This is a genomic window from Streptomyces sp. NPDC001709 (genome assembly GCF_053596375.1).
Window position 1 is genome coordinate 1 of record NZ_JBSFGB010000022.1, and the last position, 56081, is coordinate 56081.

52 protein-coding genes (1 of these 52 running past the window's edge) are annotated in these 56081 nt (G+C 71.3%); 20 read left to right on the forward strand and 32 right to left on the reverse strand.

What is annotated here, in order from left to right; translation table 11 throughout:
• The first annotated feature begins 596 nt into the window (after positions 1-596).
• Positions 597-1634 carry a tryptophan--tRNA ligase gene (trpS, locus tag ACWC0C_RS28740; RefSeq protein ID WP_450866849.1) on the forward strand — a complete coding sequence of 346 codons (1038 nt, stop codon included), beginning with the start codon at positions 597-599 and terminating at the stop codon, positions 1632-1634.
• A 116-nt stretch (positions 1635-1750) separates the two neighbouring features.
• On the opposite strand, the gene proC is transcribed toward trpS, so the two are convergent.
• The 6 genes from proC to ACWC0C_RS28770 form a co-directional block, all read right to left on the reverse strand.
• On the reverse strand, positions 1751-2563 hold the full coding sequence (proC, locus tag ACWC0C_RS28745; protein WP_450866851.1) for a pyrroline-5-carboxylate reductase: 813 nt from the start codon (positions 2561-2563) through the stop codon (positions 1751-1753).
• A 106-nt stretch (positions 2564-2669) separates the two neighbouring features.
• Complete coding sequence (locus ACWC0C_RS28750; protein ID WP_450866853.1) at positions 2670-3470, reverse strand: ABC transporter permease; 801 nt, start codon at positions 3468-3470, stop codon at positions 2670-2672.
• Positions 3467-4267: an ABC transporter ATP-binding protein gene (locus ACWC0C_RS28755; RefSeq protein ID WP_450866855.1), complete on the reverse strand. Its 801-nt coding sequence runs from the start codon at positions 4265-4267 to the stop codon at positions 3467-3469. The genes ACWC0C_RS28750 and ACWC0C_RS28755 overlap by 4 nt, the downstream gene beginning before the upstream one ends.
• Before the next feature lie 116 nt (positions 4268-4383).
• Positions 4384-5172: a class I SAM-dependent methyltransferase gene (locus tag ACWC0C_RS28760; protein ID WP_450866857.1), complete on the reverse strand. Its 789-nt coding sequence runs from the start codon at positions 5170-5172 to the stop codon at positions 4384-4386.
• A gap of 107 nt (positions 5173-5279) precedes the next feature.
• Positions 5280-5804: an EamA/RhaT family transporter gene (locus ACWC0C_RS28765; protein ID WP_449198648.1), complete on the reverse strand. Its 525-nt coding sequence runs from the start codon at positions 5802-5804 to the stop codon at positions 5280-5282.
• 42 nt (positions 5805-5846) lie between these two features.
• The gene (locus ACWC0C_RS28770) at positions 5847-6164 is read right to left on the reverse strand and encodes an SH3 domain-containing protein (RefSeq protein WP_449198647.1); all 318 of its coding nucleotides are present in this window, start codon (positions 6162-6164) and stop codon (positions 5847-5849) included.
• 180 nt (positions 6165-6344) lie between these two features.
• On the opposite strand from ACWC0C_RS28770, the gene ACWC0C_RS28775 reads away from it, so the two are divergent.
• Entirely contained in the window at positions 6345-8441 is a 2097-nt protein-coding gene (locus tag ACWC0C_RS28775) for a serine/threonine-protein kinase (protein WP_450866858.1), read from the forward strand.
• A gap of 61 nt (positions 8442-8502) precedes the next feature.
• Here ACWC0C_RS28775 and ilvD read toward each other — a convergent pair whose 3' ends face one another.
• From ilvD to ACWC0C_RS28795, 4 genes are all read right to left on the reverse strand, one after another.
• On the reverse strand, positions 8503-10356 hold the full coding sequence (gene ilvD, locus ACWC0C_RS28780) for a dihydroxy-acid dehydratase (protein ID WP_449198645.1): 1854 nt from the start codon (positions 10354-10356) through the stop codon (positions 8503-8505).
• Positions 10357-10465: 109 nt separating this feature from the next.
• Positions 10466-11197 (reverse strand): TetR/AcrR family transcriptional regulator, encoded by a 732-nt coding sequence (locus ACWC0C_RS28785; RefSeq protein ID WP_450866860.1) that lies wholly within the window; start codon positions 11195-11197, stop codon positions 10466-10468.
• A gap of 344 nt (positions 11198-11541) precedes the next feature.
• A complete protein-coding gene (locus ACWC0C_RS28790; RefSeq protein ID WP_450866862.1) occupies positions 11542-12360 on the reverse strand; it encodes a sugar phosphate isomerase/epimerase family protein in 819 nt (272 codons plus the stop codon).
• Between the two features lie 153 nt (positions 12361-12513).
• Positions 12514-13446, reverse strand: coding sequence for a Ppx/GppA phosphatase family protein (locus ACWC0C_RS28795; protein WP_449198642.1), 933 nt, complete (start codon positions 13444-13446; stop codon positions 12514-12516).
• Between the two features lie 71 nt (positions 13447-13517).
• Here ACWC0C_RS28795 and ACWC0C_RS28800 point away from each other — a divergent pair, with 71 nt between their 5' ends.
• Positions 13518-14387 carry a hypothetical protein gene (locus ACWC0C_RS28800; protein WP_449198641.1) on the forward strand — a complete coding sequence of 290 codons (870 nt, stop codon included), beginning with the start codon at positions 13518-13520 and terminating at the stop codon, positions 14385-14387.
• Positions 14388-14527: 140 nt separating this feature from the next.
• On the opposite strand, the gene ACWC0C_RS28805 is transcribed toward ACWC0C_RS28800, so the two are convergent.
• Positions 14528-16261: a BACON domain-containing protein gene (locus ACWC0C_RS28805; RefSeq protein WP_450866864.1), complete on the reverse strand. Its 1734-nt coding sequence runs from the start codon at positions 16259-16261 to the stop codon at positions 14528-14530.
• A 222-nt stretch (positions 16262-16483) separates the two neighbouring features.
• On the opposite strand from ACWC0C_RS28805, the gene radA reads away from it, so the two are divergent.
• From radA to ACWC0C_RS28820, 3 genes are all read left to right on the forward strand, one after another.
• Complete coding sequence (gene radA, locus ACWC0C_RS28810) at positions 16484-17893, forward strand: DNA repair protein RadA (protein WP_450866866.1); 1410 nt, start codon at positions 16484-16486, stop codon at positions 17891-17893.
• 80 nt (positions 17894-17973) lie between these two features.
• Positions 17974-19098 (forward strand): DNA integrity scanning diadenylate cyclase DisA, encoded by a 1125-nt coding sequence (gene disA / locus ACWC0C_RS28815; protein WP_449198638.1) that lies wholly within the window; start codon positions 17974-17976, stop codon positions 19096-19098.
• A gap of 134 nt (positions 19099-19232) precedes the next feature.
• Positions 19233-19688 carry an RICIN domain-containing protein gene (locus ACWC0C_RS28820; RefSeq protein WP_449198637.1) on the forward strand — a complete coding sequence of 152 codons (456 nt, stop codon included), beginning with the start codon at positions 19233-19235 and terminating at the stop codon, positions 19686-19688.
• A gap of 100 nt (positions 19689-19788) precedes the next feature.
• Here the strand turns inward: ACWC0C_RS28820 and ACWC0C_RS28825 are convergent, their stop codons facing one another.
• The gene (locus tag ACWC0C_RS28825) at positions 19789-20595 is read right to left on the reverse strand and encodes a hypothetical protein (protein ID WP_450867009.1); all 807 of its coding nucleotides are present in this window, start codon (positions 20593-20595) and stop codon (positions 19789-19791) included.
• Positions 20596-20774: 179 nt separating this feature from the next.
• On the opposite strand from ACWC0C_RS28825, the gene ACWC0C_RS28830 reads away from it, so the two are divergent.
• The 5 genes from ACWC0C_RS28830 (at position 20775) to cseC (ending at position 25203) form a co-directional block, all read left to right on the forward strand.
• Positions 20775-21650, forward strand: coding sequence for an A/G-specific adenine glycosylase (locus ACWC0C_RS28830; protein ID WP_450866868.1), 876 nt, complete (start codon positions 20775-20777; stop codon positions 21648-21650).
• A 272-nt stretch (positions 21651-21922) separates the two neighbouring features.
• On the forward strand, positions 21923-22462 hold the full coding sequence (locus ACWC0C_RS28835) for a SigE family RNA polymerase sigma factor (RefSeq protein ID WP_030751823.1): 540 nt from the start codon (positions 21923-21925) through the stop codon (positions 22460-22462).
• A gap of 41 nt (positions 22463-22503) precedes the next feature.
• Positions 22504-23100 (forward strand): hypothetical protein, encoded by a 597-nt coding sequence (locus ACWC0C_RS28840; RefSeq protein ID WP_450866870.1) that lies wholly within the window; start codon positions 22504-22506, stop codon positions 23098-23100.
• Between the two features lie 32 nt (positions 23101-23132).
• Positions 23133-23837: a two-component system response regulator CseB gene (gene cseB / locus ACWC0C_RS28845; RefSeq protein ID WP_449198634.1), complete on the forward strand. Its 705-nt coding sequence runs from the start codon at positions 23133-23135 to the stop codon at positions 23835-23837.
• A gap of 10 nt (positions 23838-23847) precedes the next feature.
• A complete protein-coding gene (cseC, locus tag ACWC0C_RS28850; RefSeq protein ID WP_449198633.1) occupies positions 23848-25203 on the forward strand; it encodes a two-component system sensor histidine kinase CseC in 1356 nt (451 codons plus the stop codon).
• Positions 25204-25248: 45 nt separating this feature from the next.
• Here cseC and ACWC0C_RS28855 read toward each other — a convergent pair whose 3' ends face one another.
• The 3 genes from ACWC0C_RS28855 to ACWC0C_RS28865 all read right to left on the reverse strand — a co-directional run bounded on the left by ACWC0C_RS28855 (position 25249) and on the right by ACWC0C_RS28865 (position 27832).
• Entirely contained in the window at positions 25249-25695 is a 447-nt protein-coding gene (locus ACWC0C_RS28855) for a VOC family protein (protein ID WP_449198632.1), read from the reverse strand.
• The gene (locus tag ACWC0C_RS28860; protein ID WP_449198631.1) at positions 25692-26162 is read right to left on the reverse strand and encodes a helix-turn-helix transcriptional regulator; all 471 of its coding nucleotides are present in this window, start codon (positions 26160-26162) and stop codon (positions 25692-25694) included. Before ACWC0C_RS28860 ends, ACWC0C_RS28855 begins: the two co-directional genes overlap by 4 nt.
• Before the next feature lie 101 nt (positions 26163-26263).
• Positions 26264-27832, reverse strand: coding sequence for an MDR family MFS transporter (locus ACWC0C_RS28865; RefSeq protein WP_450866872.1), 1569 nt, complete (start codon positions 27830-27832; stop codon positions 26264-26266).
• A gap of 124 nt (positions 27833-27956) precedes the next feature.
• On the opposite strand from ACWC0C_RS28865, the gene ACWC0C_RS28870 reads away from it, so the two are divergent.
• Positions 27957-28556, forward strand: a complete 600-nt coding sequence (locus tag ACWC0C_RS28870; RefSeq protein WP_450866874.1) for a TetR/AcrR family transcriptional regulator — start codon at positions 27957-27959, stop codon at positions 28554-28556.
• 176 nt (positions 28557-28732) lie between these two features.
• A complete protein-coding gene (locus ACWC0C_RS28875; RefSeq protein WP_450866876.1) occupies positions 28733-29362 on the forward strand; it encodes an HAD family acid phosphatase in 630 nt (209 codons plus the stop codon).
• An 81-nt stretch (positions 29363-29443) separates the two neighbouring features.
• Here ACWC0C_RS28875 and ACWC0C_RS28880 read toward each other — a convergent pair whose 3' ends face one another.
• On the reverse strand, positions 29444-31969 hold the full coding sequence (locus tag ACWC0C_RS28880) for an ATP-dependent Clp protease ATP-binding subunit (protein ID WP_450866878.1): 2526 nt from the start codon (positions 31967-31969) through the stop codon (positions 29444-29446).
• A 457-nt stretch (positions 31970-32426) separates the two neighbouring features.
• Here ACWC0C_RS28880 and ACWC0C_RS28885 point away from each other — a divergent pair, with 457 nt between their 5' ends.
• Positions 32427-33098 (forward strand): SCO3374 family protein, encoded by a 672-nt coding sequence (locus ACWC0C_RS28885; protein WP_450866879.1) that lies wholly within the window; start codon positions 32427-32429, stop codon positions 33096-33098.
• Here ACWC0C_RS28885 and ACWC0C_RS28890 read toward each other — a convergent pair.
• The 10 genes from ACWC0C_RS28890 to ACWC0C_RS28935 form a co-directional block, all read right to left on the reverse strand.
• Positions 33077-33412 carry a histone-like nucleoid-structuring protein Lsr2 gene (locus ACWC0C_RS28890; RefSeq protein ID WP_449198625.1) on the reverse strand — a complete coding sequence of 112 codons (336 nt, stop codon included), beginning with the start codon at positions 33410-33412 and terminating at the stop codon, positions 33077-33079. The two genes, ACWC0C_RS28885 and ACWC0C_RS28890, sit on opposite strands and share 22 nt — an antisense overlap.
• Before the next feature lie 205 nt (positions 33413-33617).
• Positions 33618-34151: an amino-acid N-acetyltransferase gene (locus ACWC0C_RS28895; protein WP_449198624.1), complete on the reverse strand. Its 534-nt coding sequence runs from the start codon at positions 34149-34151 to the stop codon at positions 33618-33620.
• Positions 34152-34160: 9 nt separating this feature from the next.
• Complete coding sequence (locus tag ACWC0C_RS28900) at positions 34161-34571, reverse strand: BlaI/MecI/CopY family transcriptional regulator (RefSeq protein WP_449198623.1); 411 nt, start codon at positions 34569-34571, stop codon at positions 34161-34163.
• A gap of 170 nt (positions 34572-34741) precedes the next feature.
• On the reverse strand, positions 34742-34921 hold the full coding sequence (locus ACWC0C_RS28905; RefSeq protein WP_450866881.1) for a hypothetical protein: 180 nt from the start codon (positions 34919-34921) through the stop codon (positions 34742-34744).
• Positions 34922-35025: 104 nt separating this feature from the next.
• Positions 35026-35679, reverse strand: coding sequence for a hypothetical protein (locus ACWC0C_RS28910; protein WP_449198660.1), 654 nt, complete (start codon positions 35677-35679; stop codon positions 35026-35028).
• 158 nt (positions 35680-35837) lie between these two features.
• Positions 35838-36635, reverse strand: coding sequence for a type III pantothenate kinase (locus tag ACWC0C_RS28915; protein ID WP_449198621.1), 798 nt, complete (start codon positions 36633-36635; stop codon positions 35838-35840).
• A 5-nt stretch (positions 36636-36640) separates the two neighbouring features.
• Positions 36641-37618, reverse strand: coding sequence for a carboxylating nicotinate-nucleotide diphosphorylase (gene nadC / locus ACWC0C_RS28920; RefSeq protein WP_450866882.1), 978 nt, complete (start codon positions 37616-37618; stop codon positions 36641-36643).
• 29 nt (positions 37619-37647) lie between these two features.
• The gene (locus ACWC0C_RS28925) at positions 37648-39369 is read right to left on the reverse strand and encodes an L-aspartate oxidase (RefSeq protein ID WP_450866884.1); all 1722 of its coding nucleotides are present in this window, start codon (positions 39367-39369) and stop codon (positions 37648-37650) included.
• Entirely contained in the window at positions 39366-40367 is a 1002-nt protein-coding gene (gene panC, locus ACWC0C_RS28930; RefSeq protein ID WP_449198618.1) for a pantoate--beta-alanine ligase, read from the reverse strand. The genes ACWC0C_RS28925 and panC overlap by 4 nt, the downstream gene beginning before the upstream one ends.
• The gene (locus ACWC0C_RS28935; RefSeq protein ID WP_450866887.1) at positions 40364-41311 is read right to left on the reverse strand and encodes a Rossmann-like and DUF2520 domain-containing protein; all 948 of its coding nucleotides are present in this window, start codon (positions 41309-41311) and stop codon (positions 40364-40366) included. The genes panC and ACWC0C_RS28935 overlap by 4 nt, the downstream gene beginning before the upstream one ends.
• Before the next feature lie 252 nt (positions 41312-41563).
• Here ACWC0C_RS28935 and ACWC0C_RS28940 point away from each other — a divergent pair, with 252 nt between their 5' ends.
• A complete protein-coding gene (locus ACWC0C_RS28940; protein ID WP_450866889.1) occupies positions 41564-42745 on the forward strand; it encodes a threonine aldolase family protein in 1182 nt (393 codons plus the stop codon).
• Between the two features lie 113 nt (positions 42746-42858).
• On the opposite strand, the gene ACWC0C_RS28945 is transcribed toward ACWC0C_RS28940, so the two are convergent.
• Positions 42859-43065, reverse strand: a complete 207-nt coding sequence (locus ACWC0C_RS28945; RefSeq protein WP_449198615.1) for a hypothetical protein — start codon at positions 43063-43065, stop codon at positions 42859-42861.
• A 202-nt stretch (positions 43066-43267) separates the two neighbouring features.
• Here ACWC0C_RS28945 and ACWC0C_RS28950 point away from each other — a divergent pair, with 202 nt between their 5' ends.
• The gene (locus tag ACWC0C_RS28950) at positions 43268-44371 is read left to right on the forward strand and encodes a DUF5937 family protein (protein ID WP_450866890.1); all 1104 of its coding nucleotides are present in this window, start codon (positions 43268-43270) and stop codon (positions 44369-44371) included.
• A 514-nt stretch (positions 44372-44885) separates the two neighbouring features.
• Here ACWC0C_RS28950 and ACWC0C_RS28955 read toward each other — a convergent pair.
• Together ACWC0C_RS28955 and ACWC0C_RS28960 are read right to left on the reverse strand one after the other, a co-directional pair.
• Complete coding sequence (locus tag ACWC0C_RS28955) at positions 44886-45557, reverse strand: response regulator (RefSeq protein ID WP_449198613.1); 672 nt, start codon at positions 45555-45557, stop codon at positions 44886-44888.
• Positions 45558-45636: 79 nt separating this feature from the next.
• Positions 45637-46842 carry a sensor histidine kinase gene (locus ACWC0C_RS28960; protein WP_449198612.1) on the reverse strand — a complete coding sequence of 402 codons (1206 nt, stop codon included), beginning with the start codon at positions 46840-46842 and terminating at the stop codon, positions 45637-45639.
• A gap of 118 nt (positions 46843-46960) precedes the next feature.
• On the opposite strand from ACWC0C_RS28960, the gene ACWC0C_RS28965 reads away from it, so the two are divergent.
• Positions 46961-48235 carry an SAM-dependent methyltransferase gene (locus ACWC0C_RS28965; RefSeq protein WP_450866891.1) on the forward strand — a complete coding sequence of 425 codons (1275 nt, stop codon included), beginning with the start codon at positions 46961-46963 and terminating at the stop codon, positions 48233-48235.
• Between the two features lie 52 nt (positions 48236-48287).
• Here ACWC0C_RS28965 and ACWC0C_RS28970 read toward each other — a convergent pair whose 3' ends face one another.
• A complete protein-coding gene (locus ACWC0C_RS28970; protein ID WP_450866893.1) occupies positions 48288-49439 on the reverse strand; it encodes an NADH-quinone oxidoreductase subunit D in 1152 nt (383 codons plus the stop codon).
• 31 nt (positions 49440-49470) lie between these two features.
• Here ACWC0C_RS28970 and ACWC0C_RS28975 point away from each other — a divergent pair, with 31 nt between their 5' ends.
• Together ACWC0C_RS28975 and ACWC0C_RS28980 are read left to right on the forward strand one after the other, a co-directional pair.
• Entirely contained in the window at positions 49471-49974 is a 504-nt protein-coding gene (locus ACWC0C_RS28975; RefSeq protein ID WP_449198608.1) for a PH domain-containing protein, read from the forward strand.
• 77 nt (positions 49975-50051) lie between these two features.
• On the forward strand, positions 50052-51377 hold the full coding sequence (locus ACWC0C_RS28980) for a PH domain-containing protein (RefSeq protein ID WP_450866895.1): 1326 nt from the start codon (positions 50052-50054) through the stop codon (positions 51375-51377).
• A gap of 65 nt (positions 51378-51442) precedes the next feature.
• Here the strand turns inward: ACWC0C_RS28980 and ACWC0C_RS28985 are convergent, their stop codons facing one another.
• Positions 51443-52867: a hypothetical protein gene (locus ACWC0C_RS28985; protein ID WP_450866897.1), complete on the reverse strand. Its 1425-nt coding sequence runs from the start codon at positions 52865-52867 to the stop codon at positions 51443-51445.
• Positions 52868-52963: 96 nt separating this feature from the next.
• A complete protein-coding gene (locus tag ACWC0C_RS28990) occupies positions 52964-54088 on the reverse strand; it encodes an alpha/beta hydrolase (protein WP_449198605.1) in 1125 nt (374 codons plus the stop codon).
• A gap of 227 nt (positions 54089-54315) precedes the next feature.
• Here ACWC0C_RS28990 and ACWC0C_RS28995 point away from each other — a divergent pair, with 227 nt between their 5' ends.
• Positions 54316-56081: the 5' portion of a phosphatidylglycerol lysyltransferase domain-containing protein gene (locus ACWC0C_RS28995; RefSeq protein ID WP_450866899.1), read on the forward strand. 49 nt of this gene lie beyond the right edge of the window; the window shows 1766 of its 1815 coding nt (coding positions 1-1766); it begins with the start codon at positions 54316-54318; its stop codon lies beyond the right edge, outside the window.

Below are 56081 nucleotides of genomic sequence, written 5' to 3' on the forward strand. Positions count from 1 at the left end.
CTTCGGTCTTGCGTTTCCGACTCTATCAGATCTTTTCTCGATCCGATTTCCTCGGTGCTTTCCAGGTTCCCGCTCTCGCGTTTCCCTTTCCGGCGGTTCCGACTCTATCAGATCCTTTCGGCGTCTGACTCCCAGTCAGGGGGCTTGTCTTCTCGGCCGCTGGGCCGTTCCGACGAGTGAGACTTTAGCGGATTCCGTGCTCCCGAGCTAATCGGGGGCTGCGTTCTTTCGAACGCGGATTCCTCATTTCGCAAATGCGCACGCCAAAACAGTCGGCGCCGAAGCGTCGATTGCTGGTGGGGACTTGCGGAATGGCTGTCCGGGGACCGACCGGGGTCGGCGCTCACGTCGGACAACTCGGAGAACACTACGGACCGGCGTGGGGTGTGTCAACTCTGGTGCCGAGACCACTCCGGAGGCGTACGCTGGGCGACATGACTACGCGTACGTGTACCCAGCTTTGGTGGGCCGCCTGACGGCGGCCGCGCTCACGTATGCATCCAACGGCCGCCGCCTCGGCGGCCGTTCTCGTATCTCCTCCGGACTCCGGGGGCCGGCCGCAGGAGCGGCGGTCCCGATCAGGAGGTGGAGTGGAGATGACGCGGGTCTTCAGCGGGATTCAGCCGACCGGGCACCTGACGCTGGGCAACTACCTGGGCGCCATGCGGCGCTGGGCCGAGACGGACCAGCATCGGTCCGACTCGGTGTTCTGCGTCGTGGATCTGCATGCCCTGACCGTGGAGCACGATCCGGCGCGGGTGCGCAGGCTCAGTAGGCAGACGGCGACGCTGATGCTGGCCGCCGGGCTCGATCCCGAGGTGTGCACCGTGTTCCTGCAGAGCCATGTCGACGAGCACACGAGGCTGTCGTATCTGCTGGAGTGCGTGGCGACCGACGGTGAGATGCGCCGGATGATCCAGTACAGGGAGAAGGCCGCGCGGGAGCGGGAGCGCGGTGGGAGCGTGCGGCTGTCGCTGCTGACGTATCCGGTGCTGATGGCGGCGGACATCCTCGGGTACGGCGCGCACGAGGTGCCGGTCGGGGACGACCAGGTGCAGCACGTCGAGCTGGCGCGGGATCTGGCGGTGCGGTTCAACCAGCGGTACGGGCACACGTTCGTGGTGCCGAAGGCGACCCGTCCGGGGGTCGCGGCGCGGGTGATGAATCTGCAGAACCCGGCGTCGAAGATGGGCAAGTCGGACGACTCGGGTCTGGGGGTCGTCTATCTGCTCGACGAGCCGGATGTCGTACGGAAGAAGGTCATGCGTGCCGTCACCGACAGCGGGCGGGACGTGGAGTACGACCGGGAGGGGCGGCCGGGGGTCGCGAATCTGCTGGAGATTCTCGCTGCGTGCACGGGTGGGAACCCTGAGTCACTGTCGGCCGTTTACGACTCGTACGGCGCTTTGAAGAAGGACACCGCGGAGGCCGTGGTGGAGGTCCTCGGGCCCGTGCAGGCCAGGCACAGGGAGCTGTGCGCGGATCCTGCCTATGTGGAGGGGGTGCTGCGGGATGGTGCGGAGAAAGCGAGGGCGATGGCTCGGCCGACCGTCGACGGGGCCTACCGGGCGATCGGGCTGTTGCCGCCGTTGTTCGAGACGGCCGAGACGACGTTGAGCGCGGCCGGCCTTTAGGGCCTGGTCTGTGGGGCCTGGTCTGTAGGACCTGTCTGTGTGGGCTCGTGCGCGTGGGCCCGTGCGCACGGGGGCGGGCGGCCGGCTGTGAGCCGTCGCCCGCCCCCGGCACCGGGTCAGTCCTTCTTGCCGGAGGCGAGTTCGCGGCTGCGGTCGCGGGCGGCTTCCAGGGCGGCGATGAGGGCGGCTCGTACGCCGTGGTTCTCCAGTTCGCGGATGGCGCTGATCGTCGTGCCGGCCGGGGAGGTGACGTTCTCCCGGAGCTTGACGGGGTGTTCGCCGCTGTCGCGGAGCATCACGGCGGCGCCGATGGCGGACTGGACGATGAGGTCGTGGGCCTTGTCGCGGGGCAGGCCGAGCAGGATGCCGGCGTCGGTCATGGCCTCGACCAGATAGAAGAAGTACGCGGGGCCGGAGCCGGACAGGGCGGTGCAGGCGTCCTGCTGGGTCTCGGGGACGCGGAGTGTCTTGCCGACGGCACCGAAGATCTCCTCGGCATGCGCGAGGTGGTCCTCGTTGGCGTGGCTGCCGGCGGAGATGACCGACATCGCCTCGTCGACGAGGGCCGGGGTGTTGGTCATGACACGGACGACCGGGGTGCCTGCGGCCAGGCGCTCCTCGAAGAAGGAGGTGGGGATACCGGCGGCGCCGCTGATGACCAGGCGGTCGGCGGGGACGTGCGGGGCCAGCTCGTCCAGGAGGGTGCCCATGTCCTGCGGCTTGACCGTGAGGATGAGGGTGTCGGCGGTCTTGGCGGCCTCGGTGTTGCTGACCGGGGTGACTCCGTAGCGGGTGCGGAGTTCTTCGGCGCGTTCGGGGCGGCGAGCGGTGACCAGTAGGTCGGCCGGCGCCCAGCCGGCCCGGATCATTCCGCTGAGCAGGGCTTCGCCGATCTTGCCGGTGCCGAGGACTGCGACTTTCTGGCTCATGGGGCTCAGTTTCGCACCGGGGTGAGCTGTGCGGGTCGGTTGTCCGGTGGGCGGAACGGGGCCGGGCGGGGCCGGGTTTGGCTTGCCCGCGCCGGTGGGGTGCCTCCTACTCCGTACGTCGCCGCAGCGTGGCCGCCCCCAGCGCCAGGACCAGGACCGCGCAGCCCGCCACGATCAGGACGTCCCTGACGAAGGTGGCCGTCATGTCGGTGTGGTGGAGGACCTGGTTCATGCCGTCGACGGCGTACGACATCGGCAGGACGTCGGAGACGGCCCTGAGGACGGGGTGCATGTCGGAACGGGGAGTGAACAGGCCGCAGAGGAGGAGCTGGGGAAAGATCACCGCGGGCATGAACTGGACCGCCTGGAATTCCGAGGCCGCGAAGGCCGAGACGAAGAGACCGAGGGCCGTGCCGAGCAGGGCGTCGAGGAGGGCGACGAGGAGGAGCAGCCAGGGTGAGCCGGTGACGTCGAGGTCGAGCAGCCACACGGCGAGTCCGGTGGCGAGGGCGGACTGGACGATGGCGAGGGCACCGAAGGCGAGGGCGTAGCCGGCGATGAGGTCGGCCTTGCCGAGAGGCATGGCGAGGAGGCGTTCGAGGGTGCCGGAGGTGCGTTCGCGCAGGGTGGCGATGGAGGTGACCAGGAACATCGTGATCAGCGGGAAGATGCCGAGCAGGGACGCGCCGATGTTGTCGAAGGTGCGGGGGCTGGCGTCGAAGACGTAGCGCAGCAGGATCAGCATCAGGCAGGGGATGAGGATCATCAGCGCGATGGTGCGCGGGTCGTGGCGGAGCTGGCGCAGGACCCGGGCCGCGGTGGCGGTGGTGCGGGAGGTGTTGAACGCACCGGCCGGGGCGGCGGGGGCGGTCGTACTCACCGGGCTCATCGGGCTCGTGGGGGTCATCGGGTCGTCTCCTGGGTGCGGTGTGCGGTGGCGGCTTCGTCGACGAGGCGGAGGAACGCGTCCTCGACGGTGTCGGTGCCGGTGCGGGTGCGCAGGGCGTCGGGGGTGTCGTCGGCGAGGATCTCGCCCTCGCGCATGAGGAGGAGGCGGTGGCAGCGCTCGGCCTCGTCCATGACGTGGGAGGAGACGAGGAGGGTGGCGCCGCGGGTGGCGGCGATGTCGTGGAAGAGGTTCCACAGGTCGCGGCGCAGGACGGGGTCGAGGCCGACGGTGGGTTCGTCCAGGACGAGGAGTTCGGGGGTGCCGAGCAGGGCCACGGCGAGTGAGACCCGGCTGCGCTGGCCGCCGGAGAGGTTGCCGGCCAGGGCGGTGGCGTGGCTGGTGAGGTCGACGTCGGCGATGGCGCGGGTGACGTGTTCGTGGCGGCGTTCGGCGGCGGCGCGGCCGGGGTCGAGGATCGCGGCGTAGTACTCCAGGTTCTGGCGGACGGTCAGGTCGTTGTAGACGGAGGGGGCCTGGGTGACGTAGCCGATGCGGCTGCGCAGGGTGGGGTGGCCGGCGGGCTTGCCGAGGACGTTCAGGGTGCCGGTGACCTTGGCCTGGGTGCCGACGATGGAGCGCATCAGGGTGGATTTGCCGCAGCCGGAGGGGCCGAGCAGGCCGGTGATCTGGCCGCGGGGGACGGTGAAGCGGAGGTGGTGCAGGACCGTGCGGGGGCCGCGGGCGACGGTGAGGTCGTCGGCGTGGACGGCGGCCGAGACCGTGGGGTGGGGTGGGTCGGACACATAATTCATCATGCGGTGAATAATCTGCCTGCGGCACGTCGCCGTCAAGGGGAAGGCCGGCGTGCGCAGACGAAAACGGCGACCCGGTGGGGAGCCGGGTCGCCGCTGCTGGGGGGGGTGGTGTCGGATCAGGGCTTGGTGGCGACGAGCAGGAGGACGTCGTAGGTCTCCTCGACCATGCCGTCCGGGAAGACCTTCAGCAGGTGGTTGCGCTCCTCTTCCAGGAAGGCGGTCCTGCGGTCCTCGGGCGTGAGGAGGAACGCCGACTGGCTGCCGAGGTTGGCGAGATGGGTGTCGATCGTGACCCGGCGGCTCCAGCGGACCTCGCGGCGGCTGAACCGGAGACGGCCGCTCGGGTCGGCCAGTTCCGTGCGGCTGCCGTCGCGCCTCTGGGCGGCGATGTCCACGCCGAAGAAGCGGCCGACGCGGAGGGCGGCCTCGGCGATCCACTCGACGTCCAGGGCGTCGCCGTTCCACCACAGCGCCAGCGCGCCGCCCGGCCGCAGCACCCGCAGCGCCTCCGGCACCGAGCGGGCGGTGTCGGTCCAGTGCCAGGCCTGGGCGTAGGTGACGAAGTCGGCCGTCTCGTCGGCGACGGGGAGGGCGTTGCCGTTGCCGCGGACGATCGGGAGGTGCGGCAGCCCGCGGCGGAACTCGGCGGCCATGCCCTCGCCGGGTTCGACGGCGAGTACGTCGGCACCGCGAGCGTGCAGGAGGGCGGTCGCGATGCCCGTACCGGCCCCGACGTCCACGACCCTGGCGCCGGACAGGGACCGGCCGGCCAGTTCCTCGACGGTGTCGAAGAGGGCGGGTGGGTAGGAGGGGCGGTTCGCGGCGTACTGGGCGGCGGCGGAGTTGAAGGAGTGCGCGCGTGCCGAGTGCGAGGGCGCGGCCGAGGAGGGTTGTGTCGTGGTCATACGGCCATCGTGGGGAAGCCGGGGAGAAGACGACAGCGGGTTTCCGGGCCGGGGCGCGCTTTCACCTTCGGGCCCGCGGGGCACGTCCCGTCAGCCGGAGTGGGCCGTTACCGGCGGCGCTTCTTCTTCGACGGGTTGCCGGTGCGCCGGGAGGAGCGGCGCTCGTACTCCTCGCGCGCCTTTTCGTACTCCTCGCGGTGCAGCTTCTCGCCGGGGGCCTCGGTGAGCGAGCGGAAGAAGTAGGCGAGGAGGGAACCGACGAAGCCGATGGCGAGCAGGCCGCGCAGGGAGGCCTGGCGCTGCGGGTCGTGGCGCTTGCCGAAGCCCTCCCAGGTGTTGCGGAAGGCGAGCGCGCTGCAGATCGCGAACATCGCGATGATCAGCACGGTCACGAAGGAGCCCGTGTCGGCGATCTGGATGCCCTCGTAGGCGAAGCGGAGGACCAGGCAGGAGGCGACGGCGGCGGCGAGGGAGCCCACGGCGACGCCGGCGCGGCGGGCCGGGTAGCCGTTGTCGTGGTTCACCCAGGTGGTGCCGAAGAAGCGGAGGGGCTCGGGGCGGGGGCCGCCGCCCTGGGCCGTACCGCCCGAGGAGCCCGCCGCGGTGTCCGGGGTGCCGGTTTCGTCGCTCACGGAACGATTATGGCGCCGGGTAGGGGCGGGCTCCCGGCGGGGTCAGCCGCAGCGCGAGGCGACGTAGCCGTCGCTGCCGGTCTGGACATAGGCGTCGGAGACGTACTCGCCGTTGTCGATGTTGTCCCAGATGTTCGTCGTGCCGTACGGGCCGGAGACCTTGGTGCCCGGGGCCTGGCAGAAGATCGGGACACGTACGCCCTCGGGCAGGACGCGCACGATGCCGTAGCTGGTGCCCGGACCGCTGCGGACGTTCAGGCGGACGCCCGGAGCGACCGCGTACGTGCGCAGGGCCGTCTCCGCCGTCAGCGCCCCGTCTCCGGCACCGGCTTCCACCTCTTCTGCACGGTCAACAGCCATGTGAAACCTCCCCCTTGAGCCCCATGGTCGCCATGGGTGTCGGTGATCCCCGTGATCGGGTCACAGCACACGTGTGCGCGACTCGCGCGCGCAGGCTAGCAAGCCGCCTCTGTCTCGCACGAGTCATCGACTAGGCTCCGTGCGTCGCGCGCGCGGACGAACAGCACGGGGGGTGGTCCCATGGCGCCACGCAGGGACGCGGGGACCGGCGCGGAAGCGGAACTTCCCGAGTACGCCGGTCACTACCGTCTGGAGTCCTCTTTGGGCTCCGGTGGCATGGGCGTCGTCCACCTGGCGCGCAGCACCTCGGGGATGAAGCTCGCGGTGAAGGTCGTACACGCCGAGTTCGCCAGGGATCCCGAGTTCCGGGGCCGTTTCCGGCAGGAGGTGGCCGCGGCCCGCAGGGTGAGCGGCGCCTTCACCGCGTCCGTCGTGGATGCCGATCCGGAGGCCGAGCGGCCCTGGATGGCCACGCTGTTCATTGCCGGGCCCACTCTCTCCGAGCACGTCAAGCGGAACGGGCCGATGCCGGAGTCGCAGTTGCGGCGGCTCATGGCCGGGCTCGCCGAGGCGCTGCGCGACATCCATCGGGTCGGCGTCGTGCACCGGGATCTGAAGCCGAGCAATGTGCTGCTGGCCGAGGACGGGCCGAAGGTGATCGACTTCGGCATCTCCCGGCCGAAGGACAGCGAACTGCGCACCGAGACCGGCAAGTTGATCGGCACGCCGCCCTTCATGGCGCCCGAGCAGTTCCGGCGGCCGCGTGAGGTCGGGCCCGCCGCGGACATCTTCGCGCTCGGCTCGGTGCTGGTGCACGCGGCCACCGGGCGCGGGCCGTTCGACTCCGACAGCCCGTATGTCGTCGCCTATCAGGTGGTGCACGACGAGCCGGACCTCACCGGGGTGCCGGAGTCCCTCGTGCCGCTGGTGCTGCGCTGTCTGGCCAAGGAGCCCGAGGACCGGCCGACGCCTGACGAGCTGATGCGGGAACTGCGGTCGGTGGCGGCCTCGTACGACACGCAGGCGTTCATACCGGCGCAGCGTACGGGCGGCGACGCGCCGGTTCCGCGGTCTCCCGCCGAGGAGCGGCCCGAGTCGGGGGGCAAGCGGCGGTTCGGCCGTAAGGCGGCCGTGGGCGCCGGGGCGCTCGCTCTCGTCGTGGCCGCCGCGCTGGCCTGCGTCCAGCTGATCGGGGGCGGCGGCCCCGCGCCGACCGGTACGAGCCCGCACACCAAGGCGGCCGCGTTCAGCTCCTGGCAGGCCAGACCGGCGCCCAAGGCCTCGGGGATGCCGCGGTGTTCGTACGGGGCGGGGACGGTGTTCTGCGCACAGAGCGGTGCCGCTTTCGCCCTCTCCCCGGTCGGTGGAAAGCTCCTGTGGCAGCGTTCCGGCGCCGCCCGGCCCGCGTGCGGACCGCCGGTTCCGGCCGACTCCGTCGTGCAGTTCTGCACGGACGGCGGCTCCCTGCTGACGGCACGCGACCCGCGCTCCGGCGACGAGGTGTGGAAGCGGCGTCTGCCGCACGGAACGACGGTCCGGTACGCCGGCGGTACGGCGCTGCTCACGGGCGCCGACGGGAAGGTCACGGGGGTGGACGGCAGGTCGGGCCGCACGAAGTGGCACCGGCGCCTCCCCGGCTACAGCACGCCGTCCCTCGCCTCGTTCGCCGGGGATCCGCTGGCGTACGCGACGACCTCGTCCCAGGACGGGGCGCACACGCGCGTGGCCGCCGTGGACCCGGACACGGGTGCGGTGCGCTGGGACGCCTCGCTGGACGGGACGCTGAACCCCGTCGGCAGCCAGGGCGGGTCCCTGTTCTTCCTGTCCGTCGACAAGACCTGGGCCACGAACGCCGTCGTCCGCTACACACCCGCCTCGAAGACCTCGCGCCGGGTGGCCCTCCCGGTCCCGCGCCTGTCCCCGCAGGCCACCGCACACGGCGACACCGTGTACCTGCTGGCCGCGGGCGGCTCACTGGAGGCGGTCGACCTGGGTGCCGGCAAGCTGCTGTGGCACCTGGAGACGTCCGTCAGCCGTGGTTCGGCCCCGGTCGCCGACACCGAGCACGTGTACTTCAGCGCGGCCGACGGGCGTCTGCTGGCCGTCGACGCGCGCGGTGGACGCCTCGTCGGGCAGACTCCGGCGCGGCTCGGCGCCGACGCGGGCGTGGTCACCGCCGACCTGCCGGCACCCCTGGTCGTCGACGGCCATGTCTACGCCGGTGCCCCCGACGGCACCGTGTTCGGGGTGGCCGCGCGGAATCCGGCCGACTGGTGACGCCCACCGATGTGCGCAAGGGGCCGCCCCCGTCGGGAGCGGCCCCTTCTCACGCGCGGGTTCAGCCCAGCCTGGTCACGTCCCGGACCGCGCCCTTGTCGGCGCTGGTGGCCATCGCGGCGTAGGCCCGCAGTGCCGCCGACACCTTGCGGTCGCGGTTGCCGGGGGCGTAGACGCCGTTCAGGGACTGTTCGCGGCGGGACAGTTCGGCCTCGTCGACGAGCAGCTCGATCGTGCGGTTGGGGATGTCGATGCGGATGCGGTCGCCGTCCTGGACCAGGGCGATGGTGCCGCCGGAGGCCGCCTCGGGGGAGGCGTGGCCGATCGACAGACCCGATGTGCCGCCGGAGAAGCGGCCGTCGGTGATCAGGGCGCAGCTCTTGCCCAGGCCGCGGCCCTTCAGGTACGAGGTCGGGTAGAGCATCTCCTGCATGCCGGGGCCGCCCTTGGGGCCCTCGTAGCGGATGACGACGACGTCGCCTTCCTTGACCTCGTGGGTCAGGATCCGCTGGACGGCCTCCTCCTGGGACTCGCAGACGACCGCCGGGCCCTCGAAGGTCCAGATCGACTCGTCCACGCCCGCCGTCTTCACCACGCAGCCGTCGACCGCGAGGTTGCCCTTGAGGACCGCGAGGCCGCCGTCCTTGGAGTAGGCGTGCTCGGCGCTGCGGATGCAGCCGTTCTCCGCGTCCTCGTCCAGGGCCTCCCAGCGCTCGGACTGGGAGAAGGCCTCGGCGGACCGCACACAGCCGGGGGCCGCGTGCCACAGCTCCAGCGCTTCCGGCGAAGGCGAGCCGCCGCGGACGTCCCAGGTCTTCAGCCAGTCGGCCAGGGAGGGGCTGTGGACGGCGTGCACGTCCTCGTTGAGCAGGCCCGCGCGGTGCAGCTCGCCCAGCAGGGCCGGGATGCCGCCGGCGCGGTGCACGTCCTCCATGTAGTACGTGCGGTTCTTCGCGACGTTGGGCGCCACCTTCGCCAGGCACGGAACCCGGCGGGAGACGGCGTCGATCTGCTCCAGGCCGAAGGGGACGCCCGCCTCCTGGGCGGCGGCCAGCAGGTGCAGGATCGTGTTCGTGGAGCCGCCCATCGCGATGTCCAGGGCCATGGCGTTCTCGAAGGCCGCGAACGTCGCGATGTTGAGCGGGAGGACCGACTCGTCGTCCTGCTCGTAGTAGCGGCGGGTGATGTCCATCACGGTGTGCGCCGCGTCGACGTAGAGCTGCTTGCGCGCGGTGTGGGTGGCGAGGACCGAGCCGTTGCCCGGCAGGGACAGGCCGATCGCCTCGGTCAGGCAGTTCATCGAGTTGGCCGTGAACATGCCGGAACAGCTGCCGCAGGTCGGGCAGGCGTTCTCCTCGATACGGAGGATGTCCTCGTCGGAGATCTTGTCGTTGACCGCGTCGGAGATCGCGTCGACCAGGTCGAGGGTGCGGACCGTGCCGTCCACGAGCGTGGCGCGGCCGGACTCCATCGGGCCGCCGGAGACGAAGACCGTCGGGATGTTCAGGCGCAGGGCGGCCATCAGCATGCCCGGCGTGATCTTGTCGCAGTTGGAGATGCAGACCAGGGCGTCGGCGCAGTGGGCCTCCACCATGTACTCCACGGAGTCCGCGATCAGGTCGCGGGAGGGGAGCGAGTAGAGCATCCCGCCATGCCCCATCGCGATGCCGTCGTCGACGGCGATCGTGTTGAACTCGCGCGGGATGCCGCCCGCCTCCTTGATCGCCTCGCTGACGATCCGGCCAACCGGCTGCAGGTGGGTGTGGCCCGGCACGAACTCGGTGAAGGAGTTCGCGACCGCGATGATCGGCTTCCGGCCGATGTCCGCACCGGGTACACCGGAGGCGCGCATAAGGGCGCGGGCGCCCGCCATGTTGCGGCCGTGGGTGACTGTGCGGGACCTCAGCTCGGGCATCGTCGCTCGCTCCTTCGAAGACCTTCTGCCAGAGAGTTCTGACTGTCTCCGAGCGTACGCCGGTGCTCCAAACGCTGGACACGGTTGTCCGGAATGCGGGACGCGTGTTTCACCTGTCCGTGAGGTGGTGCTGTACGACGGGGGCGACGCGCGCGATGATCTGCTCCAGGTCCGCCGACGCCAGCGGCTCCAGCTTGATCACGTAACGCATCATCGCCGTACCCACCAGCTGGGCGGCCGCCAGCTCGGCGCGCAGTTCCGGGTCCGGCAGGTCCACCTGGGCGGCGATGCGGCGCATCAGCTGGGAGGCGATCAGACGGCGGAACACGGCGGCCGCGGTGTCGTTGTTGACGGCCGAGCGGACGATCGCCAGCAGCGGGGTACGGGTCGTGGGGTTCTCCCAGACGCCGAAGATGAACCGGGTCAGCCGCTCCCCCACACCGTCCAGGGGGCCGGCGGCCACCGCGTCGGGGGCGTTCAGCGCGGGCGCGAAGGCGACGGAGACGGCCGCCTCGAAGACCTGCTCCTTGGTGCCGAAGTAGTGGTGGACCAGCGCGGAGTCGACACCGGCCGCCTTGGCGATACCGCGCACGGACGTCTTCTCGTACCCCCGCTCGGAGAACTCCTCACGGGCCGCGGAGAGGATGCGGTCACGGGTGTCACCGGCCTCGGCACGCGGCGGGCGGCCCCTGCGGCGGGCGGCCGACGCGGGGGGCTCGCCGGCGGGGGGCTCGCCGGCGGCGGGGGCAGGGCTACCCGACGGGGCCGGATTCGCGGCCGCCGCTGGGGCTGGGGGGTGGCTTGCGGACGGGGTACGGCGGCTCGCCGGGGGCGGGTTCACGTCGGCCGGGGGCTGACCCGCCGCCGGGGTACGGCGCCCCGCTGCGGACGAGGCACGGCGATCCCCCGCGGCTGAGGGCTCGCTCGCGGACGAGGCACGGCGACCCGCCGGGGGCTGGTTCACGGCCGCCGGGGCCAGGGGCCGACCCGCTGCCGGGGTACGGCTACCCGCCGCGGACGGGGACTCGCTCGCGGACGGGGCACGGCGATCCCCCGCAGCCGAAGACTCGCCCGCACCCGGGACACGGCGACCCCCCGCAGCCGAAGACTCACCCGTTGCCGGGGGCTCTCCCGCCGCCGCGGGCCGGCTCATCGACGGGGTCTCGCTCATGGCCGGAAACTCGTTCATGGCCGGGGCACCCGTACCGTCGACGCCAGGTGCTTGCGGGTGAAGGCCAGGGCCTCGGCGAGGTCGGCCTCGCGCTCGGCGCCGGACATCGCCCGCCGGGTGTTGACCTCGATGACGACGTGGCCGTCGAACCCGGACAGGGTCAGGTGTTCCAGCAGCTCGGCACAGGGCTGGGTGCCGCGGCCGGGCACCAGGTGCTCGTCCTTGGCCGAGCCGCGGCCGTCGGCTAGGTGCACATGGCCGAGGCGGTCGCCCATGCGGTTGATCATGTCCAGCGCGTCCGCGCGAGCCGTCGCCGTGTGGCTGAGGTCGATCGTGAAGTGCCGGTAGTCGTGCTGGGTGACGTCCCAGTCGGGGGCGTAGGCGAGCATCTCGCGGTCGCGGTAGCGCCACGGGTACATGTTCTCGACAGCGAACCGTACGTCCGTCTCGCCCGCCATCCGCCAGATGCCGTCGACGAAGTCGCGCGCGTACTGCCGCTGCCAGCGGAAGGGCGGGTGTACAACGACGGTGGAGGCACCCAGCTTCTCGGCGGCCGCCTGGGCCCGCTGCAGCTTGACCCAGGGGTCCGTCGACCAGACCCGCTGGGTGATCAGCAGGCAGGGCGCGTGGACGGCCAGGATCGGGATGCCGTGGTAGTCCGACAGGCGGCGCAGCGCCTCGATGTCCTGGCTGACCGGGTCGGTCCACACCATGACCTCGACGCCGTCGTACCCGAGGCGCGCGGCGATCTCGAAGGCCGTCGCGGTGGACTCCGGGTACACGGAGGCCGTCGACAGCGCGATCCGCACGTCCACGTCCCTTGGTTCAGCCACGTCCGTCACCTTACGGCGTGGGATGGTGCCGGTGTTGGGTGCCTATTCGCCGTTGTGAGGTTTGCCATTCGGGCGGGTGCGGTGTGCGGCGTGGTCGCTCGCGCCCACGCGGCGGAGCCGCATATCGATACGGCCCGCGTCCCTTTCGGGGCGCTAGGCGGAACCCATGTGATCAAGGCGCCGGAGGATCACGCCCTCGCGCAGGGCCCACGGACAGATCTCCAGGCTTTCTACGCCGAACAGGTCCATCGCGCCCTCGGCCACCAGCGCACCCGCGAGCAGCTGGCCGGATCTGCCCTCCGAGACTCCCGGGAGCTCGCCGCGCTGTTCCACGGTCATGCCGGCCAGGCGCGGGACCCAGGCCTCCAGGGACTCGCGCTTGAGTTCGCGCTGGACGTAGAGGCCCTCGGCGCTGCGGGCGGCGCCGGCGATGCGGGCGAGCTGCTTGAAGGTCTTGGAGGTGGCGACCACGTGGTCGGGGGCGCCGAAGCGGCTGAACTCGCCGACCGTGCGGGCGATCTCCGCGCGGACGTGGCGGCGCAGGGCGCGTACCGACTCGGGGGTGGGCGGGTCGCCGGGCAGCCAGCCCGCGGTGAGCCGGCCGGCGCCGAGCGGCAGGGAGACGGCGGCGTCCGGCTCCTCGTCTATGCCGTAGGCGATCTCCAGGGAGCCGCCGCCGATGTCCAGGACCAGCAGCTTCCCGGCGGACCAGCCGAACCAGCGGCGCACGGCGAGGAAGGTCAGGCGGGCCTCCTCCGGACCGGTGACGACCTGGAGCCGTACGCCGGTCTCCTCCTCCACGCGCGCGAGGACGTCATCGGCGTTGGTGGCTTCCCGGACGGCGGAGGTCGCGAACGGCAGCAGGTCCTCGACACCCTTGTCCTCGGCGGCCTGGAGCGCGTCCTGCACGACGTCGACCAACTTGTGGATGCCGTCGTCGCCTATGGCACCGCTGTCGTCGAGCAGTTGGGCGAGCCGAAGTTCGGCCTTATGCGAATGCGCGGGCAGCGGGCGCGCGCCGGGGTGGGCGTCCACCACCAGCAGATGCACCGTGTTCGAACCCACGTCCAGGACACCGAGTCTCATATACGGAACGCTACTGCCAGATCCCTCGTCCACGGTCCCCGGAGCGGTCCTCGGCCATTTACCCTGGACAGGTGCCGAAGACGAAAAAGGCGAAGGACCACAAATCCTCCAAGGGATTGAAGGATTCTGCGCAGGCGAAGGCGTCGTCCATGTCGAAGAAGTCCACGAAGTCCGAGAAGGCCCCGAAGGTGAGCGACGAGAAGGGACTCGATTTCGCGCGCGCCTGGGTGGAGTTTCCTGATCCTGCGGACGACGAGCAGGTCTTCCGCTGCGATCTGACATGGCTGACCTCTCGCTGGAACTGCATCTTCGGCAGCGGCTGCCAGGGCATCCAGGCCGGCCGCGCGGACGACGGGTGCTGCTCGCTGGGGGCGCACTTCTCGGACGAGGACGACGAGAAGCGGGTCGCCGAGCATGTGGCACGGCTCACGCCGGAGATCTGGCAGCACCACGAGGAGGGCACGCGGAACGGCTGGGTCTCCAAGGACGAGGAGGGCTCCCGCCAGACCCGCCCGTACAACGGCTCCTGCATCTTCCAGAACCGCCCCGGTTTCGCGGGCGGCGCGGGCTGCTCGCTGCACATCCTCGCGCTGCGGGAGGGCCGGGAGCCGCTGGAGACCAAGCCGGACGTGTGCTGGCAGCTGCCGATCCGGCGGACGTACGACTGGATCGACCGCCCCGACGACACCCGGGTCCTCCAGGTCTCGATCGGCGAGTACGACCGCCGGGGCTGGGGTCCGGGCGGCCATGACCTGCACTGGTGGTGCACCTCGGCGACCTCCGCACACGGCGCCGGCGAGCCGGTGTACGTCTCCTACCGGGCCGAGCTGACCGAACTGATGGGCAAGGCCGGCTACGACCGTCTGGCCGAGCTCTGCGAGGCGCGACTGGCGTCGCAGCTGCCGCTGGTCGCCCCTCACCCCGCCGACCCGGCGCGCTGACTCCGGCGCACCCCCGACTGCGTCGGCAGATCCGTTCCACCCTGCCACCCTCGCGTCCCTGCGTCCCGACCGGCCGGCCCACCCGCGCCCTCCACCCGCCGTCCCCCTCGCCGGCCCTTCCCCTCTGCCCAGCCCTTCCCCTACCCCCCAGACGGACTGGGTGTACCGCCGTCGGACTGTGCCGGCGTAGGCGTGGGGGTCGGGGACTCCGGTGGAGTCGGGTCCGTCGGGGTGGGGGTCGAAGTGGGGGGCGGTGTGGATGGTGGGGTGGAAGGTGGGTTCGTGGGGGGTGTGGTCGGTGGGGTGGGGGTGGGGGTGGAGTCGGACGGTGGTGATGTGGGCGTGGGGTGGTGGGTGGGGGCCGTGCCGTAGCCGTCGATGGAGACCACCGCGCCGGCCGGGGACACCGCCACCTGCGCGTGCCAGAGGCCGGACGGTTCGCGGAGGTGGTCGACGTACACCCTGATCGTCAACGTGTCGCCGGGGGCGAGGGTTCCCGAGGACTGGCTGAGGTAGAGCCAGGGCGCCGAGACGGACGCGGACCAGCGGACCGGGGCGGAACCCGAGGCGGTGAGGGTGATCAGCGTGGTGTCGCCGTCGTTCGCGGCGCTGACGTCGAGCTGCCCGGTGCCGTTCCTGCCCACTCCGGTGACGCTGACGACCTCCACGGAGACGTCCGCCTTGCCGTCCTGGCCCATGTGCGCGCCGGGCTTCGCGCTGGCGTTCCCGGCGTTCTCGTAGCCGCCGGCCGGGTCGCTGCCGAGGGCGTCGGGGCCCTGTGCCTCGTGCGCGGTGGCGGAGGGGCCGTCCCCGTCCGTCGCCGGGGCGCCCCGGTAGGCGGCCCACAGCGCCAGGACGGGTGCGGCCACCACGGTGGCGACGACCGTCGTCGTCACCGCACGCGCGCGTAGCCGGTCGCGGCGGGCCGCGCGGTCCTTGGGGTCCATCGGGAAGCCACGCCGGTCGAAGCGGGGGGCAGCCGCGCCACGCGCGCGTGAAGGGTGGGCCAGGGCCATGTGAAGGGCCGCGCGGGGGGCCTCCAGGACCGGCAGCTCGGCCGGGGTGACCGTGGCGCCGGGCCAGTGGCCGGGGACGGCGCGCTCGGCGGTGCGGCGGCAGCGCGGGCAGTCGTCGACGTGCCGGACCAGCTCGCGGCGCAGGGCCGTACTGAGGACCAGCCGGCTGTCCCCCGTGAGGTGGGACACGCTCGGGCAGCCGCCGGTCTCGACGACGGCGAGGGCCGCCCGGGTGCGCTCGACCTCGCAGGCGGCCGTGGCGAGCAGTTCGCGCGCGGCGGCGGGTTCCATGCCGAGGACGGCGGCGACCTCGTGCGCGGCCAGGTGGTGGCGGACGGCCAGCTCCAGGGCCTCGCGCTGCTCCGGGGTCGTACCGGCCGCCTCCGGCCAGGCCAGCAGGGCCAGTTCGCGGCGCCGCTGCTCCTGCGCCTCCGGGGCGACCGGCGGATCGGGCACCTGGGGCCCGGCCGGTTTCCCGGCACCGGAACGGCCCGCGGCGTGGGTGGCCTGACGTTTCTGCTTGGCCTCGGCCAGCTTGCGCAGACACGCCCAGCGGGCCAGCGCGTACAGCCAGGCCCTGCGGTCGCCGGCGGCGTCGGGGGCGCGCTGTCCGCGCCGCTCGGCCAGGGCGAGGACGTCGCCGAGGGCGGCGGTGGCGGTGTCGTGGTCGCACAGCACCGACAGACAGTAGGTGAACAGTCCGTCCAGGTACGGTTCGTAGCGCGCCGGTGGCCGCTGGGTGAGGGTGCGGGTGGCGGTGCGGTCGCGTTTCTCCCGCGCGTCGTGCGCTTCACGCGCCTCGCGGTGCGCCCTGTGCGCGCCGCTGGTGCGGGTGGTGGTCTGCGGACTGCTGCTCATCACCCGTGCGACCGTAGGCGGCGGTGGAGGGCCCCTTCCCGCGCCTTGAGCACTTTTAATCCGTACGGGTGAAACGATCCCTCATAAGGGGACAGGAACCCTTTGTTCCGTGGCTCGATCCCGGTGGGTGGTGGCCGATACCGGTTCACCCACTCGCCGCCCCGGAGGGCCGTCCGGCGGCCCGGGGGCCGATTGTCAGTGCCGCGGGCTACGGTTTTCCGCATGGCTGCCCGTACCAAGACCACCAAGGACCGCCCGTCCTACCGCTGCACCGAGTGCGGCTGGCAGACGGCCAAGTGGCTCGGCCGCTGCCCCGAGTGTCAGGCATGGGGCACGGTGGAGGAGTACGGCGCGCCCGCGGTCCGTACGACGACTCCGGGCCGCGTGACGACATCCGCGCTGCCCATCGGGCAGGTCGACGGGCGGCAGGCCACCGCCCGCACGACCGGCGTGCCCGAGCTGGACCGGGTGCTCGGCGGCGGTCTGGTGCCCGGCGCGGTCGTGCTGCTCGCGGGCGAGCCCGGCGTCGGCAAGTCCACGCTGCTGCTGGACGTGGCCGCCAAGTCCGCGAGCTCCGAGCACCGCACCCTGTATGTCACCGGTGAGGAGTCGGCGAGCCAGGTGCGGCTGCGCGCCGACCGCATCGGTGCCCTCCACGAGGAGCTGTATCTCGCCGCCGAGACCGATCTGTCCGCCGTCCTCGGCCACTTGGACGAGGTGAAGCCGTCCCTGCTGATCCTCGACTCGGTGCAGACGGTCGCCTCCCCGGAGATCGAGGGCGCGCCCGGCGGCATGGCCCAGGTCAGGGAGGTGGCGGGCGCCCTCATCCGGGCGTCCAAGGAGCGCGGGATGTCCACGCTCCTGGTGGGCCACGTCACGAAGGACGGGGCGATCGCGGGCCCCCGGCTCCTCGAGCACCTCGTGGACGTCGTCCTGCACTTCGAGGGCGACCGGCACGCGCGCCTGCGCCTGGTGCGCGGCGTGAAGAACCGCTACGGCGCCACGGACGAGGTCGGCTGCTTCGAACTGCACGACGAGGGGATCACCGGCCTCGCCGACCCGAGCGGCCTCTTCCTGACCCGTCGGGACGAGCCGGTCCCGGGCACCTGCCTGACCGTCACCCTGGAGGGCCGCCGCCCGCTGGTGGCCGAGGTGCAGGCGCTGACCGTGGACTCCCAGATCCCCTCCCCGCGCCGTACGACCTCGGGCCTGGAGACCTCCCGGGTGTCGATGATGCTCGCGGTGCTGGAGCAGCGCGGCCGGATCAGCGCGCTCGGCAAGCGGGACATCTACTCCGCGACGGTCGGCGGCGTGAAGCTGTCCGAACCGGCCGCCGACCTGGCGATCGCCCTCGCGCTGGCTTCCGCCGCCAGCGACACCCCGCTGCCGAAGAATCTGGTGGCCATCGGCGAGGTGGGCCTCGCGGGCGAGGTGAGACGGGTCACGGGCGTGCAGCGCAGGCTCACCGAGGCGCACCGGCTGGGCTTCACGCACGCGCTCGTGCCGACCGATCCGGGCAAGGTGCCGCCCGGGATGAAGGTCCTGGAAGTCGCCGACATGGGGGACGCCCTGCGGGTGCTGCCGCGCTCCCGTCGCCGAGAGGCCCCACGGGAGGCGGAGGAGCGCCGGTAGACTTTGCCCAGGTCTCGCCCGTCCGTACGAACCGAGTGCGGGTACGGGAGCGCGTCAGAACCTGCGACCGGAGGAGTGCAGTGGCAGCCAACGACCGGGCAGCAGCTCCCGGAAAAATCGGTGGGAGTGCCGGTTCCGATGGCCTGATGCGCGCCTCGCTGAGCGCCGTGGCTCCGGGCACGGCCCTGCGCGACGGCCTCGAGCGTGTCCTGCGCGGCAACACCGGCGGGCTCATCGTCCTCGGCTCCGACAAGACGGTCGAGGCGATGTGCACGGGCGGGTTCGTCCTGGACGTGGAGTTCACCGCGACCCGGCTGCGGGAGCTGTGCAAGCTGGACGGCGGCATCGTGCTGTCGTCGGACCTGTCGAAGATCCTGCGGGCGGGCGTGCAGTTCGTGCCGGACGCGACGATCCCGACGGAGGAGACGGGCACCCGGCACCGTACGGCGGACCGGGTGAGCAAGCAGGTCGGCTTCCCGGTCGTCTCGGTCTCCCAGTCGATGCGCCTGATCGCCCTCTACGTCGACGGTCAGCGGCGCGTCCTGGAGGACTCGGCGGCGATCCTGTCCCGCGCGAACCAGGCGCTGGCCACGCTGGAGCGGTACAAGCTCCGCCTGGACGAGGTGGCCGGCACCCTCTCGGCGCTGGAGATCGAGGACCTGGTGACGGTGCGGGACGTGTCCGCCGTCGCGCAGCGTCTGGAGATGGTCCGGCGCATCGCCACCGAAATCGCGGAATATGTGGTCGAACTGGGCACGGATGGCCGCCTTCTCGCGCTCCAGCTGGAGGAGTTGATCGCCGGGGTCGAGCCGGACCGCGAGCTGGTCGTCCGGGACTACGTGCCCGAGCCGACGGCGAAACGCTCCCGTACGGTCGAGGAGGCGCTGTCCGAGCTGGACGCGCTGACCCATGCGGAGCTGTTGGAGCTCGGCACGGTGGCGCGTGCGCTGGGCTACACCGGGTCGCCCGAGACCCTCGACTCCGCGGTCTCCCCGCGGGGCTTCCGGCTGCTGGCGAAGGTTCCACGCCTCCCGGGCGCGATCATCGACCGCCTCGTGGAGCATTTCGGGGGGCTGCAGAAGCTTCTCGCCGCCAGCGTGGACGACCTGCAGACCGTGGACGGGGTGGGCGAGGCCCGGGCCCGGAGCGTGCGGGAGGGTCTGTCGCGCCTGGCCGAGTCCTCCATTCTGGAGCGGTACGTCTGAGTTCGGGGCCATGCGCACCAACTGGTTGGCAACTCCCCCCAGTTGATCCAATTGACCTTGCATGCGGTGATCAGCCCGAGATAGCGTGACGCCGACCATTGTTCGATTTGGATTTCGAACTGCAGGGGGAAAGCATGAAGAAACGCCTCGTCGGCACGTTCGCCGCGACGGCAGTCCTCGCCCCGGCGCTGGTCCTTGCGGGCACGGGGCAGGCGTTCGCCGCCGGCAACCCCGTGACCTGGAGGAACAACTACAGCGGCAAGTATCTGACGTACATCAACTACCGGGTCCGTACGATCAACGCAGACCCCAGCCAGAGCCCGCCCCTGAAGTGGGACGAGTACAAGCAGTCCGACGGCAGCTACGTCATGAAGCACCACCTGAGCGGGAAGTGCCTCGACAGCAACGGCAACGGTGACGTGTACCTCCTCAGCTGCAACGGTGGCAACTACCAAAAGTGGTACGAGAGCCACGACTCCTCCGGCTGGCGGCTGAAGGACAAGGCCACCGGGCGCGTCCTCGAGGAGTTGACCACCGGGGAGATCCGAACCGCGTCCGACGAGGGCTACCCGGTCCAGCGCTGGAGCTGAACCACGGTTCGCACCGCACTCCAGAAGGGACGCCCCCGGCCTCGTCGAGGCCGGGGGCGCCTCTTTGCCGACCGCCTTGGAGAGCCCGCAGAGGCCCGGCTCAGTCGGCCGACAGGACGAAGGACGCCTGAACCTTCCCGAACCCCGGTGTCTTCGCCTCCAGCAGATACGTCCCGGGCTTGGCCGACCCGGCAGTCGGCGTCGCGCACCGCGGAGCACTCGGCTTGCGGTCCCACTTCACGGTGTAGGTGATGCTCTGCCCCGCCGGCACCCGGAACACCAGGCTGCCCGCGCCCTGCGGACAGTCGGCCGACGACCAGAACGCGTCGCTTCCGTCCGCCGGCGTGATGGTCAACACCGCGTTCCGCGGCCCGAGATCGACCTTGCAGTCAGCGGGCGAGCCGCTCTTCGCGGTGAGTTCGAAGGTCGGCGTCTGGTCCGGCGAATAGGAGTTGCGCAGGCTCCGCAGGCTCAACGTCACCGCGCCGGTGGTGCAGTTGGGCAGCGAGGAGGACGCCGGGAGCGTGTCGCCCGTACCGACGTTGCCGCCGCCGGAGCCCGAACCGGAGCCGCCGCCCGAGCCGTCACCGGACCCGGAGGAGCCGGTGTCCGATCCGCTGCCGCCACCCGATCCGGCATCGCCCCCACTGGAGTCGCCGCCCGAATCGCCGCGCCCACCCGGGTGTTGACTGATCGCGGGCCCGGACGAGGACGGCCCCGGCGTGATCGTTTGCGCGGGATTCTTGCCGTTGGACCCGCCGGCGTTCCGTTTGCCGCCTCCGTCGCCGGCGGTGGCGATCCACGCGATCAGCAGCGCCAACAGGGCGACCAGCGACAGCAGTACGGCCCTCCTTCGCCAGTAGATGGAGGAGGGAAGCGGCCCGACCGGATTGCGCAGAGATCCCACGGCGCAAACTGTACGAGACATCCCCGTGCTTGCTTGCCCCACCCGCCGCGCCAGCGTCAACTTTTCCGGATCATCATTCCGGCAACTGCCGTAACACCCCGGGTCCTTCACCTTCATCACGCTCGGTGACCGTGCCGTCACCCGTCATGGATGCCGACCCGTGGGAGGATCGGAAGGCCATGACTGAGAAGCTGCACACCCCCGTGATCGCCTGGTTCGACGCCCACGCCCGCGACCTCCCCTGGCGCCGCCCGGAGGCGGGCCCGTGGGGTGTGATGGTCAGCGAGTTCATGCTCCAGCAGACCCCGGTCAACCGCGTGCTGCCGGTCTACGAGGAGTGGCTGGCCCGCTGGCCGCGCCCCGCGGACCTGGCGAAGGAGGTGCCGGGCGAGGCGGTGCGCGCCTGGGGCCGGCTCGGCTACCCGCGCCGGGCGCTGCGGCTGCACGGCGCCGCGGTCGCCATAGCGGAACGGCACGGCGGGGACGTACCGACGGATCACGCACAGCTGCTGGCACTCCCCGGCATCGGCGAGTACACGGCCGCCGCGGTGGCCTCCTTCGCCTACGGGCAGCGGCACCCGGTGCTGGACACGAACGTGCGCCGGGTCTTCGCGCGGGCGGTGACGGGGGTGCAGTACCCGCCGAACGCGACCACGGCCGCCGAGCGCAGGCTCGCCCGCGAGCTGTTGCCCGAGGACGAGCGGACGGCCGCGCGCTGGGCGGCGGCCTCCATGGAGCTGGGCGCGCTGGTGTGCACGGCGAAGAACGAGGGGTGCGGGCGCTGCCCGATCGCCACACAGTGCGCCTGGCGGCTGGCCGGCAAGCCGGAGCACGCGGGGCCGCCCCGCCGCGGGCAGGCGTACGCCGGTACGGACCGGCAGGTGCGCGGCAAGCTGCTGGCGGTGTTGCGGGAGGCGCACGCGCCGGTGCCGCAGGCGGCACTGGACCGGGTGTGGCAAGAGCCGGTGCAGCGCGCCCGCGCGCTCGACGGGCTCGTCGCGGACGGTCTGGTGGAGCCGCTGCCGGGCGGCCTGTATCGGCTGCCGCACAGCTGACGGACAGCCAAGTCACAACGCAGGCCCCTCTGTTACGGCCCCCATCACCCGACAAAGGCCCCCGCAAAGGGACATACCGGACAAGCCTCTTACCCCTTTCCTCCTTCCGTTACACAACCGACGGATAGCCGATTGCTAGCCGCAGGCTGGTTCGGACAGCGCCGTGACAACCAGTCCCTAACTTCTTTTCCATGCCCGGCGGACCACCGGGCACGGGACAGCAGGACTCCAGGCAGTGAGCCGGAGTGAACGGGGAACGGAGGCGGTTGATCATGGCCCAGGGCGAGGTGCTCGAGTTCGAGGAGTACGTCCGTACTCGGCAGGACGCGCTGCTGCGCAGCGCGCGCCGGCTTGTTCCGGACCCGGTCGACGCCCAGGACCTGCTGCAGACGGCGCTGGTGCGCACGTACGGCCGCTGGGAGGGCATCGCCGACAAGCGGCTCGCCGACGCCTATCTGCGCCGCGTCATGATCAACACCCGTACGGAGTGGTGGCGGGCGCGCAAGCTGGAGGAGGTCCCGACCGAGCAGCTGCCGGACGCGTCCGTGGACGACTCCACCGAGCAGCACGCCGACCGGGCCCTGCTGATGGATGTCATGAAGGTTCTCGCGCCGAAGCAGCGAAGCGTCGTGGTGCTGCGACACTGGGAGCAGATGTCCACGGAGGAGACCGCCGCGGCCCTCGGCATGTCGGCCGGTACGGTCAAGAGCACGCTGCACCGGGCGCTCGCCCGGCTCCGCGAGGAGCTGGAGGCCCGCGATCTGGACGCACGCGCGCTGGAGCGTGAGGAGCGGGAGCGTTGCGCGGCCTGACCGGGGCCGGGTCCGCGGGGACCCGAGGGAATACGCAGGCGGTGATCGCGGCGGTGGCCGCGCTCGCCGCCCTCGCCCTTTTCGTCACCGCGTGCGGCACGGGGGGTACCGGCACCCGGGACGAGGGCCCGGCACACGCGTCGGCGGCCGCGGGAGCCGTCGCCTCCCCCAGCCCCAGCCCGACCAGCCGCTACCGGCGCGTGGACGCGGTCTCCCTGCTCAAGAAGGACCCGGCGGTCTCCGCGGCGGTGAAGCGGGAGCTGAAGCCGTGCAGCGGCGACGACTACCCCGTCGAGGCCACCTACGGCGACCTGACCGGCGGATCCGTCAACGACGTCCTGGTGAACGTGTGGGTCTGCGGTGACTGGGTGGGCATCGGCACGTACGTGTACCGGGATGTCGGGGGGACGTACAAGAATGTGTTCAAGGCGGAGGACTCGCCGGTCGTCTCGGAGATCGACGGCACCGACCTGACCGTGACCAAGCAGGTGTACGACACGGACGACCAGGTGTCGAACCCGTCCCGGGAAACCGTGATCACGTACAGGTGGAAGGCGGGCCGGTTCACCGAGCAGTACCGGCATGACACCTACTACAGCAAGACCGGCGGCGACGCGGCGACCGCGACGGACAACTGACCCCCACACACACGAGGACTGAGAGCACCGGGATGGCAGACCAGACCCACGTCCTGTTCGTCGAGGACGACGACGTCATCCGCGAGGCCACCCAGCTGGCCCTCGAGCGGGACGGCTTCGTGGTCACCGCCATGCCCGACGGGCTGTCGGGTCTGGAGGCGTTCCGGGCGAACCGCCCCGACATCGCCCTGCTGGACGTCATGGTCCCCGGCCTGGACGGGGTCAGCCTGTGCCGTCGTATCCGGGACGAGTCGACCGTTCCGGTGATCATGCTGTCGGCCCGCGCCGACTCCATCGACGTCGTCCTCGGCCTGGAGGCGGGCGCCGACGACTATGTGACCAAGCCGTTCGACGGCGCCGTGCTGGTCGCGCGGATCCGGGCGGTGCTGCGCCGCTTCGGGCACGCCGGGGGCAGCAACCAGGCCGAGTCCGACGCCGACGCGATGACCGGCGGGGCGCTCACCTTCGGCGACCTGGAGATCGACACCGAGGGCATGGAGGTGCGCCGGGCCGGGCAGCCGGTCGCGCTCACCCCGACCGAGATGCGGCTGCTGCTGGAGTTCTCCTCCGCGCCGGGCACCGTGCTCTCCCGCGACAAGCTACTGGAGCGCGTCTGGGACTACGGCTGGGGCGGGGACACCCGGGTCGTCGACGTGCACGTGCAGCGGCTGCGTCAGAAGATCGGCCAGGACCGCATCGAGACCGTCCGCGGCTTCGGCTACAAGTTGAAGGCCTGAGCGGGGCGGCATGCGGGGGATTCTCTGGTACCCGGTCCGGCGCTTGGAGCGCGCGGGCCTGCACACCGGGCTCAGATGGAAGCTCAGCGCCGCGATCGCGCTGGTGGCCGGGCTGGTCGCGATCGTGCTGAGCCTGGTCGTGCACAACGCGGCCCGGGTCTCGATGCTCGACAACGCGCGCGACCTGGCCAACGAGCGCGTCCAGATCGCGCAGCGCAACTACGAACAGAACCGGCGGGTGAACTTCCCGAACATCAAGCTCGACGATCCCGAGCTGCCGGACGCGCTGCGTGACAAGGTCGCGGAGGGCCGCAAGGCCAGCGACGTCATCGACCGGGGCGGAGTGCCGGACATCTGGTCGGCCGTGCCGACCAAGGACGGGCGTGTGCTGTCCCTGCACAGCCATATGCCGGACCGTTCCACCGACGTCATGAAGGACCTCGACCAGGCAGTGGTCATCGGCTCCGTCGCGGTCGTGTTCTGCGGCAGCGCGCTCGGCGTGCTGATCGGCGGGCAGCTGTCCCGGCGGCTGCGCAAGGCGGTGGTCGCCGCGAACCAGGTCGCCAAGGGCGAGACCGACGTCCGGGTGCGGGAGGCCATCGGCGGGGTCGTACGGGACGAGACCGACGATCTCGCGCGCGCGGTGGACGCCATGGCGGACGCGCTGCAGCAGCGTCTTGAGGCCGAGCGGCGGGTGACCGCCGACATCGCGCACGAGCTGCGCACCCCCGTGACGGGCCTGCTCACGGCCGCCGAACTGCTGCCCCCCGGCCGTCCTACGGAACTGGTCCTGGACCGGGCGAAGGCGATGCGCACGCTCGTGGAGGACGTCCTGGAGGTGGCCCGTCTCGACGGCGCCTCGGAGCGGGCGGAGCTGCAGGACATCATGCTCGGCGAGTTCGTCGCCCGACGCGTGGCCGCCAAGGACCCGGAGATCGAGGTACGGGTGGTGCACGAGTCGGAGGTCACCACCGACCCGCGCCGTCTGGAGCGGGTGCTGTTCAACCTGCTCGCCAACGCCGCCCGGCACGGCAGACCGCCGATCCAGGTGACCGTCGAGGGCCGGGTCATCCGGGTCCGCGACCACGGCCCCGGCTTCCCCGAGGAACTGCTCGCCGAGGGCCCGAGCCGCTTCCGCACCGGCAGCAAGGACCGCGCCGGTACGGGCCACGGGCTGGGCCTGACCATCGCGGCGGGCCAGGCGCGGGTCCTCGGCGCCCGCCTGACCTTCCGCAACGTACGCCCCGCCGGAACCCCCACCGGCATCCCGGCGGAGGGCGCGGTGGCAGTCCTGTGGCTACCGGAACACGCGCCGACCGCCACGGGCAGCTATCCGATGCTGCCGTTGTCGGGGGGAGCGGCCTGAGCCTGTCGCCGCTGTCGGCTGAAAAGCCCCCGAGCCGTCAGGTACTCAGCAAGCCCAGTCCCGCTCCAGGTCCAGGCCTCCCTCCCGCCGCTGGGTGAACGAGAACCAGTTGCCGGAGTCGTCCCGGAACAGGGCCTCGGTGCCGTAGGGCCGCTCCTGGGGTTCCTGAAGGAACTCCACCCCGCGGTCCTTGAGCTTCTTGTAGTCGCCGTGGATGTCGTCGGTGGCCAGCACACCCGCGCCGAGCGCCCCCTTCGCGACGAGCTTCCGCATCATCTCCGCGGACTCGGGGTCCATCGCGGGCGGCCCCGGCACCATGAGCGTCAGCTCCACGTCGGGCTGGCCGGGGGCGCCGACGGTGAGCCAGCGCATGCCGCCGTCCCCCATGGTCATGTCCGTACGGACCTCGAGGCCCAGCTTCTGGGTGTAGAACTCCTTGGCCCGGTCCTGGTCGAGGACCCAGACGGTCGTGATGGCAAGCCCCTTGATCATGGTTCTGCTCTCCTGTCGGTGGATTCGCTCCCGTCACCGTAGGCAGGGCCGGCGCCGGGGCGCTTCTCCGATCTTGCGGTGCTGAATCCGCCGGCCCAGAGCATGGCGTAGCACCCGGGGATGAGAGAGGCCCCCCGCCCCACGTGCCGCGCGCGGTACTCGCTCGGGGTGAGGCCGGTGCGGGTCTTGAAGCGGGCGCAGAACGTGCCGAGGCTGCTGAAGCCGACCAGTGTGCAGATCTCGGTCACGGTGAGGTTGGCACAGCGCAGCATCTCCTCGGCCCGCTCGATCCGGCGGTGGGTCAGATACTGGCCGGGCGTCTCGCCGTAGACGTCCTTGAAGGCCCGCAGGAAGTGATACCGCGAGTACCCGGCGCACGCCGCCACGGCGTCCAGATCGAGACCGGGGTCCGCCCAGTCCCGGTCCATGGCGTCCTTGGCCAGACGCAGCCGCCGTACCTTGTCCATGCAGCCGATGGTGACACGGGGCACTGACAACGGCCCTGACCAGCAAAGAAGAAGACCCCGGGGGCGGACAGCAAACCCGGGGTCTTCAGTTCAGGCGAGACTCAGACGGCCTCGACGACCTGCACCGGAGCCACGTCCTCGCCGCGCTCCGCCGAAGGCTGCCCGCCCTTGAGCGGCACCTCCTTCACGAACAGCGCCGCGATCAGCACGATCACCGCGATCCCCGCGCCCAGCAGGAACGCCGAGTGCGTACCGGCGGACACCGCGTGCTGGTACGCGGCCTTGATCGGCGCAGGCAGCATGTTGAGGTGCTTCGCGTCCAACGCGGCGGACTTCTCGGTCATGTGCTTGCCCCGCGCGCCGGCCCGCTCGGCCATGACGTGCTGGACGCGGTTGTTGAACAGCGCGCCCATGATGGCCACACCGAAGGAGGAGCCGAGCGTACGGAACAGGGTCGTGGACGAGGACGCGACGCCCATGTCCTTCATCTCCACGCTGTTCTGCGCCACCAGCATGGTGATCTGCATCAGGCAGCCCATGCCCAGGCCCAGCACGGCCATGTAGACACCGGAGGTGAATCGGGTCGTACCCGTGTCCATCAGCGACAGCAGATACAGTCCGACGATCATCAGCGCACCGCCGATGATCGGGAAGACCTTGTAGCGGCCGCTGTTGGTGGTGACCCGGCCCGCGACCATCGAGGTCACGAGCATCGCGCCGAGCATCGGCAGGAGCAGCAGACCGGAGTTGGTGGCGGAGGCGCCCTGCACCGACTGCTGGTACAGCGGCAGGTAGAGCGTGGCGCCGAACATCACGAAGCCGGTGATGAAGCCGATGACGGACATCAGGGTGAAGTTGCGGCTGCGGAACATGTGCAGCGGTACGACCGGCTCGGCGGCCCTGGTCTGCCAGAACACGAACCCGATCAGTGCGGCGACGCCGATACCGATCAACTCCATGATCCGCGCGGAGGTCCAGGCGTACTCGGTGCCGCCCCAGGTGGTGACCAGCACGATCGAGGTGATGCCCACGGTCAGCAGCAGGACACCCCAGTAGTCGATGCGCGCCTTGGCCCGCTTCTTCGGCAGGTGCAGCACGGCGCTGACCAGCGCCAGGGCCACGGCACCGAGCGGCAGGTTGATGTAGAAGGACCAGCGCCAGCCCCAGTTGTCGGTGATGGTGCCGCCGACCAGCGGGCCGCCGATCATCGCGAGCGCCATGACGCCGGCCATCATGCCGGTGTACTTGCCGCGCTCCCGCGGCGGGATCAGGTCGCCGATGATCGCCATGACGCCGACCATCAGACCGCCGGCGCCGAGCCCCTGCACGGCCCGGAAGCCGATGAGTTCGCCCATGTTCTGGGCCATGCCACTGAGCGCCGAGCCGACCAGGAAGATCACGATCGAGGTCAGGAAGGACCCCTTGCGCCCGTACATGTCACCGAGCTTGCCCCAGATCGGGGTGGAGGCCGCAGTGGCCAGGGTGTAGCCGGTGACCACCCAGGACAGGTGCTCCAGGCCGCCCAGTTCGCCCACGATCGTCGGCATCGCCGTACCCACGATCATGTTGTCGAGCATCGCGAGCATCATCGCGATCATGAGCGCGAGCAGGACCACCCGCACGCTCTTCGGCTGTTTGCTTTCCGTGACGTTTTCGACCGTGTCCGCCATCTCTTCCCACTCCCCCTGCGGCAGCTACTTACTTGCCGCCCGGCTAGTTCACTACACTGGGAAAGTAGCCCCGTTACTAGCCGGGCGTCAAGTAAGTTTCCGCTCGAGCGCGAGGAGTACGAGGATGGGCGTCACCATGGACGGCACCAAACAGCAGCGCCGCGGCAACACCCGCCAGCGCATCCAGGACGTGGCGCTCGAACTCTTCGCGGAGCAGGGCTACGAGAAGACTTCCCTGCGCGAGATCGCCGAGCGTCTCGACGTCACGAAGGCGGCCCTGTACTACCACTTCAAGACGAAGGAAGAGATCATCGTCAGCGTCTTCGAGGACCTGGCGAAACCGATCGAGGACCTGATCGAGTGGGGCCGCAGCCAGCCACGCACCCTGCCGACGAAGCAGGAGATCGTCCGGCGCTACAGCGCGGCCCTGGCCGGCGCCGAACCGCTCTTCCGCTTCATGCAGGAGAACCAGGCGACGGTGCGGGAACTGCGCATCGGCGAGACCTTCAAGGACCGGATGCGCGGCCTCAGGGACATCCTCATCGACCCGCAGGCCGACCTCGTGGACCAGGTGCGCTCGGTCAGCGCGATGTTCACGCTGCACGCCGGGATGTTCGTGATGCAGGACCTGGAAGGCGACCCCGCGAAGAAGCGCGAGGCCGTTCTCGAGGTCGCCCTGGACCTGGTCACACAGGCGCACGAGCACGCCTGCGGCAAGCAGTGACTCGGCCGCCGACGCGACCCCCGAAGCCAGGATCAAGCAAATGTGACGCACATCTCTAGGCACCTACCGTCCAGTAACCCTACGGTTCCCCTCACGCCACCCACACCTCAGATCATGCTCCTGACATTTCAGGACGCGTACGGACGCACGTACGGACGTGAGAGGAACCCCCACCGATGACCAGACGCCCCTGGGCGCACCGCATCTCCGCGACCGCCGTCTCCGCAGCCGCCCTGGCCGCCCTGGCCGCCCCGGCCCAGGCCGCGACCACGAGCGGCACGGACGCCTCCGCGACCACCGCGTCCGCCGCGAAGGTCGACTACGCCACCTGGCAGAAGGACTGCCAGACGGTGATGGACCAGGCCCTGCCGTACCTGAAGGAACGCATCGCCGACGCCGAACCGGGCGAGAAGCAGGCGATCGTCTTCGACATCGACAACACCACGCTGGAGACCGACTTCGGCTTCAGCTACCCGCAGCCGGCCAACAAGCCCGTTCTGAACGTCGCCAAGTACGCCCAGGAGCACAGCGTCTCGCTGTTCTTCGTCACGGCCCGCCCGGGCATCATCTACCTGCCCACCGAGTACAACCTCGCATACGACGGCTACGACGTCTCCGGCCTCTACGTCCGCGGCCTGTTCGACCTCTTCAAGGACGTCGCCGCCTACAAGACCGCCCAGCGCGTCGACATCGAGAACAAGGGCTACACGATCATCGCCAACATCGGCAACAGCGCCACGGACCTCTCCGGCGGCCACGCCGAGAAGACCTTCAAACTGCCGGACTACAACGGGCAGTTGTCGTAGGCAACGGCTTCTTGCGGGCATGCGAAAGGGGCCGGTGCCCGAAAGCACCGGCCCCTTTCGCTGGGCCCGTCGACAGGACGCTTACGCGTCCTTGCTCAGGTTCGGTCCGGCGCCACCGGCGGCCTGCTCGATCGGCGGGACGTCGGGCAGGGCCGCCTTCTCCTCGCCGCGGAAGGTGAAGGTGGCGGTGTCGCCGTCGCCCTCGGTGTCCACGACCACGATGTGACCGGGGCGCAGCTCGCCGAAGAGGATCTTCTCCGACAGCGAGTCCTCGATCTCACGCTGGATCGTGCGGCGCAGCGGCCGGGCGCCCAGCACGGGGTCGTAACCCTTCTTGGACAGCAGCTCCTTGGCGGACTGGGAGAGCTCGATGCCCATGTCCCGGTCCTTCAGGCGCTCGTCCACCTTGCTGATCATCAGGTCGACGATCCGCAGGATGTCCGACTGCGTCAGCTGCGGGAAGACGACCACGTCGTCGACGCGGTTGAGGAACTCGGGGCGGAAGTGCTGCTTGAGCTCGTCCGACACCTTGTTCTTCATGCGCTCGTAGTTGGTCTTCGTGTCACCCGCGGCGGCGAAGCCGAGGTTGAAGCCCTTGGAGATGTCCCGGGTGCCGAGGTTGGTCGTCATGATGATGACCGTGTTCTTGAAGTCCACGACCCGGCCCTGGGAGTCGGTCAGGCGACCGTCCTCCAGGATCTGCAGCAGCGAGTTGAAGATGTCCGGGTGGGCCTTCTCGACCTCGTCGAAGAGGACGACCGAGAACGGCTTGCGGCGCACCTTCTCGGTGAGCTGACCGCCCTCTTCGTAGCCCACGTAACCGGGGGGCGAACCGAAGAGACGCGAGACCGTGTGCTTCTCGCTGAACTCCGACATGTCGAGGGAGATCAGCGCGTCCTCGTCACCGAAGAGGAACTCGGCGAGCGCCTTGGACAGCTCGGTCTTACCCACACCGGACGGGCCGGCGAAGATGAATGAACCACCCGGACGCTTCGGGTCCTTCAGGCCCGCACGCGTACGGCGGATCGCCTTCGACAGCGCCTTGACGGCGTCGTTCTGGCCGATGACCCGCTTGTGCAGTTCCTCCTCCATGCGGAGCAGGCGGGAGGACTCCTCCTCGGTCAGCTTGAAGACCGGGATGCCGGTGGCCGTCGCGAGGACCTCGGCGATCAGCTCGCCGTCGACCTCGGCGACGACGTCCATGTCGCCGGCCTTCCACTCCTTCTCCCGCTTGGCCTTGGCGGCCAGGAGCTGCTTCTCCTTGTCGCGGAGGGAGGCGGCCTTCTCGAAGTCCTGCGAGTCGATCGCGGACTCCTTGTCCCGGCGGACGGCGGCGATCTTCTCGTCGAACTCGCGCAGGTCCGGCGGAGCGGTCATCCGGCGGATGCGCATCCGGGAGCCCGCCTCGTCGATCAGGTCGATCGCCTTGTCGGGCAGGAAGCGGTCCGAGATGTAGCGGTCGGCCAGGGTGGCGGCCTGGACCAGGGCCTCGTCCGTGATGGAGACGCGGTGGTGCGCCTCGTACCGGTCACGCAGACCCTTGAGGATCTCGATCGTGTGCGGCAGGGACGGCTCGGCGACCTGGATGGGCTGGAAGCGGCGCTCCAGGGCCGCGTCCTTCTCCAGGTGCTTGCGGTACTCGTCCAGCGTGGTCGCACCGATGGTCTGCAGCTCGCCGCGGGCCAGCATCGGCTTCAGGATGGAAGCCGCGTCGATGGCGCCCTCGGCGGCACCCGCACCGACCAGCGTGTGCAGCTCGTCGATGAACAGGATGATGTCGCCGCGGGTGCGGATCTCCTTGAGCACCTTCTTCAGGCGCTCCTCGAAGTCACCGCGGTAGCGGGAGCCGGCGACCAGGGCGCCGAGGTCCAGCGTGTAGAGGTGCTTGTCCTTGAGCGTCTCGGGCACCTCGCCCTTGACGATGGCCTGGGCGAGACCCTCGACGACGGCGGTCTTGCCGACGCCGGGCTCACCGATCAGGACCGGGTTGTTCTTCGTACGGCGGGACAGCACCTGCATGACCCGCTCGATCTCCTTCTCGCGCCCGATGACCGGGTCGAGCTTGGACTCACGAGCGGCCTGGGTGAGGTTCCGGCCGAACTGGTCCAGGACGAGGGAGGTCGAGGGCGTGCCCTCGGCCGGGCCGCCGGCGGCGGCGGTCTCCTTGCCCTGGTAGCCGGAGAGCAGCTGGATGACCTGCTGCCGCACCCGGTTGAGATCTGCGCCCAGCTTGACCAGGACCTGGGCGGCGACGCCCTCGCCCTCACGGATCAGGCCGAGCAGGATGTGCTCCGTGCCGATGTAGTTGTGGCCCAGCTGAAGAGCCTCGCGGAGCGACAGCTCCAGGACCTTCTTGGCACGGGGAGTGAAGGGGATGTGCCCGGACGGGGCCTGCTGGCCCTGGCCGATGATCTCCTCCACCTGCTGGCGGACCGCCTCAAGCGAAATGCCGAGGCTCTCCAGGGCCTTAGCGGCGACACCTTCGCCCTCGTGGATGAGACCCAGGAGGATGTGCTCGGTGCCGATGTAGTTGTGGTTGAGCATCCGGGCTTCTTCCTGAGCCAGGACGACAACCCGCCGCGCGCGGTCGGTGAACCTCTCGAACATCGTTAATCGCTCCTCAGAGCGGTCAGGCAGTGGGGGGAACTTCCCCTCCCTGTCCTTCCGCAGCTTAGTCCCGCAAGCGGGGACCGCTCATTCCAACTGCCGACACCGTCGATGGCCTCCTGACCCCGAACGCCGACATCTGCTCCAACCCGATGGTGCGAGACGATGTTCCCGCAGGCCAGGCACTTATCCCCTTCGCCAGTACGCCGATGGCGAACGTGAGACGCCCGGTGCTGCGTGTCGCCCCCTCCCACTAGGCATGTCTTACCCGCAGGCACTGACACTCCATGCCGCGCGCGCCGGTTCCCTCCGCTATGGGCGAACAACCTTGCGCCTCCCCGCACCCCCGCGCGCCCCCCTTTCCGGCACTCTACGCAATCAGCGCGGCACTCGGCGTAACCCGATGCTTGCTTCGGCTGTTGCGCTTGGCATGGCTGGCTCGGTCCCTGCGACTTCAATGGTCCCCCTTCCCCGTCGCCCGTCGGATCCGGACGTACCGGACACCTGTCATCTTCCGGCCGGCCCGGATACGCGGGCCCGGCACTGGTACGAGAACGATCTGGGCTGGGCGACAGTGCCCGGACGGCCGCTGCGGCTGCTCACCGGGGTGCGGTTCGACGTCCTGGACGTGCCGGCCGAGGCGGGCGCGGGGGCGCTCCGGCATCTCGCGCCGGGCTCTCCGGTGGCCCTTCGGGGCGACCGGATGGAGCTGCTGGTGGCCGTGGGCAGCGCGGAGGAGCTGCCGGGGCTGCTGGACTGGCTGGAGTGGAGCGCCGTAGCCCTCGACCTGCGGGTCCTGGGCACGGGCCGCGCGATGGAGGCGCCGGTCCCGCCGGCGACCGTCACCGGACCGGCGGTCCTCGCCGCAGGCGTCACGATGCGGGCCGGGTCCGTGCGGTCCGTGCAATCCGTGCAGGGGGCCGCCGTATGGCTGCGGCCCCCCGGGGCTGGACGCGAGGTCGAGGCCTCGCTGCCGGCGTTGCCGGCTGTGGGGCGCGAGAGGAGCGCCCCCGATCTCGTGCGACTCGTGGACACGGTGGCAGCGCAGTGTCACCGGGTCCGGCTGCGGCGCCTGGGCGCCGGGCTGCCGACCGCCTGCCGGCGGAATCAGCCGTTGGCCTTCTCATAGGCCTCGCGAATGGAGGCGGGAACACGGCCGCGGTCGTTGACCTCGAAACCGTTCTCCTTCGCCCAGGCGCGGATCGCCGCGGTGTCCTGGTTGCCACCGGAAGCGGCGCGCGCCTTTCCGCGTCCGCCCGACGCACGGCCTCCGGTACGACGACCGCCCTTCACATAGGGCTCGAGAAGCCCCCGCAGCTTGTCCGCATTGGTGGTCGTGAGATCGATCTCGTACGTCTTGCCGTCCAACGCGAACGTCACGGTCTCGTCCGCCTCGCCGCCGTCGAGGTCGTCGACAAGAAGGACCTGAACCTTCTGTGCCACCGGATTTCCTTTCATCGATAACGTCGTGGGCCAGGGGAGTGTGCGGCGTCCGCCGTTTCGCCGCCCCTGTTATATGCAGTACTGCAGTACGTCGGAAAGCAAACCGCTTTTGCCGGAAAAACACAAACCCCTGGGAGAGGACGAGCGGACTCCCTCCGTCCGGAAACATGCGCGTTTCGGACATAGGGCACCGGGGCAATGACGATCACAGATGCAGAAGCATCCGGCTGTTGCCCAGGGTGTTCGGTTTCACTCGTTCGAGACCGAGGAACTCCGCGACGCCCTCGTCATAGGAACGCAACAGCTCCGCGTACACATCGGTGTCGACCGGTGTCTCCCCGATCTCCACGAAGCCGTGCTTCCCGAAGAAGTCCACTTCGAAGGTGAGGCAGAAAACCCGGCGAACGCCGAGCCAGCGCGCGGTCTGCAGCAACTTCTCCAGCAACTGATGGCCGACGCCGGCGCCCTTGAGGCCCGGCTTCACCGCGAGAGTGCGGACTTCCGCGAGGTCCTCCCACATGACGTGCAGCGCGCCGCAGCCGACCACCTCGGCGTTGTCGTCGCGTTCCGCGACCCAGAACTCCTGGATGTCCTCGTAAAGCGTGACCGTGGCTTTGTCGAGCAGGATGCGGTCTCGGACGTAGGCGTCGAGGAGGCGGCGTACGGCGGCGACATCGCTGGTCCGGGCGCGCCGGACGGTGATGGCTTTTGCGGAGACTTCGGGACGCTCTGCTGACATGAGCGGACGCTATCGCCCGTCCGCGCCCTCTGCCGAGCCGGGGTTCTCCTCTTGCGGGGCTTCCCGTTGCCGCGGTTCGGGGGCTTCCGGGGTTTCCGGGCCCTGGACGATGCGTACGGCGTCCCGGAGGGCCTGGCGCTGTTCCTCGCTCATCATCCCGAAGAAGGCGACGAGAGCGGCGGCCGGGTTGTCGCTCTGCGACCAGGCGTCGTTCATGAGGGCGGCGGCGTACGCGGCTCGCGTCGAGACGGCCTCATATCGATAGGCCCGCCCTTCCGCCTCGCGGCGGACCCAGCCCTTCTGATGGAGATTGTCCAAAACGGTCATCACGGTGGTGTACGCGATCGAGCGTTCCTGCTGGAGGTCTTCCAGGACTTCTCGAACGGTCACCGGGCGGTTCCACTTCCACACCCGCGTCATGACCGCGTCTTCGAGTTCTCCCAATGGGCGAGGCACAGCTCAGAACAATAGTGGGAGATCCCGGCAATGGCGTGCCGAACGTGCGCCAACTCTGCGAATGCGAACAAAAAGGGCGGGCGAAGGCGTCTCGGCACTCCGCCGCCCCGGCGAGTTCAGCTCAAAAGCACGCCTCAGGAATCGCGGCCGGCGGAGGCCTGGCGCGCACCCTCGGCGCGCGCGAGGGCGGCGTCGACGGCCGCGTCCTCCTTGGCCTTGGCGGCACCGCCCTGGGTCTTCACGATCACCCTGACCACACCGATGAAGAACACGGCCATCACGACCGGGGGCACGAGCGCGGAGACGTAGTCCATGGCTCCAGAGTAGCCACGACGCAACGGGCAAAAGCCGCGGGGTGCACGAAGCGGCCGGCACCTGTCCCGACCTGCACGGCACCCCTCCGGTCACACGAGGTCAGTCAGCCGACGGCCAGCCGGCGGGGCTCGGCCGGGTCCTCCGGAGGCGTCGGCTTGCGGCGCGGGAAGACCTCGCCCGGCGTCGGGATGGGCCGCTTCGGCGCGTCCGGCTCCGTGGCGGGCCGCTTCGTCGGCGTAGGCGTCGGCGCGGGCTTCGTCGCCGGTTTCTGCGCGGGTTTCGGCGACTCCCCGCCCTGTGCCGCCCGGGGCTCCCCTGCGCCGCCGGGAAGGGCCAGCAGGCGCGTCCGTGAGGGCGGTACGGCGGGGGCGGGGACGGTCCTGGCGCCCTGCGCGAACCGGGCCCGTACGTCCTGCTCCGCCAGCGCCTGGCAGCGGTCCAGCAGCGCGGCCGCCAGCGGGTTGCCGCGCAGCGCCCGCAGTGCGGCAAGATCGTCCGGCGTCGGCCGGTGCCCGGCTCCCAGCGCCTCCTCCAGGAGGGACAGATAACCGGCGGCGGTTCCCGGGAGCGCGGCCCGGTACCGGCCGAGGTCCGCCACCAGGAACGCGCGCAGTCTCGCCCCCTCGCACATCGCCTCGTCGAGCGACTCGGCGAGCCGGAAGCAGTCCTGGACGTCCTCGGCGGACGCGTGGCCGGGGTGAAGGGCGAGGGCGAGGGCGCGGCGGAGCACACGCAGCTCCTCCACGCCGAACGCCATGCCGCCGCGGGATCCGTATGGCGTGGGCATGCGGCGACGCTACCGCTAATCGGACAAAAGTGACGAATCGGGATGTTGTTTCGCCGCGTGTCGCTTCCCGTTTCCCTCGACCGGGGCCAAGAACCGGCGCCCCGCCCGGGCGCCGGTCGACGGTCACCTCACAGACGCGACACGTTCCGCTCGTACACCAGGCGCAGCCCGATCAGCGTCAGCCACGGCTGGTGCTCGTCGATCACCGAGGACTCCCCCAGCACCATCGGCGCGAGCCCGCCCGTGGCGATCACCCGCACGTCGTCCGGGTCGTCGGCCAGCTCCCGGGCCATCCGGCTGGCGACCCCGTCGACCTGCCCGGCGAAGCCGTACACGATGCCCGCCTGCATGGCCTCGACCGTGTTCTTGCCGATCACGCTGCGCGGCCGGGCCACCTCGATCTTCCGCAGCTGCGCGCCCTTGACGCCGAGCGCCTCCACGGAGATCTCGATACCGGGCGCGATGACACCGCCGACGTACTCCCCGCGCGCGGAGATCGCGTCGAACGTGGTCGCCGTACCGAAGTCGACGACGATCGCCGGGCCGCCGTACAGCTCGACGGCGGCGACCGCGTTGATGATCCGGTCCGCGCCGACCTCCTTGGGGTTGTCGGTGAGGATCGGCACCCCCGTTTTGACGCCCGGCTCGACCAGGACGGCGGGGACGTCGCCGTAGTAGCGCCGGGTGACCTCGCGCAGCTCGTGCAGCACCGACGGGACGGTCGCGCAGATCGCGATGCCGTCGATGCCGTCGCCCAGCTCCTCGCCGAGCAGCGGGTGCATGCCCATCAGTCCCTGGAGCAGCACCGCCAGCTCGTCCGCCGTACGGCGCGCGTCCGTGGAGATGCGCCAGTGCTCGACGATGTCCTCGCCGTCGAACAGGCCGAGGACGGTGTGCGTGTTGCCGACGTCGATCGTGAGGAGCATCGCCGTTACTCCGCCTCGCGCAGGTCCAGGCCGATGTCCAGGATCGGCGAGGAGTGGGTGAGCGCGCCGACGGCCAGGAAGTCCACGCCCGTGTCGGCGTAGATGCGCGCGGTGTCGAGCGTGAGCCGGCCGGAGGCCTCCAGCAGGGCCCGCCCGTGGACGATCCCGACGGCCTCCGCGCACTCGTCGGGCGTGAAGTTGTCCAGCAGGATCAGGTCGGCGCCCGCCTCGACGACCTCGCGCAGCTGGTGCAGGGTGTCGACCTCGACCTCGATCGGCACCTCCGGGAAGGCCTCCCGTACGGCCTTGAAGGCCTGCGCGACGCCACCAGCGGCGACCACGTGGTTGTCCTTCACCAAGGCGGCGTCGGACAGCGACATGCGGTGGTTGACGCCGCCGCCGCAGCGGACGGCGAACTTCTCCAGCGAGCGCAGGCCCGGGGTGGTCTTGCGGGTGTCGCGCACGCGCGTCTTGGTGCCCTCCAGCACGTCCGACCACGCGCGCGTGGCGGTCGCGATGCCGGACAGGCGGCACAGGAGGTTCAGCGCGCTGCGCTCGGCGGTCAGCAGGTCACGCGTGCGCGTGGTGACCGACAGCAGCTTCTGCCCGGCCTCGACCCGATCGCCGTCCTCGACGTGCCGCTCGACCTCGAACTCGTCCGTGCAGACCACGGACAGCACGGCCTCGGCGACCCTGAGGCCCGCCACGACGCCCGCCTCGCGCGCGGTGAAGTCGCCGGTGGCCACCGCCTCCTCGGGGATGGTGGAGACCGTCGTCACGTCCACGCCGCCGTCCAGGTCCTCCTGGATGGCCACGTTGGCGATGTCCTCGACCTCGATCGGGTCGAGCCCGGCGGCGGCCAGCAGCTCGGCGAGCGCGGGGTCGAGCCCGCTCTCCAGGTACTCCTCGTCGCCCTCGGCGCCGCAGCCGCAGCCGTCGCCGCAACCGCCGGTGGGGGCGAGGGGAAGATCGTCGGTGCTCACGTTCGTCACTGCTCCTGGGCGCTGGGGTGTTACCGGGTAGGGGGGAAGTCTGCGGTGTCCGTGGTGCGTACGGCCAGCGACCGGTCCGGATTGAGCCGTACGACGATGTGGCGCCGCCAGTGGCTGTCGTCGCGCTCGGCGCTGTCCTCGCGCCAGTGGCAGCCGCGGGTCTCCTCGCGCAGCCGCGCGGCGGCGACCAGGACGCGGGCGACGCACAGGAGGTTGGTGGCCTCCCAGGTGTCGACGCCGGGCTCGGCCGTCTTGCCCTGCTCCTCGAGGGCGTCACGGGCGTCCGTGTGCAGCTGCTGGAGCTGTTCGGCGGCGCGGGCGAGGGACTCCTCGGCGCGCAGCACGCCGGCGCCCTCGGTCATGATCCGCTGGATGGCGAAGCGGGTCTCGGGGGCGAGCAGCGGGTGCGCGGGCTTCTCGGGGTGCGGGACCGGCGCGGGCACGCGCGCGTGGAGGCCGTCCTCCGCACGGGCCGCCGCGATGTCGGCGGCGATCCGCTCGGCGTAGACGAGCCCTTCGAGGAGGCTGTTGGAGGCGAGCCGGTTGGCGCCGTGCACGCCGGTGCAGGCGACCTCCCCGCACGCGTACAGGCCCGGCACGGTCGTACGGCCCCGGGCGTCGGTGCGGACGCCTCCGGAGGCGTAATGGGCGGCCGGGGCGATCGGGATGGGTTCGGTGAGCGGGTCGATGCCGTTGGCGCGGCACGCGGCCAGGATCGTCGGGAAGCGGTGCTCCCACATCTCGGTCCCGAAGTGCCGGGCGTCGAGGAACATGTGCTCGGCGCCCTGCTCCAGCATCCGCCGCAGGATGCCCTTGGCGACGATGTCCCGCGGCGCCAGCTCGGCCAGCTCGTGCTGCCCGACCATGAAGCGCACGCCGTCGCCGTCGACCAGGTGGGCGCCCTCGCCGCGCACCGCCTCGGAGACCAGCGGCTGCTGGCCCTCCGCGTCCGGGCCGAGGAACAGCACGGTCGGGTGGAACTGCACGAACTCCAGGTCTGAGACCTCGGCGCCCGCGCGCAGCGCCAGCGCCACGCCGTCGCCGGTCGACACCGAGGGGTTGGTGGTCGCGGAGAAGACCTGGCCCATGCCGCCGGTCGCGAGGACCACCGCGGGGGCGTGCACGGCGCCCACGCCGTCGTGCTGGCCCTCGCCCATCACGTGCAGCGTGACACCGGCCGTACGGCCGTCGGCGTCGGTCAGCAGGTCCAGCACGAGCGCGTTCTCGATGGTGTGCAGCCCACGCGCGCGTACGGCCTCCACGAGCGCCCGGGAGACCTCCGCGCCGGTCGCGTCGCCGCCCGCGTGCGCGATCCGGCGCCGGTGGTGGCCGCCCTCGCGGGTGAGGTCCAGTCCTCCTTCAGAGGCCTCGTCGAAGATCGCGCCGGTGTCGATGAGCCGCCGTACCGCGCCGGGGCCCTCGGTGACGAGGATCCGTACGGCCTCCTCGTCGCACAGGCCCGCGCCCGCCACCAGGGTGTCCTCGAGGTGCTGCTCGGGCGTGTCGCCCTCGCCGAGGGCCGCGGCGATGCCGCCCTGCGCCCAGCGGGTGGAGCCGTCGTCCAGGCGGGCCTTGGTGACGACGACGGTCGTCAGCCCCGCGGCCTGGCAGCGCAGGGCCGCGGTCAGGCCGGCCACTCCGGAGCCGACGACGACCACGTCCGCGGAGATGGCCCAGCCCGGGGCGGGCGCGTGCAGTCGTATGCCGGTGGTGGTGCCGGTGCTGGTGCCTGTGCTGGTCACGAGGCGACTCCGAGGGTTCCGAAGGTGAGAGGAAGGTTGTCGATCAGGCGGGTCGTACCGACCCGCGCGGCGACGGCGAGAACGGCCTCGCCGGTGAAGCCGTCGCCGATCTCGGTGAAGTCGGAAGGGTCGACGAGGGCCAGGTAGTCCAGTTCGAGCGGCGGGGCGAAGCGGACGGCCTCGTCCAGCACCTGGCGGGCGGCCGCGCGGACGGCCGCCGGGCCGCCGGGGGACGCCGTGGCGACCGCGTGCGCGTCGGCGGCCGCACGTGACTCCCCGAGGGCGCTCAGCGCCTCTGCACGCGCGTGCGTGGAGGGCACCTCGCGGGCACGCGCGCGCAGCGCCTCCTGAGCGGCGTGCCGGTCGCGGCCCGCGAACAGAGCGCGGGACAGCGCGAGCGCGGTCAGCCGCTCCTCCGGCGAGAGGTAGCGGTTGCGGCTGGACAGGGCGAGCCCGTCCGCCTCGCGCACGGTCGGTACGGCGACGATCTCGACACCGAAGTTCAGGTCCCGCACCATGCGCCGGATCAGGGCCAGCTGCTGGGCGTCCTTCTGCCCGAACAGGGCCACGTCGGGGCGAGTGAGGTGCAGCAGCTTGGCGACGACGGTGAGCATGCCGTCGAAGTGCCCGGGCCGCGAGGCGCCCTCCAGCCGCTCGCCCATGGGGCCCGCGGTGATGCGGACCTGGGGGGCGCCGCCGGGGTAGACCTCGTCCACGGAGGGCGCGAACACGGCGTCCGCACCGGCCTGTTCGGCGATCTTCAGATCGGCTTCGAGAGTGCGCGGATAGCGGTCCAGGTCCTCGCCCGCGCCGAACTGCAGCGGGTTGACGAAGATGGTGACGACGACCTCGCCGTCCGGTCCCGCGATCTCGCGCGCGCTGCGGATCAGGGTGGCGTGGCCCTCGTGCAGGGCGCCCATGGTCATCACGACGGCACGGCGGCCGTTGCGCACGCGTGCGTGCAGCTCGTCGGCGGTGCTCAGCAGGGCGGTGGTCATCGGTCGTTCCCCTCGGTGCCGTGAGTGCCGTTCGTGCCGCCGGCCCCGTCGGCCAGCACGCCGAGCAGGTCCTCGGCGAGTTCGGGCTTCAGCAGGCCGTGCGCGAGCGCCCGGTCGGCGGTCGCGCGGGCCATCGCGACGTAGCCCGCGACGGTCTGCGGGGCGTGCTTGCGCAGCTCGGTGATGTGCGCGGCGACCGTGCCGGCGTCCCCGCGCGCGACCGGCCCGGTGAGCGCCGCGTCGCCCGAGCGCAGCGCGTTGTCCAGGGCGGCGCCGAGCAGCGGGCCGAGCATCCGGTCGGGCGCCGCCACGCCCGCCGTGCGCAGCAGCTCCATCGACTGGGCGACCAGGGTCACCAGGTGGTTGGCGCCGAGCGCGAGGGCCGCGTGGTAGAGCGGGCGGTTCTGCTCGCTGATCCACTCGGGCTCGCCGCCCATCTCGATGACGAGGGCCTCGGCGGCGAGGCGCAGTTCTTCGGGCGCGGTGACGCCGAAGGAGCAGCCGGCGAGGCGCTGGACGTCCACGGGGGTGCCGGTGAAGGTCATCGCCGGGTGCAGGGCCAGCGGCAGCGCGCCCGCGCGCAGGGCGGGGTCGAGGACCCCCGTGCCGTACCGGCCGGAGGTGTGCACGAGCAGCTGTCCGGGCCGTACCGCGCCGGTCTCGGCGAGGCCGGTGACCAGGCCGGGCAGGACGTCGTCGGGGACGGTGAGCAGCACCAGGTCGGCGCGGGTCAGGACCTCGGCGGGCGGCACCAGCGGCACGTCCGGGAGCATGGTCTCGGCACGCCGCCGGGAGGTGTCGGAGACACCGGAGACGGCCACCGGGCGGTGCCCGGCGAGCTGGAGGGACGCGGCGAGCGCGGGGCCCACGCGACCGGCGCCGACGACGCCGACGGTGAGCCGCGCGGGGCGGTCCTTGAGGTCTGGCTGGTGGACTGTACTCACGCGACGGCGGCCTTCCCGTTCCAGTCCGCTCTGGGTACCGGACGATTTCTCGTCATGTTAACGCTATCTCGGTCCGGCGCCGATCGGTTGTCCACAGGCTGTGGGTTTCGCCACGTGTCCACCCCGTGGCCGCGGGTCCGCCCGCGCGCCGCCCGCACCTGCGCCCGGCACCTGTGCCCGTTGGGCGTCGCGGCGCTTCCGCGCGCCGAAATCCGGCTGCTCACCCGGTCTCCCGCGCGGCATGATCCGTGCATGACTGACACGACGGGACCGGACGAAGAGCGACGGGCGGAGCAGTCCGAGCAGGAGCGGATGCGGGAGCGGCGCCGGGCCGCCTTCGCGAAGGCGGAGCGCGTGCTGTCGCGCCCGGGCCTGCGGCGCACGATCCGGGAGCGGCTGGCGGCACTCCAGGAAGCGGCGCCCGAGGCGTACGACCTGGACCAGCCCGTGGACCAGTACGGCAACGGGATCGTGGCGGACCTGGAGGAACGGGTCGCGGGCCTGCTCGGCACGGAGGCCGCCGCGTTCTTCCCGACCGGCACGATGGCCCAGCAGGTGGCCCTGCGCTGCTGGGCGGGCCGCACCGGCAACAGCGCGGTCGCCCTGCATGCCCTGGCCCACCCGGAGGTCCACGAACGGCATGCGTTCAGCGAGGTCAGCGGGTTGCGTCCGGTGCGCGTGACCAGTGAGCCACGGCTGCCCACCGCCGCCGAGATACGCGACTTCGACGAGCCCTTCGGGGCGCTCATGCTCGAACTGCCCCTCCGGGACGCCGGTTTCGTGCTGCCCACCTGGGAGGAGCTGACCGAGGTCGTCGACGCCGCGCGGGAGCGCGATGCGGTGGTGCACTTCGACGGCGCGCGCCTGTGGGAGTGCACGGTCCACTTCGGCCGGCCCCTGGAGGAGATCGCGGGCCTGGCGGACAGCGTCTACGTGTCGTTCTACAAGTCCCTCGACGGCTTCGGCGGCGCCGCGCTGGCCGGCCCGAGGACGCTGGTGGAGGAGGCGAAGACATGGCGGCACCGGTACGGCGGCATGGTCTTCCAGCAGTTCCCCACCGCTCTGTCGGCGCTCATCGGCCTGGAGCGCGAGCTGCCCCGGCTGCCGGACTATGTGCGGCACGCGCGCGTGGTCGCCGCCGCGGTGCGCGAGGGTTTCGCCGCGGCCGGGGTCCCGTGGGCACGCGTGCACCCCGAGGAGCCGCACACCCACGACTTCCAGGTCTGGCTGCCGTACGACCCGGATGTCCTGATGGAGGCGGCGGTGCGCCAGGCCGAGGAGACGGGGACGTACCTCTTCGCCAATCCGTGGGGTCGCGGCGGGCCGGGGCTGTCCTTCAGCGAGCTCGCCGTGCGCTCGCCGGGCCTGGAGTGGACGGCGGACGACGTACGTGCGGCCGCCGCCGACTTCGCGCGCCGGCTGCCCGGCGCATAGCCGGGCGCACCACGCGGCACGCACTACGCGGCACGCACTACGCGGCACGCACTACGCGGCACGCACTACGCAGCGCGCGATATGTGGCGCGCTACGTGGCGGCCCGCGCGCCACTACATCGCGTGCGGGCGCAGCCACCGGCGCAGGGCGTACCGTACGCGCCCCCGCGCCGGGCGCTCGGCGATGACCGCGTTGAAGCGCCGGTAGTCGCGCAGTTCGCGCACCAGGTCGGCGTCGTGCCGGCCGGGCGCGGGCGGCTCCGGTTCGCCGAGCACTCGGGCGCGGTAGCTGTCGAGGAGGTACTGCTGGGTGATGCTCATGGCGGATCGCCTTCTCGGAAGGTCTCGGAAGGTCTCGGGACTCTCGGTACAAGGACTGGTCACCGACCACTCGGTGACCGTTCGGGCTCCGCGGTTGCCCGGTACCTTCAGGCTGCCGCCGGCCAGGGCGGATGTCGCGTGGATTGACAGCTGCCGTCAATCGGCGCGGGCGGTGTCAGTGGCCGGGTGCACGATGGAGGGCATGAGCGTGAGCATCGACATCACAGGACTGCCACTGGAGCGGGTCTCCGTCGTGCCCTCTCCACTGGCGGAACTGGGGATGGCACTGCACGCCCTCAGCGCGCCCGGCCACCACCCCGGCCTCCAGGGCTGGGCGACCGCCGTCTCGTCCCGGCTGGCCCCCTGCCTGGCCGACCGGCTGTGCGAGGCGGAATTCCTGTGGCAGACCACGTTCTCGGACGTCTTCGCCCCGTTCGCGGGCCTCCCCGGCGGCCGCGCGCTCCCCGGTGCCACGCTCGCCGAGGAACTGGACCTGCTGGACAAGTTGACGGACGAACAGTTCGTCACCGCCGCACTGGAGTTCACCTGCCAGCTGCGCTACGACGTCGAGAGTCCCGGCCCGCTGACCGACCCGGAGCTGCGCCGCCGCTCACTGGAACTGGCCGCCGCGCGCGGTGCCGTGCAGGAGCGGTTCACGCGTCGGCTGCTGGAGGACCCGCCGGTCGTCCGCGCCTGGTTCCGGCAGTTGATGCTCGACTGCGACGACGCCTTCTTCGCCGACACCTGGGCCCGCCTCCAGCCGCAGCTCGCCGCCGACGCCCGGCACAAGACCGAACTGCTGCGCCACAAGGGCCTCGGTGAGGCCCTCGGGTCCCTCTCCGAGGCCATCTCGCTGGACGAGGAGGCCGGGCTCATCACGGTCGACAAACTCTCCGTGGGCCGCACCGCCACGGGCGACGGCGGCCTGGTCCTGGTGCCGACCAGCCTCGGCTGGCCGCACGTCCTGGTCCTGCACCGGTACGGCTGGCAACCGTCGATCACCTACCCGGCGAGCGGCACCCGCCCACAGGCCCCCTCCGTCGAGCAACTCACCCGCCGCATGGAGGCGCTGGCCCACCCGGTGCGGATGCGGCTGTGCCGGCACCTGGCGCGGGCCCCGCACACCACGAGCGAACTGGCCGACGCGCACGGCATGTCGGCCCCCGTGATATCCCGGCACCTGGCGGTGCTGAAGAAGGCGGGCCTGATCACCGACTGCCGCCGCGGCCGGTACGTCCAGCACCAGCTGGACCTGACGGCGGTGGCCCGACTGGGCAGCGACTTCATCGAGGGCGTCCTGCGCTGACCCGCCTCGCTGCCGGGGGCGTCCGCCGGGGTCGCGGGGGTCCTGCGCTGACGCCCGCCGCCGGGGCCTGCCCCAGCTGTGGCCGGGTGGGGGGCCCTGCGCTGACGCCCGCAGCCAGAACGGTCCCAGCAATCCCCTGTGGCCCGCTCCGACGCCGGCCACCGCTGCAAGCCTCAGCCCCGCCCGAGCGAAGGGCCCGCACCTACGCCCGCGCCGGAGCTTGCCCCAGCTGTGACAGGCAGGGGCCTGCATCGACGCCCACCGCCGGACCTTGGCCCAGCTACGGCCGGACAGGGAGCCCGCACCGACACCCCAAGCCACGGCCAGCCTCAACCGCACCCAAACGAAAGCCCCGCACCGGGGCCCGCCGAGCCTTGACCCAGCCACGGCCGCAAAAGGAGCCCGCACCGATACCCCAGCCACGGCCACGGCCGGCCTCAACCGCGCCCAAGCGAAGGGCCTGCGCCGGCGCCGGACGAGGAGCCCGTGTCGGCGTCGGCCGGTGCTGCCGGGTTCAGCCGTGCCCGCCCGCGCGTACCAGCCCCGTCTCGTAGGCCAGTACCACGACCTGTACCCGGTCGCGGAGGCCGAGCTTGGTCAGGATGCGGCCCACATGGGTCTTGACCGTCGCCTCGCTCAGCACCAGGCGGGCCGCGATCTCGCCGTTGGACAGGCCCTGCGCGACCAGCACCATGACCTCGCGCTCCCGGTCGGTGAGCCGCTCCAGTTCCTTGTGCTGCGCCTCCTTGCCGGTGGAGGGCAGCATCGGCGCGAAGCGGTCCAGCAGACGCCGGGTGGTGGAGGGCGCCACGACGGCGTCGCCGCTGTGCACGGCACGGATCGCGCCGAGCAGATCACCGGGCGGCACGTCCTTGAGCATGAAGCCGGACGCGCCCGCCTTCAGGCCGGAGAAGGCGTACTCGTCGAGGTCGAAGGTGGTCAGGATCAGCACCTTGGGCGGGTTGGGCTCGGCGCAGATCCGGCTGGTGGTCTCCACGCCGTCCAGCTTCGGCATGCGGACGTCCATCAGGACGACGTCGACGGCCGTGGACCGCAGCACCTGCAGGGCCTCGACGCCGTCACCCGCCTCCGCGACGACCTCCATGTCCGGCTGGGCGGCGAGCACCATCCGGAAACCGGTGCGCAGCAGCACCTGGTCGTCGACGAGCATCACGCGGATCGTCATCGGGCCTCTTTCGATCGGGACGGGCGGTGGTGATTCGGTGCGGGGGTGTACTGGTGTCAACAGGGGGCGTGCGAGCACGTCAGTGCGCCGGTTTGAGCGGGAGCAGGACGCTGATGCGGAATCCTCCGCCCGGACGCGGTCCGGCGTCCAGGGTGCCGCCGACCATGCCGACCCGCTCGCGCATGCCGATCAGGCCATGCCCCTGGCCGTCCGCGCCGCCCTCCTCGTACAGCTCGTGCGGGGCGCCCTTGCCGTCGTCCTCGACCAGCAGGCCGAGCCCGTCGTCGAAGTAGACCAGCCGGACGCTCGCGCCCGCGTTGGGCCCGCCGTGCTTGCGGGTGTTGGTGAGCGCCTCCTGCACGATCCGGTACGCGGTCAGCTCCACGCCGCTGGGCAGCGGGCGCGGGGTGCCCTCGACCTTGAAGTCGACCGGGAGGCCGGAGCTGCGGCACTGCTCGATGAGCTCGTCGATCTGCTCGACATCGGGCTGGGGGACGTACTCCCCGCCCTCCTGGTGCTCCCCGGTGCGCAGCACGCCCAGCAGGCGGCGCATCTCGGCGAGGGCCTGACGACCGGTGGAGGAGATCGTCTCCAGGGCCTTCTTGGCCTGGTCGGGAGCGGTGTCGAGGACATAGGCGGCGCCGTCGGCCTGCACCACCATCACCGACACGTTGTGCGCGACGACATCGTGCAGCTCGCGCGCGATACGGGCGCGCTCGGCCGCCACCGCGACCTTCGACTGCGCCTCCCGCTCCTTCTCCAGCCGAGCCGCGCGCTCCTCCAGCTGGGCGAAGTAGGCGCGCCGGGTGCGCATGGAGTCACCGAGCACCCAGGCGAGCACGAACGGCACCGTCTGGAAGACCACGATCAAGATCTGCCCGGCGAAACTGGAGTGCGCGTCCGGCCAGCGGATCTGCGCGAGGGCCGCCGCGCAGAAGCTGACGGCGAGCGCGATGCGCGAGGCCCAGCGCGCGCCCATCGTGGCAACCGTATAGGTGATCACCAGCATGGCGACGTCGGCGAAGGTCGTCTCGACGTCCAGGATCAGCTGGGCGAGCCCGGTCGCGAAAGCCAGCAGCAGCATCGGCTCCGGGTAGCGGCGGCGCAGCGCGACGACGACACACAGGACGGCGGACACGGCCAGTCCCGCGGCGAGCGTCCCGTGACGACCAGGCGCCCCGTCGAGGCTGACCACGCTCAGACCGGACAGCCCGAACAGGACGACGGCCCAGAAGGTGTCGACCCAGGTCGGGTGGCGGCGGAGGAAGTCATAAAGGCGCTGCACGTAACCCAGCGTAGGGAAACCCGATGCATGTAGGGGTCAACCGGAGGGCCGATCCGCGCCCGGCGCGCATACTCCGCAAGGTGGAGGCGGTGATCATCTGTGCGCCTAGTCTGTTCCGGTGACGGATGAGACGGCACCGGAAGCGGAACGGCGCGGCTGGCGGGCGGCGACCGAGGCGGCTCTGTACGGCCCTGGCGGCTTCTACCGCCGCCCGGAGGGCCCGGCCGGCCACTTCCGTACGTCCGTGCACGCCTCCCCGCTGTTCGCACAGGCCGTGGCCCGGCTGCTGTGCCGGGTCGACGAGGCGCTGGGGCGGCCCGCGGCACTGGACTTCGTCGACATGGGGGCGGGGCGCGGCGAGCTGGTCACCGGGGTCCTGGCCGCCCTGCCGGCCGACGTGGCCGCACGCGCGCGTGGGTACGCCGTCGAACTCGCCGACCGTCCGGCCGGACTCGACGAACGGATCACCTGGCTGGACACGCCCCCGGCCGCCGTCACGGGCCTGCTGTTCGCCAACGAGTGGCTGGACAACGTGCCCGTGGACGTCGCCGAGGTCGACCCCGTGGGCGTGCCCCGGCTGGTGCTCGTCGCCGACGACGGCAGCGAGCGGCTCGGGGAGCCGGTGACCGGCGCGGAGGCGGACTGGCTCGCACGGTGGTGGCCGCTGCCGGCCGAGGAAGGGCTGCGCGCGGAGATCGGGCTGCCCCGGGACCTGGCGTGGGCGTCGGTCGTGGACCGGGTGGTGCGGGGGCTCGCGGTGGCCGTGGACTACGCGCACACCCTCGACACGCGTCCCCCGTTCGGAACGCTCGCCGGCTTCCGGGAAGGACGCGAGACGGCGCCCGTGCCGGACGGGTCGTGTGACATCACCGCGCACGTCGCGCTGGACGCGTGCGCGGCGGCTCCCATGGCGTACACAGCCTCGGGCACGCCTTCGGACGCGGCGCACAAGCCCCTGGACACGGCGCACGCGCCCGCCGAGACGGCACGCACGGCTCGAAACGCGGCGCGCGCCCCCTCTGGCGAGGTGCCCGCCGCATCGCCGGGCACGGCCCACACGCCTCAAACCACGTCCCACACGCCTCAGACCACGGCGCGCACCCCCTCGGAGGCGGCGCACGGTCCAAGGCGCACGCCTTCGAGCACGGCGCAGACGCCTCCCGCCCCGGCGCGCACCCTGTCGCCCGCGCGCCTTCTCACGCAGCGCGCCGCCCTGCGCGCTCTCGATATCACCGGCGCACGCCCCCCGCTCGCGCTGGCCTCCACGGACCCCTCCGCCTACGTGCGCGCCCTCGCGAGCGCGGGAGAGGCCGCCGAACTCACCGCGCCGGGCGGCCTCGGCGACTTCGGCTGGCTGGTGCAGCCGGTGGGGATCCCGGACCCGCTCGTCTGAGCCGGCCGGCCGATTCCCACCTGAGCCGACCGGCCGATTCGGTGCGGCCGGCCTACTTGTCGATGTCGCCGACCACGAAGAACATCGAGCCCAGGATCGCCACCATGTCCGCCACCAGCGTCCCCGGCAGCAGCTCGGTCAGCGCCTGGATGTTGTTGTACGAGGCCGAGCGCAGCTTCAGCCGGTACGGCGTCTTCTCGCCCTTGCTGACCAGGTAGTAGCCGTTGATGCCGAGCGGGTTCTCGGTCCACGCATACGTGTGCCCCTCGGGCGCCTTCAGCACCTTCGGCAGCCGCTGGTTGATCGGCCCGGGCGGCAGCTCGGCGAGCCGGTCCAGGCAGGCGTCGGCGAGATCGAGCGCGTTGTGGGTCTGCGCCAGGAGCACCTCGAAGCGGGCGAGGCAGTCGCCCTCGCTCCGGGTGACGACCTCCAGGGTGTCCTGCAGGTCGCCGTACGCCAGATACGGCTCGTCGCGGCGCAGGTCGAAGTCGACGCCCGAGGCGCGCGCGATGGGCCCGCTCACACCGTAGGCGTGCACGGTTTGCGGCGTCAGCGCGCCCACTCCGCGCGTGCGCCCCCGGAAGATCTCGTTGCCGAGCACCAGGTCGTCGAAGACGTCCATGCGCGAGCGCACGTCGGTGACGGCGGCACGCGCGCGTGCGGTCCAGCCGGCCGGCAGGTCCTCCTTCAGGCCGCCGACCCGGTTGAACATGTAGTGCATGCGGCCGCCGGAGATCTCCTCCATGACGTTCTGGAGCACCTCGCGCTCGCGGAACGCGTAGAACACGGGGGTGATGCCGCCCAGCTCCAGCGGGTAGGAGCCGAGGAACATCAGGTGGTTCAGCACCCGGTTCAGCTCGGCGAGCAGCGTGCGCATCCATACCGCCCGCTCGGGCACCTCCATGCCGAGCATCCGCTCGACGGCGAGGACCACGCCCAGCTCGTTCGAGAACGCCGAGAGCCAGTCGTGTCGGTTGGCGAGCACGATGATCTGCCGGTAGTCGCGCGCCTCGAAGAGCTTCTCGGCGCCGCGGTGCATATAGCCGATCACCGGCTCCGCGCGCACGATGCGCTCCCCGTCCAGCACGAGCCTGAGCCGCAGCACGCCGTGCGTGGACGGGTGCTGGGGCCCGATGTTGAGCACCATGTCGGTGCTTTCCGCGGCGCCGCCGATCCCGACCGTGGTCTCCGTCGTAGGAGTCATGGCCCCAGTTTCCCCTACGTACCCTGGGCCCATGGAAACGGGGAGCCCGGGGGAGACCGGGATACCGGGGGCGGAGCTCGTGTGGCGGGGGCTGCAGCCCGCCCTGGTGCGGGTACGCCGGCTGTTCGTGGTGGTGTGGACGGCGCTGCTCGCGCTCGCCACCGGGCTGCTGCTGGGCCTGCTCGTGGCGCCCGTGTGGGCCGCCCTCGCGCTGGTGCCGGTGGCCTCGGCCGCGTGGTGCTGGCGGCTGGTGGGGCGCAACTGGCGCTCGTGGCGGTACGCCGAGCGCGCGGACGACCTGCTGATCAGCCGCGGTGTGCTGTGGCGCGAGGAGACGGTGGTGCCGTACGGGCGGATGCAGCTGGTGGAGGTCACCTCAGGGCCCATCGAGCGGCGCTTCGGGCTGGCCACCGTGCAGCTGCACACGGCGGCCGCCGCGACCGACGCCACCATCCCCGGCCTGGACCCGGCCGAGGCGGAGCGGCTGCGCGACCGGCTCACCGAGCTGGGCGAGGCGCGGTCGGCGGGGCTGTGATGTCCCGGGACCACGGCGACGCCATAGACGCTGCAGATGCCGCAAAAGCCATAGAAGCCACAGACGCCCCGGCCGGCATGGATGCGGCCGGCACAGCCGAGGGAGGCGCGGGCGCGGCCGAGCGTCGGCTGCACCCCGTCACGCCCTTCCGGCGGGCGTGGGCGCCGGTCGCCGTACTCGCCGGATGGGCGGTGCACGACCCGGACGGGACCCAGGAGCAGCTGGCCCGGCTGACCACCACCGCGCTGCTGCTGGGGCTCGCCGTGCTGGTGCCGGTGGCCGGGCTCTACGGCTTCCTGTCCTGGTGGTTCACGCACTACGCGGTCACCGACACCGAACTGCGCATCCGTACCGGCCTGTTCTTCCGGCGCACCGCGCACATCCGGCTGGAGCGCGTCCAGGCCGTCGACGTCTCCCGTCCGCTCCTCGCACGCGTGGCGGGCGTCGCCAAACTACGGATCGACATCGTGGGCGCCGACGACAAGGACGAACTGGCCTTCCTCGGCGAGCAGGAGGCGCGCGCCCTGCGCGCGGAGCTGCTCGCGCGCGCGGCGGGTTTCGCGCCCGAGACGGCGCGCGAAGTCGGTGAAGCACCGGCGTACGAGCTGCTGCGCGTGCCCCCACGCGCGCTGGCGCTCTCCCTGGTACTGACGGGCGCCGCCTGGGGCTCGCTGTGCGCCGCCTTCGTCGTACCGACGGTGCTCTGGCTCGCCACCCACAACCTGTGGACGGTTCTCGCGACCGCCCTGCCCCTGCTGGGCGCGGCCGGTGCGAGCACCGCGGGTCGGTTCGCCGGCGAGTTCGACTGGAAGGTGAGCGAGTCACCGGACGGGCTGCGCATCGACCACGGGCTGCTCGACCGCACGCACGAGACGGTACCGCCCGGCCGGGTGCAGACCGTGCGGATCGTGGAGCCGCTGCTGTGGCGGCGGCTCGGCTGGGTGCGGGTGGAACTGGACGTGGCCGGGTCCGCCAACTCGGTGCTGGTACCGGTCGCCCCGCGCCCGGTCGCGGAGTCGGTTGTCGCGCGCGTGCTGCCCGGTGTGACGGTGCCTCAGGAGCTGTCGCGGCCGCCGCGGCGGTCCCGCTGGTGTCTGCCGGTGTGGTGGCGCGGGCATCGCCTCGCGGTCACCGGCACGGTGTTCGCGACCCGGCACGGTCTGCTGCGGCGCAGGCTCTCGCTGGTCCCGCACGCCAAGGTGCAGAGCGTACGGCTGGGCCAAGGGCCTTGGCAGCGCCTGTGGCGGCTGGCCGAGGTCCATGTGGACACCGGGGCCGACAAGACCGTGACGGCCCGTCTGCGGGACGCCCAGGAGGCCGCGCGGCTCCTGCACGCCCAGGCCGAGAGGTCCCGTACGGGACGCCGGGACGCCCGCCCCGACCGCTGGATGACCTCCGGATGACCTCTGGACGGCAACAGGCCCGGCTCCCCCTCTGCGGGAAGCCGGGCCCGGTGCCTGGTGAGGTCTCAGGAAGCCGCGCTGCGCAGCCCCTGGATGTCGATCTGCTCGGTCTCGTCGTGCGCGGTCAGGTCGATGATCTGGCCGGCGCCCTGCTCGTGCGCCCCGGCGTGCTTGAACTCGGCTTCCGCCTCGGCCTTGTGCACGGCAAGGGCCTCCGGGCCGACGACGTCGGCGAGATCCTCGTTCTGCACCGAGTCCAGCGCGTCCTTCGGCGCGTCCTTCTGGGTGCCGAAGAAGTCGAAACCGCCCTCGATCACCGGGCGCCGCGCGGGCGCGGCCGGTACGACGGCCACCGCGGTCGGCACCGTGAAGTGCCCGGCGGGCGGCTGGGCCACGGGCTTGGCGGGCTCGGCCGGTGCCGTGGGGTCGGCGGCCGCGCGCGCATGCCCGCCGGCCGCCACGAGCTGCCCCTGGGCCTCGTCCTCCTGGGCGTCCGGCGCACCGGCCTCGCTCCGGGAAGCACCGGCGCCGTCCGTGACGCCGCCTTCCACCGCGCCGTCCGCAGCGCCTTCGGCGACGGAATCGGCCTCGCCCGCATCGGCCCTGCGGACATCGTCCTTGCTCGCGACGACAGCACCCGTGTCGGCCTCGGGAGCCGCCGGCTTCGCAGCCGTGTCCCCGGACGCCGCGGCCTCGAAGCCCACAGTCTCGGAAACAACGGTCTCGGAAACCTCAGCCTCCGAATCACCCTCGGAATCAGCCTCGGAAACCTCAGGCGTGGATGCCTCGGCCTCGGCCGTCACGGAGTCGTCCGGTGCCTCGCCGTCGAACCGGGCCAGGGCCGTCAGCGCCTGCCGGTACAGCCGTACGCCCTCGGACGAGAACACGGCGTACGCCTTCGGTTCGTCTTCGGAGTCCGCTGCGGTCTCACCGGAGACCTCGGCCGCCCCGGAGGCCTCATCGGCTGACTTCGCCTCGGTCGGCTCCGGCTCGGCACTGCGGGCCGGCGGCAGCGCGGGCGAGGACGAGGGCGTGCCCGCCTCGAGCTCCAGCAGCCGGCGGCCCTCCAGGGCGCTCGCGCGCTCGGTCTCCGCCGTGGCGTACCGGCGCAGCAGGGACGCGTGCTCGTTGCGCAGGCCGGCCAGCTCCGCACGCTTGGCGCGCAGCCGCTGCTCCAGCTTCGTGCGCAGCTCGCGCGACTCCTCCAGGTCGGTCTCCAGTTCAGCGACCCGTTCCTCGTACCGCCATTCGTCGCCGACACGCGCGCGTGTGAGTTCGGCGACCCGCTTGCCCGCCTGCGCGTCCCAGCGGCGCATCACGACCGCGCCGACGACCGCGGTCGCCGCGGCGGCCGAGGCGAGGGCGCGCAGCACCATGGCCTCGGAGAACACCCAGGGACCCAGCGCACAGACGACGGAGACACCGGCGATCGCTGACGGAGGCAACAGCCGGTGCAGAGGTGGGGAATGGCGGTGGCGTCCACGTGGCATGGCCAGAAACTTACCGCGCGTAGGCGAATCGTGGACCCCCGCCCCGTAAAAACCCGGCCACATCACCAGCGTCACCGGGTATCAGGCCCGGGAGGTTCAGTGGGCGACCAGCTTCGTGCTGAGCCACTGGAGCGTGCTCGGGATCTCCCGCCGCCAGGTGTTGAAGTTGTGCCCGCCGCTCGGAAGGATGATCGACGAAACCCTGGTCACGTTCGTGTCCTGCACACTCTTGATGAACTTGAGCGTGTCCTTGTAGTTGTGCTCACCGACCTTGCTGCTGGTGACCAGCAGAGACGTTTCGGGCGCGGTCAGACGCTTGATCGTCCAGAAGAGGTCGGCACGATTCTGCAGGTTCTTGTTGCCGTGGAAGAGGTCCCCGGTGGTGGGGTCGATCGGCGCCTTGTAGTACGGCGACAGGCCCGCGGCGGCCGCGTACGAACCCGGGTGGTGCATGGCGATCTTCAAAGCGCAGTAACCGCCGGTCGAATCGCCGACGATGCCCCAGCTGGCGGGCGTCTTGTCGACCCGGTAATGAGCCATCACCGAGTCGCGCAGGTCCTTCGCGAAGAAGGTCTCGGCCTGCGGGCCACCGGGAACGTCGACGCACTCGGTGTCCCGCGGCGGCGCGACGGTCGGCCGCAGCATCACGAGGATCATCGGCTGCATCTTCCCCTGCTTGGCCAGCTTCTGCGCCGTACTGGGGTAGTGCAGCTTGTCCACCAGCGCCTGAGCCGTACCGGGGTAACCCGTGAGGACGACGGACACCGGGAACTTGCGCCCGCTGTTGTGCGGCTGGAAGTACTCCGGGGGCAGATACACGAACGCCGGCGTGGCGATGTGGGTCGTACGGCCGATGATGTCGACCTTCTGGACTTGCCCGGCCACCTGCGGCAGCGTGCTGCTCACACCGACGACCCGGGATGTGGAGACCACCTGGATGGGGCTGTTGCCGCCGCCCGCTATATGGTCGACGACCACCCCTTGGCCGTTCTCCTGGCCGAACAGGTCCGCCCAGCTGGCGTAGAACCCGAAAGCCTGGTTGGCGAAGAGGCCCACGGAGGTGAAGATCGCCAGCTGAGTGCCGAGCAGCAGGCCGACCCGTCCGCTGACGGCCCGCCAGTTGCGCCGCGCCAGCCGTGGCCACAGCCACACCGTGCCGACGAACAGTACGGCGGCGATGGCGATCATCAGAACCAGCACTTTATTGCTCGTGAGACCCATGGGCTGCTTCCTGCCTGCGCTTTCCGCCCGGCACCCGCCCACGCTTCGTTGCGAGGGCTTGCCCGGGGCTTTCCTTGGCCTTTGACCCGACTTTCCGGTGGGGAGTGAACCTCTCTCCCCAAGACACCGTCCTAGAGGGCGCAATGTCGCCGGATGCCCGATCGGGCCCGGGTTCAAGGTCTCTCGCAGAACTACGGGATGCGATGTCTGTCAGGATAGATGGGGAAATGTCGGGCGAGGTTCCGGGCCGATCAAGCCGGGCGCGGCGCATATTGCGCGGCCCGCGCCCCGAGGCCGTTCCCGTTCTGGTCGGCAGGGCGGCCGCCCTCGTGGGCGTCCTGGACATTGCCGCGGGCGTGTTCCCGCGCTTCCGTCACAGCCGAATGCACGCCATAGCCGAGGTGCTGCCGGGCTCGTTCGGGCCCTTCGCCGCGGCGCTGTCGCTGAGCGCCGGCGTGCTGTTGCTGCTGCTCGCGCACGGGCTCAAACGGCGTAAGCGCCGGGCCTGGCGGGCGGCGGTCGCGCTGCTGCCGGCCGGCGCGGCGGCGCAGTTCGCCTACCGGCACTCGGTCGTCGGCGTGCTCATCGCGGTCGTGCTGCTCGTCCCGCTGCTCATCCACCGCGACCAGTTCGCGGCGCTGCCCGACCCGCGCAGCAGGTGGCGCGCGCTCGCCAACTTCGTTCTGATGAGCGCCGGTTCCCTGATGCTCGGACTCGTCATCGTCAGCGTCCACCCGCACCGGACGATCGGCGACCCGAGCCTGGCCGACCGGCTGACGCACGTCGTCTACGGCCTGTTCGGCTTCGAGGGCCCCGTCGACTACCAGGGCAACACGTCCTGGACCGTCGCCTTCTCCCTCGGCGCCCTCGGCTGGATCACCGCCGTCACCACCATCTACCTGGCCTTCCGCCCCGAGCACCCGGCCGCGCACCTCACCGAGGAGGACGAGTCCCGGCTGCGTGACCTGCTGGCCAAGCACGGCGCGCGCGACTCCCTCGGTCACTTCGCGCTGCGCCGCGACAAGGCGGTCGTCTTCTCCCCCAGCGGCAAGGCCGCCGTCACCTACCGCGTCGTCTCCGGCGTGATGCTCGCCAGCGGCGACCCCATCGGCGACGTCGAGGCCTGGCCCGGCGCCATCGAGCGCTTCATGGACGAGGCCAAGGCCCACTCCTGGACACCCGCGGTCGTGGGCTGCTCGGAGACCGGTGGCGAGGTGTGGACCCGCGAAACCGGCCTGGACGCCCTGGAACTGGGTGACGAGGCGGTGGTGGACGTCGCGGATTTCTCCCTCGCCGGTCGCGCGATGCGCAACGTGCGACAAATGGTCAAGCGCATCGAGCGAGCCGGCTACGAAACCCGGGTACGGCGCATCCGTGACCTCGGCGACGCCGAGCTGGAGCGCATACGCCGGGCGGCGGAGGACTGGCGCGGCACCGACACCGAGCGCGGGTTCTCCATGGCGCTGGGCCGCATCGGCGACGCCGAGGACGGCGACTGCCTGATCGCCACCGCCCACAAGGCCGAGGACCAGCCCGGCGAGTACGGCGACCTGAAGGCGATCCTGCACTTCGTACCCTGGGGCAAGGACGGCGCCTCGCTGGAACTGATGCGCCGTGACCGCAGCGCGGACCCCGGCATGAACGAATTGCTCATCGTCGCCGCCCTGCAGGCCGCGCCGAAGTTCGGCATCACCCGGATCTCGCTGAACTTCGCGATGTTCCGCTCCGCCCTCGCGCGCGGGGAGAAGATCGGCGCCGGTCCGGTGCTGCGCTTCTGGCGCGGACTGCTGGTGTTCCTCTCGCGCTGGTTCCAGATCGAGTCGCTGTACAAGTTCAACGCCAAGTTCCAGCCGCGCTGGGAACCGCGGTTCATCGTCTACCGCGCCACGACCGACCTGCCCCGTATCGGCTTCGCCACCATGCAGGCCGAGGGCTTCGTCGACCTCGCCCTCCCGCTCCCGCGCTTCCTGCGCCGGCGCAGGGCGGCCGCCGA

Excerpts from the sequence above, each read along its gene's own strand:
- trpS (WP_450866849.1), top strand. The coding sequence starts at position 597 with ATGACGCGGGTCTTCAGCGGGATTCAGCCGACCGGGCACCTGACGCTG.
- proC (WP_450866851.1), bottom strand. The coding sequence starts at position 2,563 with ATGAGCCAGAAAGTCGCAGTCCTCGGCACCGGCAAGATCGGCGAAGCC.
- ACWC0C_RS28750 (WP_450866853.1), bottom strand. The coding sequence starts at position 3,470 with ATGACCCCCACGAGCCCGATGAGCCCGGTGAGTACGACCGCCCCCGCC.
- ACWC0C_RS28755 (WP_450866855.1), bottom strand. The coding sequence starts at position 4,267 with ATGATGAATTATGTGTCCGACCCACCCCACCCCACGGTCTCGGCCGCC.
- ACWC0C_RS28760 (WP_450866857.1), bottom strand. The coding sequence starts at position 5,172 with ATGACCACGACACAACCCTCCTCGGCCGCGCCCTCGCACTCGGCACGC.
- ACWC0C_RS28770 (WP_449198647.1), bottom strand. The coding sequence starts at position 6,164 with ATGGCTGTTGACCGTGCAGAAGAGGTGGAAGCCGGTGCCGGAGACGGG.
- ACWC0C_RS28775 (WP_450866858.1), top strand. The coding sequence starts at position 6,345 with ATGGCGCCACGCAGGGACGCGGGGACCGGCGCGGAAGCGGAACTTCCC.
- ilvD (WP_449198645.1), bottom strand. The coding sequence starts at position 10,356 with ATGCCCGAGCTGAGGTCCCGCACAGTCACCCACGGCCGCAACATGGCG.
- ACWC0C_RS28795 (WP_449198642.1), bottom strand. The coding sequence starts at position 13,446 with ATGAGACTCGGTGTCCTGGACGTGGGTTCGAACACGGTGCATCTGCTG.
- ACWC0C_RS28805 (WP_450866864.1), bottom strand. The coding sequence starts at position 16,261 with ATGAGCAGCAGTCCGCAGACCACCACCCGCACCAGCGGCGCGCACAGG.
- radA (WP_450866866.1), top strand. The coding sequence starts at position 16,484 with ATGGCTGCCCGTACCAAGACCACCAAGGACCGCCCGTCCTACCGCTGC.
- ACWC0C_RS28820 (WP_449198637.1), top strand. The coding sequence starts at position 19,233 with ATGAAGAAACGCCTCGTCGGCACGTTCGCCGCGACGGCAGTCCTCGCC.
- ACWC0C_RS28830 (WP_450866868.1), top strand. The coding sequence starts at position 20,775 with ATGACTGAGAAGCTGCACACCCCCGTGATCGCCTGGTTCGACGCCCAC.
- ACWC0C_RS28835 (WP_030751823.1), top strand. The coding sequence starts at position 21,923 with ATGGCCCAGGGCGAGGTGCTCGAGTTCGAGGAGTACGTCCGTACTCGG.
- cseB (WP_449198634.1), top strand. The coding sequence starts at position 23,133 with ATGGCAGACCAGACCCACGTCCTGTTCGTCGAGGACGACGACGTCATC.
- cseC (WP_449198633.1), top strand. The coding sequence starts at position 23,848 with ATGCGGGGGATTCTCTGGTACCCGGTCCGGCGCTTGGAGCGCGCGGGC.
- ACWC0C_RS28855 (WP_449198632.1), bottom strand. The coding sequence starts at position 25,695 with ATGATCAAGGGGCTTGCCATCACGACCGTCTGGGTCCTCGACCAGGAC.
- ACWC0C_RS28860 (WP_449198631.1), bottom strand. The coding sequence starts at position 26,162 with ATGGACAAGGTACGGCGGCTGCGTCTGGCCAAGGACGCCATGGACCGG.
- ACWC0C_RS28865 (WP_450866872.1), bottom strand. The coding sequence starts at position 27,832 with ATGGCGGACACGGTCGAAAACGTCACGGAAAGCAAACAGCCGAAGAGC.
- ACWC0C_RS28870 (WP_450866874.1), top strand. The coding sequence starts at position 27,957 with ATGGGCGTCACCATGGACGGCACCAAACAGCAGCGCCGCGGCAACACC.
- ACWC0C_RS28875 (WP_450866876.1), top strand. The coding sequence starts at position 28,733 with ATGACCAGACGCCCCTGGGCGCACCGCATCTCCGCGACCGCCGTCTCC.
- ACWC0C_RS28880 (WP_450866878.1), bottom strand. The coding sequence starts at position 31,969 with ATGTTCGAGAGGTTCACCGACCGCGCGCGGCGGGTTGTCGTCCTGGCT.
- ACWC0C_RS28885 (WP_450866879.1), top strand. The coding sequence starts at position 32,427 with ATGGTCCCCCTTCCCCGTCGCCCGTCGGATCCGGACGTACCGGACACC.
- ACWC0C_RS28895 (WP_449198624.1), bottom strand. The coding sequence starts at position 34,151 with ATGTCAGCAGAGCGTCCCGAAGTCTCCGCAAAAGCCATCACCGTCCGG.
- ACWC0C_RS28900 (WP_449198623.1), bottom strand. The coding sequence starts at position 34,571 with ATGACGCGGGTGTGGAAGTGGAACCGCCCGGTGACCGTTCGAGAAGTC.
- ACWC0C_RS28905 (WP_450866881.1), bottom strand. The coding sequence starts at position 34,921 with ATGGACTACGTCTCCGCGCTCGTGCCCCCGGTCGTGATGGCCGTGTTC.
- ACWC0C_RS28910 (WP_449198660.1), bottom strand. The coding sequence starts at position 35,679 with ATGGCGTTCGGCGTGGAGGAGCTGCGTGTGCTCCGCCGCGCCCTCGCC.
- ACWC0C_RS28915 (WP_449198621.1), bottom strand. The coding sequence starts at position 36,635 with ATGCTCCTCACGATCGACGTCGGCAACACGCACACCGTCCTCGGCCTG.
- panC (WP_449198618.1), bottom strand. The coding sequence starts at position 40,367 with ATGACCACCGCCCTGCTGAGCACCGCCGACGAGCTGCACGCACGCGTG.
- ACWC0C_RS28940 (WP_450866889.1), top strand. The coding sequence starts at position 41,564 with ATGACTGACACGACGGGACCGGACGAAGAGCGACGGGCGGAGCAGTCC.
- ACWC0C_RS28945 (WP_449198615.1), bottom strand. The coding sequence starts at position 43,065 with ATGAGCATCACCCAGCAGTACCTCCTCGACAGCTACCGCGCCCGAGTG.
- ACWC0C_RS28950 (WP_450866890.1), top strand. The coding sequence starts at position 43,268 with ATGAGCGTGAGCATCGACATCACAGGACTGCCACTGGAGCGGGTCTCC.
- ACWC0C_RS28955 (WP_449198613.1), bottom strand. The coding sequence starts at position 45,557 with ATGACGATCCGCGTGATGCTCGTCGACGACCAGGTGCTGCTGCGCACC.
- ACWC0C_RS28970 (WP_450866893.1), bottom strand. The coding sequence starts at position 49,439 with ATGACTCCTACGACGGAGACCACGGTCGGGATCGGCGGCGCCGCGGAA.
- ACWC0C_RS28975 (WP_449198608.1), top strand. The coding sequence starts at position 49,471 with ATGGAAACGGGGAGCCCGGGGGAGACCGGGATACCGGGGGCGGAGCTC.
- ACWC0C_RS28980 (WP_450866895.1), top strand. The coding sequence starts at position 50,052 with ATGGATGCGGCCGGCACAGCCGAGGGAGGCGCGGGCGCGGCCGAGCGT.
- ACWC0C_RS28985 (WP_450866897.1), bottom strand. The coding sequence starts at position 52,867 with ATGCCACGTGGACGCCACCGCCATTCCCCACCTCTGCACCGGCTGTTG.
- ACWC0C_RS28990 (WP_449198605.1), bottom strand. The coding sequence starts at position 54,088 with ATGGGTCTCACGAGCAATAAAGTGCTGGTTCTGATGATCGCCATCGCC.